This is a genomic window from Flavobacterium sp., from assembly GCF_027533505.1.
Classification (GTDB): Bacteria; Bacteroidota; Bacteroidia; order Flavobacteriales; family Flavobacteriaceae; genus Flavobacterium.
In genome coordinates, this window is the sequence record NZ_JAPZUB010000009.1 from 1 (window position 1) to 46,208 (window position 46,208).

Below are 46,208 nucleotides of genomic sequence, written 5' to 3' on the forward strand. Positions count from 1 at the left end.
GGATACAATCTAAAGCTCCGATTTAACCAAATTAAAGAACTAATTATTTTTTGGTTACAATTATTGTTCAACTTTTTCACTAAAAATAAAACCACTATTTTAATCGAAATTTAAAATAGTGGCTTTTTAAGGAATGACTAAATACCGTCGATGGCCAATCCTTCTTCTTTAAAATTCTAAAAAAATAATCCAGGGATTTCCTTTGTTAACCGTTTTTCTGTTTACATTTTCACAACATTCAGCGCCTTCGAAAACCCAACGAAAATAATTTACTCCTTTTCCGAAAACCCTTGATTTTTCTGCCTTTTATCAAAATTTGCACTTCTATCTACCTGTTTTTCAATACGTTATAAAATAGTTAAAAAGAAGAATTTTCTTACGCGTTGTTAAAAACTAAAGCCGATTGTGGATAAGTTTGACTTTCTTTTTTACGGGTATTTGACCAAATTTGTAACAGTCAGAATAACGTTAATAAAATCCTAAAAAAAGAACAACACTATGGCAATTGCGGAACCCATTCTACAGGACAACAAAGACCGATTTGTAATTTTCCCCATCAAACACCATGATATTTGGGAATGGTATAAAAAACAAGAAGCCTGTATTTGGACGGCGGAAGAAATCGATTTGCACCAAGACTTAAACGATTGGAACAACAAATTGAACGATGACGAACGCTATTTTATCAAACATATATTGGCTTTTTTCGCGGCTTCCGACGGGATTGTCAATGAAAACTTAGCCGAAAACTTCGTGAGTGAAGTACAATACCCCGAGGCTAAATTCTTCTACGGGTTTCAATTGATGATGGAAAACATTCACAGTGAAACCTATTCGCTTTTGATTGATACCTATGTAAAAGATGAGGCTGAGAAAAATCAATTGTTTCATGCTATTGAAGTCTTCCCAGCCATCAAACAAAAAGCAGAATGGGCGTTGAAATGGGTACAATCACCCAATTTTAATGAACGCCTCATTGCATTTGCGGCGGTGGAAGGTATTTTCTTTTCGGGATCGTTTTGCTCGATTTATTGGTTGAAAAAACGTGGGTTAATGCCCGGACTCACCTTCTCCAACGAATTAATTTCGCGTGATGAAGGAATGCACTGTGACTTTGCCGTTCACTTGCACAACCACCATTTGGTGAATAAAGTTTCGAAAGAGCGCATTACCGAAATTTTAACCGATGCTTTAGACATTGAGCGTAAATTCATCACCGAGTCTTTACCGGTGAGTTTGATTGGTATGAATTCCAAATTAATGACCCAATACCTCGAATTCGTGACCGACCGTTTGTTGGTCGAATTGGGCTGTAATAAAGTATTCAACGTGACCAATCCGTTCGACTTTATGGATATGATTTCATTGCAAGGAAAAACCAATTTCTTTGAAAAACGCGTTTCTGAATACCAAAAAGCAGGCGTTATGAACAATGACTCCAGCACGCAGAAAATTAGCTTCGACGCTGATTTTTAATTCGATCAAAATCATTCAAAATAAAGCTCCGGGAGGAGTTCCAACCGATTCGAGCTAGCCTATCGTGGCCTCGCATCAAAAATCAATTCGAGTTAGAGAAGGGATTGTCTAACTCATAACCTAAAACCAAACGAATATGTACGTAGTAAAAAGAGACGGCCACAGAGAGCCCGTTATGTTTGACAAAATTACCGACCGTATCAAAAAATTATGTTACGGCCTAAACGAAATGGTCGATGCTGTAAAAGTAGCCATGCGTGTAATTGAGGGCTTATATGACGGTGTGACCACTTCTGAATTGGACAACCTTGCCGCCGAAACCGCTGCTGCCATGACGGTAACCCACCCGGATTATGCGTTGTTGGCCGCCCGAATTGCGATTTCCAACTTACACAAAAACACAAAAAAATCGTTCTCCGAAACCATGAACGATATGTTTCATTATGTAAACCCGAGAACCAATCAAGAAGCGCCTTTACTCTCTGAAGAAGTACATCAAGTAATTATGGAAAACGCCGAGTTTTTGGATTCTCATGTAATCTATAACCGCGATTTCAATTACGATTATTTTGGTTTTAAAACCTTAGAGCGTTCTTACCTTCTCAAAATAAATGGCAAAATCGTAGAACGTCCGCAACACATGTTGATGCGTGTGGCGGTGGGCATTCACTTAAACGACCTTCAGTCGGTGATTGAAACTTACGATTTAATGTCCAAAAAATTCTTTACCCACGCAACACCTACGCTTTTCAACGCCGGTACGCCCAAACCGCAAATGTCGTCTTGCTTTTTGTTGACCATGAAAGACGATAGTATCGATGGCATTTATGATACGTTGAAACAAACGGCCAAAATCTCGCAATCGGCTGGAGGTATCGGGTTGTCGATTCATAATGTGCGCGCTACAGGTTCGTACATTCGAGGCACCAACGGAACGTCCAACGGAATTGTACCGATGTTACGGGTCTTCAATGATACGGCCCGTTATGTAGACCAAGGCGGTGGAAAACGCAAAGGAAGTTTCGCCATTTACATCGAACCTTGGCATGCCGACATTTTCGAATTCTTGGATTTGAAAAAGAATACCGGTAAAGAAGAGATGCGTGCCCGCGATTTGTTCTTTGCGATGTGGATTTCTGACTTGTTCATGCAACGGGTAGAAAATGACGCAGAATGGACCTTAATGTGTCCCAACGAATGTCCTGGACTATACGATACGTATGGGGAGAAGTTTGAAGCATTATACACCTCCTACGAATTGGCTGGCAAAGGCCGTAAAACCATTCGTGCCCGTGAATTGTGGGAGAAAATCTTAGAATCACAAATCGAAACGGGAACTCCCTACATGTTGTACAAAGATGCGGCCAACCGTAAATCGAACCAGAAAAACTTGGGTACGATTCGCTCCTCCAACTTATGTACCGAAATCTTGGAGTATACTTCTGAGGATGAAATCGCGGTCTGTAATTTGGCCTCCATTTCGTTACCAATGTTTGTGGAAGACGGTAAATTCAACCACGAATTATTATACAACGTGACCAAACGCGTAACGCGCAACTTAAATAAAGTTATCGACCGCAACTATTACCCGGTTCCCGAAGCCGAGAACTCCAACATGCGCCACCGTCCTGTTGGATTGGGCGTACAAGGTTTGGCCGATGCGTTCATCATGATGCGTTTGCCGTTTACCAGCGATGAAGCCAAACAATTGAACCAAGACATCTTTGAAACGATTTACTTCGCTGCCGTTACCGCTTCGATGGAATTGGCCAAAGAAGAAGGACCGTATTCTACCTTCCAAGGGTCACCCATTTCGCAAGGGGAATTCCAGTACAACCTTTGGGGATTGAAAGACAGCGACTTATCAGGTCGTTGGGACTGGGCCTCGCTGCGTAAAGAAGTGATGGAACACGGGGTGCGCAACTCCCTATTGTTGGCACCGATGCCGACCGCTTCTACCTCGCAAATTCTTGGAAACAATGAAGCCTTTGAACCGTATACGTCCAATATCTACACCCGCCGTGTATTGTCGGGCGAGTTTATTGTAGTCAACAAACACTTGTTGGAAGACTTGGTTAAACACGGGTTGTGGAATGAAAACTTGAAACAAGAAATCATGCGCCACAACGGTTCGATACAAAACATTGACATCATTCCGCAAGAGTTGAAAGAATTGTATAAAACCGTTTGGGAAATGTCTATGAAAGATATTATTGACATGTCCCGTCAACGCGGATATTTCATTGACCAGTCGCAATCGTTGAACTTGTTTATGCAGGATGCTACCTTTGCCAAACTGACCTCAATGCACTTCTATGCGTGGAAAAGCGGCTTGAAAACGGGCATGTACTACTTAAGAACAAAATCAGCTGTAGATGCCATCAAGTTCACCTTGAGTAACGAGAAAAAAGAAGAACCTACGGTTACCTTACAACAACCCGAACCCCAAGCGGTGGAAGTAATCGCCCCTGAATCGGGAGAAATGAGCGCCGAAGAATTCCGATTGATGGTGGAACGCGCCCGCAATGCCGGTCCTGAGGACTGTGAAATGTGTGGATCGTAGTTTTATTATAAATGAGAAATTTTAAATTATAAATTAGGATAACAGCTGTCAGCAATGGCGGCTGTTTTTTTATAGTACAGCTCTGTAATTAGCCATGATGAATTTATTTACATTTGTGGTTACCGAAAAATAAAATCACATGATGACTTGGGAACAACTTTTATCCTTGAAACGTCAAGGCGACACGGGCAAACGCTTACGCATCGAGCAAGACGATACCCGTTTGGGATTTGAAGTCGATTACGATCGTATTATTTTCTCGGCGCCGTTTCGCAGTTTGCAAGATAAAACCCAAGTAATTCCGTTATCCAAAACCGATTTCGTACATACGCGCCTCACCCACAGTTTGGAGGTTTCGGTAGTAGGACGTTCGTTAGGCCGTTTGGTCGGTAAAAAAATCATCGAAAAATATCCGTACCTCGCCACCATACATGGCTATCAAGCCAATGATTTTGGAGCTATTGTCGCCGCCGCTGCTTTGGCCCATGACATTGGTAATCCACCGTTTGGTCATTCGGGTGAAAAAGCGATTGGCGAATATTTTTCCCGAGGCAACGGACAAAAATTCAAAGAGCAACTGAGTCCGAAAGAATGGCAAGATTTGGTCGATTTTGAAGGCAACGCCAATGGATTTACAGTACTTACGGGGACGCGTCCGGGCATTGAAGGGGGATTGCGCTTGTCGTATGCCACTTTAGGCGCTTTTATGAAGTATCCGAAAGAAAGTTTACCCAAAAAACCCACAGCAAATATCTCCGATAAAAAATTCGGCTTTTTCCAAACCGACAAAGCTTTTTTTCAAGAAGTGGCCGAAGAATTGGGATTGCTAAAAATAACCTCAGGCGAAGATCTACGCTATTTGCGCCATCCGCTCGCTTTTTTGGTCGAAGCTGCCGACGATATTTGCTACACCATTATAGACTTTGAAGACGGCATTAATTTAGGCTTGGTGGCCGAAGATTTCGCCTTGGAATACCTCATTAATTTGGTCAAAGACACCATTGACCGCAACAAATACAATGCTTTAACCACCAAAGAGGATCGCATTAGTTACCTGCGTGCCTTGGCTATTGGTAACCTCATCAATGATGCGGTAAAAGTATTTTTGGAAAATGAAGAAGCTATTTTAAAAGGCGAATTTCATCATGCCTTAACCGACAAAAGCAAATACAAAGCCCAAATGGATGACATTATCAAATTGAGTGTCAAAAACATTTACCAAAGTCGAGAGGTCATTGAAAAAGAGCTGAAAGGTTACCAAATTATCAATAGTTTGTTGGACAAATTTATTACAGCTTACAACCATCAATATGAGGGAAAAACCTCTAACTACGATGCCCTTTTGTTAAAAGTACTCCCCGAAAAACACCGCTTAGAAAAGAGCAGTTTGTATGAACGATTGATGCACATATGCCATTTTATCTCGCTTTTAACAGATGGAAATGCCGTGTTGTACCATGACATGCTGGGTTAACATTTCTTAATTTTCTGACTCTCAAAGGGCTGTGGTTGTTTTTTTGAAAAGATTACGCTAATTTTGAAAAGGTTAACCAACAGCTATGAAAAAATTCTACCTAGGATTACTGGGCCTTTGCAGCAGTATTTGGGCGCAAGAGATTCCGAAACAAGCTATACAAGCAGCATTGCAACAGCAACAAATCACCCAAAAATGGGCTGTAAGTGACATTGCCGAATGGGAAGTAGTGAGTCAAACCACTTCTGAATCAACAGGAATTACCAATTATTTTATCCGACAAACCCTTGATGGTCTTCCTATTTTTGAATCCGTAACTACCGTATGGGTTAAAAAAGGCGCTGTGATTCAAGTTGGCGATCGTTTCATCACAGGAATTTTACAAAAAGCCGATCGAAATACAAAGGCACAACCTGCAGCAGCAATTTTTCAGAAAGCAACGCAAGAGTTAGGATATGTTCTTTCCCCTTCTGTGCTGAAACAAGAGAATACAGCGAAGGTAACGCTTGTAAACGACAACGCTATCGATGACCCTATTCAAGCTACCTTAGGCTATCTTACCATTAACGGCCGTTTGCAAAAAGTTTGGCATTTCGAATTTTACAGTCCCAACCAAGAACATCTATGGAGCCTTTACGCCGATGCAGCTACAGGTTCGATAGTCCAAAAAAACGATTTAACGGTACGTTGCCAATTTGACCATCCGCACGACAATTCTCCATCAGCTTCCTCTATCTTTTCCTTTGAAAAATCAGTACAAAAAGCGGTAAGTCCTTTACAAGTTCAAAGCGGAAACTATCGCGTCATCCCGTTTGAATTTGAAAGTCCTAACCACAGTCCCTTTCAACTTATCAGCAGTCCCGCCAATGCATTGGCTTCTCCCAAAGGCTGGCATGATACCAACAACCTTTCGGACAACATTCCTACCTTAAAATACACCTACACTCGCGGCAACAATGTTTGGGCGCGCGCCGACTATACCAACACGAATCCCACAGTCCATTCGACCAATCCTACGGCCAATGGTTATGCCCCCGATGGCGGAAGTAGTCTCACCTTTGACTTCCCCTACGGCGGGGTAAGTGTACAACCCAATACCTATATTAATGCAGCCGTGACCAATTTGTTTTACATGAACAATTGTTTACACGATGTGTGGTATCAATATGGCTTTAATGAGCAGAATGGCAATTTTCAACAAAATAATTTCGGACGGGGCGGTTCGGGATCCGACTTTGTCTGGGCCGATGCACAAGACGGTTCTCGTTCGACTACGCCTTCGTTTAACAATGCTAACTTTTCCACTCCCTCTGATGGAGTGCGTCCGCGTATGCAAATGTATGTTTGGAATGTGGCACCCCCTATTTTTCCAATAACTGTAAATAACCCGGCCTCTGTAGCTGGAAATTATCGTGCAGTTCAGAATGTTTTCAACCCCGGCTTTGTGAGCGTCCCCCAAGCACCCAACTTTATTCAATCCGATTTGGTGTTGTATCAAGACGGGACAGGTGGTTTAAATGAAGCCTGTGTGCCCCCTTCAAATGGTCCCGCAATGAACGGAAAAATCGTCATTATTCGACGTGGGAATTGCAACTTTACTGTTAAAGTCAAAAATGCACAAAACAGAGGCGCGGTGGCTGTAATTATGGTTAACAATGTTGCAGAACCCGAATATTTAAGTATGAGTGGCGCTGACAATACAGTAAGTATTCCAGCAATTTTAGTAAGTACGTTAGATGGCGAGACATTAATCAATGCTACATTTTCAAATCCTGTTAATGTTCGTTTACAACTCAACGGAGCACCATTCGTAAGTACCGATGGCGATTTTGACAACGGCATTATTGCCCATGAATACGGTCATGGAATCTCCAACCGTTTAACCGGAGGGCCCAGTTTAAGCAATTGTTTGACCAATGAAGAACAAATGGGCGAAGGTTGGTCGGATTGGTTTGCCTTGATGTTGCAAATGAAGCCTGGAGATGTTGGAACAACACCCAAAGGGATTGGCACTTTTGCTGTAAGTCAGCCTACTACAGGAGGCGGAATTCGCCGTTTCCCCTATTCCACCGACATGGATATCAACCCGAGTACATTTGCCACAGTAAACGATAACTTTATCACCGATGCCGACGGGAATACTACCGTTTCACAACATAATATCGGTGAAGTTTGGTGTGCGATGCTTTGGGATTTAACCTGGGCGTATGTCGCAAAATATGGTTACGACCATAACAAATACACGGGAACCGGTGGAAACAACAAGGTAATGCGTTTGGTACTAGACGGCTTAAAATTACAACCTTGTAACCCTTCTTTTACCGAAGCGCGCGATGCTTTAATCGCTGCCGATCAAGCTACCACGGGAGGTGCCGATTATTGTATGATATGGGAAGTTTTTGCCCGCAGAGGTTTGGGAATTAATGCAAGTTCGGGCAACCGTAACGACTCCGCCGATCAGGTAGAAGATTTTACGCAGCCAGCGCCAGGACCCAATTGTACGGCCTTGGGTACAGCAATTTTTGAAAATAACCTTACCTACCGCGTTTATCCCAATCCAGCGACTAACGAAGTATTTGTGGAGCTGCCCAATTATAACCGTGCGTTGGACGTTCGTTTAATCGATATCCACGGTCGCCTCGTGTACCAAGACCACTGGAGCAACGGAACCTTGAACCGAATTCCATTAGGAAATATACAATCGGGAATATACATTCTACAAGCAACTGGAGAAAGCCTACAAATCACCGAAAAAATTATCAAAAATTAAATCAAAACGGACCTCAAAAGGGTTCGTTTTTTTTGGAGCAACACGTTTAGTACATCAATCACGACTGTCCGGCTTTCCGCTGTAGTCCCTCTTGCATCGGGAGCTGCCGCTTCAATCCGGGCTAGAATTCACGCTTATTTTTCTAAAAGCATCTTTAAAAACTGCTGAATGGCTTGTGGTGATATCCTACATAATTCCTGCAATTGAGTAACGGCTCCATGTTCAATAAATTGATCCGGAATTCCCAATCGGTGGACAGGAAGTTGATAATCGTGCGTCGTGACAAATTCGGCAACAGCACTACCCAATCCGCCTTCAATCGTTGCATCTTCTAAAGTGATTACAACCCGATGCTGCTTACAAATGGTATGCAAAAGCGCTTCGTCTAGCGGTTTTATACATCCGAAATGATACAGACTCACCTTTTCTTTTGAGTCAAAATCGGCAAGAGCGGCAAGCGCATTATTTCCAATAAATCCTGTTGAAATCAGCGCAATATCCGAACCTTGTTGCAGTACTTTTCCTTTTTTATAGTCTATTTTTTGAAAGGGTATTTCACAATCCAATCCTACGCCACGACCCCGCGGGTAGCGAATAGCAATGGGATTTTCCAATCCTAAAGAAGCGGTATACAAGAGTTGGCGCAACTCCACTTCATCCAAAGGAGCGACAATTTCCATATTCGGTACACAGCGCAAATAGGCCAAATCAAAAACACCATGATGCGTAGCACCGTCTTCGCCTACCAAACCGGCACGATCCAAACAGAAAATCACCGGTAGCTTTTGTAAGGCCACATCGTGAATCACTTGGTCGTACGCCCGTTGTAAAAACGTGGAATAAATATTGCAAAACACCACCATTCCTTGGGTAGCCATTCCTGCAGCCAAGGTCACGGCGTGTTGCTCGGCTATCCCCACATCAAAAGCGCGTTCAGGAAAAGCTTCCATCATATATTTCATCGAACTCCCCGACGGCATGGCTGGGGTAATTCCGATTATTTTGGGATTATCTTTTGCTAAGCTTACCAAAGTATGTCCAAAAACATCTTGGAATTTAGGGGGCAAATGGGATTCTTCTTTGGTAATGAGTTCGCCAGTTGCCGCATCAAATTTTCCAGGTGCGTGGTATTTGACTTGATCTTGTTCGGCTTGCAATAAGCCTTTTCCTTTGGTGGTGATGACGTGCAAAAACTTGGGCCCTTTCACCTTTTGCAAACGTTTCAATTCTTTAATTAAAGCCGGTAAATCATGACCGTCTATCGGACCCGAATACGCAAAGTTCAGGGATTTGATCATGTTGTTTTGCTTCGGGTTTTTTCCTTCTTTTACAGCCGTCAAATACGTTTTCAGTGCGCCCACACTCGGGTCAATTCCGATGGCATTATCATTTAAAACAACTAATAAATCTGCATCGGTTACTCCGGCATGGTTCAACCCTTCAAACGCCATTCCACTCGCAATCGAGGCATCGCCAATTACAGCAATGTGTGAGCGTTTTTCACCTTTTAACTGAGAAGCAAGCGCCATTCCTAAAGCAGCTGAGATAGAGGTAGAGGAATGCCCTACGCCAAACGTATCATAGACACTTTCAGCACGTTTGGGAAACCCCGAAATGCCCCCTTTCTGGCGATTGGTTTCAAACTGATCGCGGCGTCCGGTTAAAATTTTATGCCCATAAGCTTGGTGTCCCACATCCCACACCAATAAATCGTCGGGGGTATTGAACACATAATGCAGCGCTATGGTCAATTCGACCACACCCAAACTGGCTCCCAAATGCCCTTCTTTTACGGCCACAACCCCAATGATTTTTTCGCGCAATTCCTGAGCGAGTTGCTCCAATTGCGCAATATCGAGTTGCCGTAAATCGGACGGAGATTGAATTTGTGCGAGTAAATGTTCCCCCATGAGTCAAAGGTACAAATTGAATTCCTATTTTTGTTTTATGGAACCTATTTTCACCGACGAATACTTCATGAAAAAAGCCTTGGTAGAGGCTGAAAATGCTTTTGAGAAAGGTGAAATTCCGGTTGGCGCGATTATTGTAGTAGAGAATCGGGTCATTGCCCGAAGTCATAATCTAACCGAAATGCTCAACGATGTTACCGCACATGCAGAAATGCAAGCCATTACAGCAGCAGCCCATTTTTTTGGAGGCAAATACCTAAAAGGCTGTACGTTGTATGTAACGTTAGAACCTTGTCAAATGTGTGCTGGCGCGCTGTATTGGAGTCAGATCTCCAAAATTGTGTTTGGCGCCCGTGATGAACAACGGGGATTTATGACTCTAGGTACGCAGTTACATCCTAAAACCGAAGTGGTTGCAGGAGTGATGGCCGAACAATGTGCCCAATTAATGAAAGATTTTTTTAAAAAACGACGCTAACCTATTTGCTCAACCCGTATCCTTCTTCGCCATTCCGCAACCCACCAACAAATACATAAACGTATCTTCATCCACCCTTTTTATGAAAACTTTTAAGTTTCTGTCTGTGCTCATGGTCCTTGTGACCTTAGCTGCTTGTTCGAAAAAATCGGCTGCCTATTTTGATTCCGACCCTATGCTTTTCAAAGCGTACATTTCTGGTTTTACCTCTGGTTTTATTCCTGCGAAATCCGACATTCGGGTGCAACTGGCCTTCCAAAAAAAGGACTGGAATCCCGAACAAGAATTGGATGATGCCATTTTCTCCATTTCACCCAGTGTGGATGGAAAAGTGAAAATGCTTTCTTCCAACACTATTGCTTTTATTCCAGACGAACCCTTGGAACAAAACACTTTGTATCAAGTGACCTTGAATTTAGAGAAATTGACGACTGTCTCCGATGAAAAATTACAGGCTTTTAATTTTTCATTCAAAACCATCAAGCAAGACTTTATCGTTCAAACCCAAGATTTACAATCGTACAATAAAGATTATTATTATCAATATGGCACGATTCGCACTGCGGATGCAATGGATTTTACGTTGGCGCAAAAAATCCTAACGGCCACCCAAAACGGTAATGATCTAAAAGTAAAACTCGACAAGGAGATGAGTTCACCCACCGAATTCAAATTCCTTATTGACAGCATTCAACGCTTTTATGATGAAAGCACCATCACTTTGAAATGGGATGGTGATGAAGCCGATGTTGAAGACCAAGAAGGTTTTGTGGAAATAAAAATCCCAGGTAAAAACCAGTTCAAAGTGGTTCAAATTACTTCGGGAGATGAAAACAACCAATCGATACTGATCAATTTCTCAGACCCGTTGAAAAAAGACCAAAACTTTGCGGGATTGGTCAATATTCAAAATACGGATAATTTGAAATTTAGTACGATGGGCAATGTACTCAAAGTCTATTTTGACAATGTCGGATCCACAACCAATACGCACAAAACCGTACAAAACGAAGTCGTGGCCACAGAAGAAGTGGCCGTAGATACAGTCGCGGTGGCAGCAGACACAACCGTTACTGTTGTCGATACTTCAGACGATGTCTCGGATTATGAAGAAGAGGAAGAACCCAAAATGATTTCTTCCAATAAGCTTGTCGAAGTATTCGCTGGAATTGAAAGTAGTGACGGGTATAAACTCAAAGAAAATTATACAGAAACACTCATTTTTGACCCAATCAAGCCCGGAGTGAAGTTGGTGAAAAGCGGAAGCATATTACCCAGTTCGAATAATTTAAAAGTGAATTTTGAAGCCGCTAGTTTGAATGCAGTCGATGTCAAAATTTATAAAATTTACAAGAACAATATCCTTCAGTTTTTACAAGATAACGAACTCAACGGCACGCAAAACCTACGTCGTGTAAGTCAGCCCATCGCCAAAACTACCTTGCAGCTTAAGCAAAACAATCTTTATAATTATAACAAATGGAATACCTACGCCCTGGACATTTCCAAAATCATTGAACCTGAACCCGGAGCCATTTACCGGGTAGAATTTTCCTTCCGTAAAAAATATGCCTTGTACAAATGTGAAGGTAGTTCAGAAAATTCGTCTAATGAAGAAGCGGAAGAAGAAAATGAAGATGATGTGAATTATAGCGGTGGCGGCGGTTATTACTATTATTATGAAGAGGATTACAACTGGATGGAAAGTCAAGATCCGTGTTCCGATTACTATTATTACAACACCAAACGCGGCACCAATATTTTAGCAACAGATTTAGGGGTTATCGTGAAACGCGGTAATAACAAGTCGGTGACGGTTGCGGTGAGTAATATTGTGACAACCGACCCAGAATCGGGTGCAAAAGTAGAATTATTCAATTTCCAACAGCAAAAATTAGCAGAAGCCAACACGGATGGAGACGGTATGGCAACTTTCGAATTGACGAAAATGGCTTATTTTGCTGTAGTTTCCAAAGGCGATCAAAGTACATATATCAAACTAGATGACGAACTTTCGCTTTCGGTTAGTAATTTCGATGTTTCGGGAGAAAGTTTGCAAAAAGGCTTGAAAGGCTATATTTATGGAGAACGCGGTGTGTGGCGCCCGGGAGATATGGTGTATTTGTCGTTTATATTGAATGACAACAACAATAAACTTCCTGAAAACCATCCGATCAAATTACGCTTTAATGATCCCAAAGGCAAAACGGTATATCAAACGGTACAAACCAAAAACGAGTTGAACCATTATGCCTTTACAATTCCCACGGAAGCCGATGCGCCTACGGGTAATTGGGAAGCCCGCATTAGTGTGGGAGGCGCGCATTTTTATAAAAGCATTAAAATAGAAACCATCAAACCCAATCGTTTAAAAATCAAAAATAGTTTTAATGGTAAAATGCTTTCGGCGGGTGAAAAAAATATAAATAACGTACAAGTGACATGGCTTCATGGTGCGGTAGCTAAAAACTTAAAAACGGAAGTTCAAGCAAAATTTTCACAACAAGTCACCACTTTCAAAGGCTATTCCAACTATGTATTTGATGATCCTTCCCGAAAATTTTCAACAGAAGAAGTCAATATTTTCTCAGGAAAAGTCAATGAAAATGGGCAAGTATCGATTCCGATTAACCCAATAATTCAAGGGCAAGCTCCAGGAATGTTGCGTGCGGCATTCATCACTAAAGTGTATGAACAAGGCGGTGATGTGAGCACCGATGTAGCAGCGGTGAATTATTCACCCTACAAAACTTATGTGGGTATAAAAGCACCCGACCCCAATAAATATGGATTGATTGAGACGGATAAAAACAACCGTTATGAAATTATTTCTGTGAATGAAAATGGAAATCCAGTTCCGGTGAAAAACTTGGAAGTTCGCGTGTATCGCTTGGAATCGCGCTGGTGGTGGGATGCTTCCAATGAAGATTTATCCAATTACAACACAGCCAATGTGACGACTTCGTATAAGTTGTTCCGAATCAACACCGATGCATCGGGTCGTGGTCAAGTGGTCTTTTCAGTTCCCGGTGACGATTGGGGCCGCTATTTGGTTCGAGTGGTAGACCCTAATGGTGGACATGCTTCGGGAACTACTGTGTTTTTGGATTATCCGTATTGGTCCTCGCGTTCTCGTAATGTCGATGGTGATGGCGCCACTGTTTTACGTTTTAATACCGATAAAAAAGAATATGCAGTAGGCGAAACCGCCAAAGTCTTTTTACCTTCCAGTGACGGTGGACGGGCTTTAATTTCGATAGAAAATGGCTCTAAAGTTCTAAAAACCCTTTGGACCAAAACAAAATCAGGTGAAACCACAGTGGATATACCCATTACTGCGGATATGGCGCCCAATGTGTATATCAATGTAACCTTATTACAACCCCATGCTTCTACCAAAAACGATGCACCAATTCGTATGTATGGTGTGGTTCCTATTGGCGTAACGGATAAGTCAACGGTTTTACAGCCGAAAATCACCATGCCCGAAGTATTAAAACCCGAGCAAAACGTAACTATTAAAGTAAGTGAGCAACAAGGCAAAGCCATGACCTATACCATTGCCATTGTCGATGAAGGGTTATTGGATCTTACCCGTTTCCAAACCCCAAATGCTTGGGATGATTTTTACAAAAGAGAAGCCTTAGGGGTACGTACTTGGGATGTTTATAATGATGTGATTGGTGCTTATGGTGGGCGCGTGAATCAAGTTTTTAGTATTGGTGGAGATGCTGATGCGGGCGGTGGCAAATCGAAAAAAGCCAACCGATTCAAACCTGTGGTGGTATTCTTGGGCCCATTCAAATTAGAAAAAGGAGCTGAAAAAACACACCAAATTAAATTACCCAAATATATTGGATCCGTGCGCACTATGGTAGTTGCGGCTAATGCAGAAAGCAATGCCTATGGTAGTGTGGAGAAAACGACACCCGTTCGCAGTCCGTTGATGGTCTTGGCTTCATTCCCAAGAAAAGTGACACCTTCAGAACAAGTGACCTTACCCGTTACCCTTTTCGCCATGGAAAATCAGGTAAAAAATGTAACGGTTCAAGTAAAAACGAGTGGCGGCATTGTTTTAGCCAGTAAAGCCACGCAATCGGTAACTTTTGCACGTCCCGATGAAAAAATGGCGTATTTCAATTTGAAAATTGCGAATGTTACCGGCATTGGTAAAGTTCAAGTGATTGCAACTTCGGGGAAAGAGCGCTCCGTTTATGAAATTGAAGTCGATATTTTTAATCCGAATCCAGTAACGACTGCTTATACCGATGTGGTTTTGAGTCCGAATTCAAGTAAAACGGTGAATTGGAAATCCTTCGGAATTGCAGGTAGTAATAAAGCGGTAGTCGAAGTTTCGTCCATGCCTACGGTTGATTTTGGTCGACGTCTCGATTATTTGATTCAATATCCTCATGGATGTGTGGAGCAAACAACTTCCTCGGTATTTCCTCAGTTGTATTTGAATGATATTATGGATTTGGATACGAATCGAAAAACGCGTATTCAACGTAATGTTGCTGCGGGAATTCAACGTTTATCCAAATTCCAAACCGCTAGTGGCGGAATGAGTTATTGGCCTGGCAGTAATTATGCTGATGACTGGGGTAGCAGCTATGCCGGACATTTTATGATTGAAGCTGAGAAAAAAGGGTATGCACTTCCGCCAACGTTTAAAACGAAATGGATTGCTTACCAACAACGGGCGGCCAAACAATGGCGTTTCGAAAGTCATAACGATATCGCACAAGCGTACCGATTGTATACTTTAGCTTTAGCGGGAAGTCCCGATTTGGCATCGATGAACCGTTTGCGAGAAACCCGCGACATTTCGAATGAAGCCAAGTTACGTTTAGCGGCTACTTTTGCCTTATTAAAACAAAATAATGCGGGTATGGCGTTGCTTTCTCGAGCTAAAATTGATGAAGAATATTCTGACGAAAATTACTACGACTATTATTACGGTTCACGGGAACGCAATCGTGCCATGGCGTTGGAAACGTTACTTCTTTTAGGTCAAAAAACACAAGCCTTCCAATTGGCGTCAAAACTGGCTAAAAACATGGCTTCTGACGAATGGATGAGTACACAAACTTCGGCCTATTGTTTGTATGCCATGTCAAAATTTGCACAATATAATGGCGGGAAAGGTATGAATGTGACTGTGGTTCAAAAGGGCAAATCGGAGACGATTTCTACGGCAAAATCGCTTTCGCAACGAACGTTAATGGTTCAAAATGGTTCGAATAAGGTGACCTTGAAAAACAATTTGAAAAATACCTTATTTGTTCGCGTTTACAATAGTGGTATTCTACCGGTTGGAAAAGAAAAGCCAATGGAAAATAATGTAAAAGCTTCCTTGGTATTTAAAGACCGTAAAGGCAATAAAATAGATATTACTAAAATTGCGCAGGGCACTGAATGTATTGCAGTTGTTACGTTAACAAATTTAAAGAATGATTATGTGGAAAATATTGCATTAACCCAAATCATCCCATCCGGATTTGAAATTGTGAATACTCGTTTTACAGACTACGGCAATGCAACAGAAAACACCGTGGATTATATGGATATTCGCGATGATCGTGCCAACTATTATTTTGGATTAAAAGGCGGTGAAACCCGAACGTTCAAGTTATTGTTGAATGCCTCCTATCTCGGTAAATATTATTTACCCGGATTGCAATGTGAAGCGATGTATGACCATGAATTTATTGCCCGAACCAAAGGGCAATGGGTTGAAGTGGTGAATGAGTAGCCTATCGTGATAGGTTGAAAAAAATTATAAGCCAAGAGTAACCAGACCTAACAGGTTTTAAAACCTGTTAGGTCTATAATATAAGCCAATATGAAACGAGAACTATTTGAATATGGTGGATATTACCATGTGTACAACCGAGGGAATAATGGAGAAAATTTATTCCTGGAAGAACGAAACTATCTTTATTTTTTGAATCTTATGAAGAAGTACCTTCATCCAATTGCTGAAATTTATGCCTATTGTTTGATGAACAATCATTTTCATATCATTTTAAAAATTAAAGAACGGGACGAATTAAGAAATATGGCGGAAGACAAATTGCACTTGCCCTTTTCCAACTTTTTTAACAGCTATGCAAAGGCAATAAATAAAGCCTATGGAAGAACAGGCAGTTTATTTCAAGAGCATCTGAAAAGGAATCGAATCAGTACCAATGAAACCCTAATTCAGGCTGTTGCTTTTGTACATTTAAATCCTGAATACCACAAGGTTTGTACGGATTTTGGGTCTTACAAACATACCTCCTATAAAGCCTATCTTTGTGTTCAGCCCAGCTTATTAACTCGACAATATATCTTCACATTGTTTGGAGGTATTGATAATTTTAAAAATAGTCATGATTTAAAAAAAATAGATTTTGAGCTTTTAAAGGACATTCTTTTTCTTGAACAATAATAAACCTAACAGGTTTTAAAAACCTGTTAGGTCTAAATTACCAAATCATTGCAAAGACTAGTACACATATTTATTCACTACTTGAAGTCTACCTTTTCACCGTTCTTCCAAGCGGCGAAAATGCGTATACGTAAGCACCCTAAAAAATCAGCAGTGCTTTTTATAGTGCTTGTCGTGTATTATTTTTCATTACCAAGCACACTGTTTCAAGTCCCTTACTCAACCGTTATTGAGAGTAATGACGGACAATTGCTAGCGGCTAAAATAGCAACTGATGGACAATGGCGTTTTCCGGCGAAGGATAGTGTTCCTGAAAAATTTAAAAAATGTATTGTCTATTATGAAGACGAACATTTTTATCAGCATTGGGGATTCAGTCCTGTAGCCATGTACAAAGCGGTGCAACAAAACCGTGCTGCTGGAAAAGTAGTGCGCGGTGGCAGTACGTTGACCCAACAAGTTATACGTTTATCAAGAAATAATCAAGACCGAACCTATTGGGAAAAAGTTAAAGAAATCGTCTTAGCGACACGATTAGAATTTCGCCATTCCAAAGATACGATACTCGAACTCTATGCAGCGCATGCCCCTTTTGGGGGTAATGTGGTGGGTTTGGAAATGGCCTCATGGCGGTATTTTGGGGTTCAGGCGCATCAATTATCTTGGGCTGAAAGTGCAACATTAGCCGTTTTACCGAATGCCCCACGGTTGATTTATCCTGGGAAAAATCAGGAGAAATTATTAAGAAAACGCAATGCTTTGCTGTTTAAATTATACCAGAATAATGAAATTGATCAATTGACCTATGATTTAGCTATCAAAGAACCCTTACCTCAAAAGCCCTATGATTTACCGCAGTTGGCGCCGCATTTGTTGGAACGCGTTTATAAAAAAAATCCTGGTGAACGCATCACCACTACCCTTGAATTGCCCTTGCAAAATCGGGTAAATCAAATAGCAAGTTTTTATTATAATCAATACAAACAAAACGAAGTCCACAATTTAGCAGTCATTGTGATTGATGTCCAAAATCGGAATATTGTGAGTTATGTCGGCAATGCGCCTACCGACCCGCAACATGGAAAAGATGTGGATATCATTGGAGCGCCACGAAGCACAGGAAGTATTTTAAAACCCTTATTATTTACTTCGATGTTGGATGAAGGCGAACTTTTACCCAATACTTTAGTAGCTGATATTCCGACACAAATTTCGGGTTATGCCCCACAAAACTTCAATCAAACCTTTGATGGCGCTGTTCCCGCGCAGCGTGCTTTATCGCGATCGTTGAATATTCCGGCCGTATTGATGTTGCAAGAACACGGTATTCCGAAATTTTATGAAACCTTACAGCAATTAGGGCAAAAGAATATCAACAAACACCCCGATCATTACGGTTTATCCTTGATTTTGGGAGGAGCCGAAAGTAATTTATGGGATTTAACGAAGACGTATGCCAATATGACGTCGACCTTAAATTATTACAATCAAACCAAAAAATACCGCAGTCAAGAGTTTGCCGATTTGAACTTCATCCAAGGATTTGAACACGATTTTGGATCGGATTCCTATGATAAAACGATTTTTGGTGCAGGTTCTATTTATTTGACCTACAATGCGATGAAGGAGGTTAACCGTCCGGAAGGCGATGAAGCTTGGAAGTTTTATGACTCCGCTTTACCCATTGCATGGAAAACGGGGACCAGTTTTGGAAATCGTGATGCTTGGGCAATTGGAACCAATTCACGATATGTGGTGGGCGTTTGGGTGGGTAATGCTTCAGGAGAGGGCCGACCCGAGTTAACCGGTGTAGATAGTGCAGCTCCCCTATTATTTGATGTGTTTAATACGCTGCCCAAATCGGGTTGGTTTATAGCCCCTTTGAATGATTTAGAACAAGCGGACATCTGTGTGCAAAGCGGACATATTGCGCAAGATGATTGTCCCAAATCTAAACAATGGACCCCAATAAAAGGATTGAAAACCAAAGTTTGTCCGTATCATAAATTGGTGCATTTGGACCCAACCGAACAGTTTCGTGTGAACAGCAATTGTGAATCGGTAGATCGAATGATCAATAAAAAATGGTTTGTGTTGCCACCTGTTTGGGAATGGTATTACAAAAGTTTGCATATTGATTACCAACCTTTACCGCCCTTTCGACCGGATTGTATAGGGGAAGCGCAGGTGCAAATGGACTTTATTTATCCGCGGGCGACGAGTAAAATTTACTTGACGAAGAACTTCAATGGAGTGATTCAGCCGGTAGTTTTTAAAGTGGCGCATTCCAACCGTGAAGCTAAATTGTATTGGTATGTAGACAACCGTTATTTGGGAACGACCCAAACCTTTCATGAAATGCAGATAACGGCCCAAACGGGAGTCCATCGGGTGACCGTAGTAGATGAAAAAGGGAATGAAATCAAGCGTAAAGTTGAGTTGATACGCGATTGATAGCAGCTTGCAGCCCGGACTTGCCTTCCGGCAGCAGGTTGAAGCGGCATCCTCCCGACGTAGGAGGGAGACCTACCTTAGTCGGCAGGCAAGTTCAGCGGAAAGCCGGAATAGCTGCCCTAAAAACAAAAAAACCGCCAATCAAATCGAGAGGCGGTTTTTTATTTATTCTTTAATCTCGCTTCCTTCTTCGTTAAAGAAACGGTATTCGAGGTACGTGTAAGCATCACGAGGTATGATTTTCACCCATTTTTTATGTTCGAAGAACCACTTCAAACGTAAAGATGGAAAACCTTTGGTAAGGTAGGCAGCCACAAAGGGATGGGCATTAAGCACCAACTTTTTTTGACTGTCTTTTAATCGTTCAATATCGGAAGCAATGCGGTCGATTAACAAAATGGGCGCATCGACTTCGCCTTGTGACCCCTGGCTAGGATCTTCTTCCTGTGTTTTAATGTTGACTTCAGGTCGCACCCGTTGTCGTGTAATTTGGACCAATCCGAATTTACTCGGTGGCAAAATTTTGTGTTTCGCTTTGTCGTCGCTCATTTCGGCTTTGAGATGATCATAGAGCACCTTGCGATTTTCAGGATTTTGCATGTCAATAAAATCAATCACAATAATCCCACCCATATCGCGCAGTCGCAACTGCCTCGCAATTTCTGTAGCAGCAATCAAATTGACTTCCATAGCGGTGCCTTCTTGACTGGTTGCTTTATTGGAGCGGTTGCCACTATTCACATCGATGACATGGAGCGCTTCCGTATGTTCGATAATCAAATAGGCCCCTTTACTCATGGAAACTGTTTTCCCGAAGGAAGTTTTGATTTGTCGTTCAATATGAAAACGTTCAAAAATCGGATGATCGACGGCTTGATAAAGCTTCACAATTTTTTGTTTCTCTGGCGCTATTTCGGCTAAATAGTCCTTGGTTTGTTGGTACAACACTTCATCATCAACGGTGATTCCCGTGAAGGTATCGTTGAAAATGTCTCTAAGCATCGAAGAAACTTTGGTAAGTTCACTCAACACTTTCGACGGATGATGTGCCGTAGGTAATCGTTTACACATTGCAATCCATCTGTTCATCAGATTTTGCAAGTCTTTTTCGAGTTCGGCTGTTGATTTGCCTTCGGCTACTGTTCTCACAATAACACCAAATCCTTTCGGTTTGACGGCGGTAACTAATTTTTTAAGTCGGTCTTTTTCTTCTCGTGAATTGATTTTTTGTGAAACCGAAACCCGATCGGAGAACGGCACTAACACCAAATAACGTCCCGCAAACGACAGCTCAGAGCTGATCCGCGGTCCTTTGGTGGAAATGGGTTCTTTGACCACTTGAACTAGTACCGATTGATTGGCGCTCAACACATCGGCGATGGCACCATTTTTATCAATCTCTTTTTCAAACGGAAAGTTTTTTAGGGAGAAATCTTTTAATTTACCTGTGCTTACAAGTTTAATGAATTTCAAATAAGAAGTGAGATTAGGTCCCAAATCGTGATAATGCAAAAAGGCATCTTTCTCGAATCCAACGTTAACGAAGGCTGCGTTGAGTCCTGGGACTGGTTTTCGAATCTTGGCAATAAAAATATCGCCTACCAAAAACTGGCTTCGATCTTCTTCTTCTTTGTGTAATTCAATGAGTTTTCCATCTTTTAATAAGGCAAAATCTACAGCATCGTCACCCTTTCGGATGATAAGTTCTTTATTCATGATGTAAATTTTTATCCCGGAACAGGTCGAAAAGACCAATTTTAGGATGGATTAAACATTTATACAGGTTGTTTACCCGTTGGGAAAAATGAAAAAAAATTAACGATTGTTTAGGTTTGCAACGTAAAACAACCTAAAAAACAGTATTTTATTCGGATTTTTTTAAGTTTTTCCCGTAATTTCAAGGAACGTGTAAAAAGAAAAAAGTAGTTAAAAACTACTTTTTCTTTTTATGACGGTTTGCTCTCGCTCTTTTCTTACGTTTATGCGTCGCAACCTTATGTCTTTTTCTTTTTTTACCGCTTGGCATAGGTTAATTTGTTAGTGATTAATAAATATTTTTAGACTGTAACTTCAGTTTTAGCTTTTACACCTTCAACAAATACTTTAGCTGGCTTAAAGGCAGGAATGTTATGGGCTGGAATTTTGATGGTAGTATTTTTGGAAATATTTCTACCTGTTTTCTCTGCTCTTGTTTTGATGATGAAGCTACCGAATCCTCTTAGGTATACATTGTCTCCGTTCTCTAATGAAGCCTTTACTTCTTCCATCAATGCTTCTACAGTAGATTGAACATCTCCTTTTTCAAGACCTAATTTCTCTGAAATCTTCGCTACGATATCTGCTTTCGTCATTTTCTTTCGTATTTAATAATTATGTGTAAATTTTTGAGAGTGCAAATATAGGAATTAAAAAAACAAATTTTCAAGTATAATCTATTAAAATTTAAATACATAAAGTTATACTTTTGTTAAACTCAAATTATTCATGGAATTTACTAACTCACTATTACTTTGGTATTTAGAAAACCAACGCGATCTCCCTTGGCGTCAAACACGCGACCCTTATTGTATTTGGCTCTCAGAAATCATGTTGCAACAAACCCGTGTCGCGCAAGCCACCCCTTATTATTTACGCTTTCTTGAAGCCTTCCCCTCGGTAGTCGATTTGGCCGAAGCCTCGGAAGAACAAGTTCTTAAATTATGGCAAGGACTTGGTTATTACTCTCGAGCCAGGAACCTTCATTATACCGCCAAACAAGTTGCCAATGATTACCAAGGCCAATTTCCTAAAAGCTATCACGAACTCCTAAAACTCAAAGGCATCGGAGCCTATACCGCTGCTGCTATTGCATCTATTGCGTTTGACGAACCCGTAGCCGTCGTCGATGGAAATGTTTATCGGGTATTGGCACGCTTTTTTGGGATTGAAACCGATATCGCCGCTACTGCCGCTCAAAAAGAATTTTCGGCCTTAGCCAATACACTTTTGGACCCCAAGCGCCCCGCTCAATTCAATCAAGCGCTTATGGAATTTGGCGCCATGCAATGTACACCCAAAAATCCGTATTGCCACCAATGTCCCCTTCAGTGGAGCTGTGTGGCTTATCGTGATCAAAAAGTAAATGAATTGCCCGTAAAAACAAAAAAAACAAAAATAACCAACCGCTATTTCCATTACCTTGTTTTTGAAGACCCTCAACGTAAGATTTTGCTTGAAAAAAGAACCGAAAAAGGAATATGGCACAACCTCTACCAATTTCCTTTAATTGAAACCCCGTCCCCCATCTCTTGGGAGGATTTACAACAAAAAATTACATCCATTTGGCCCAGTGAAACGATAAATTCTATAGTTGAAATAAATAAAACAACTATTTTACACAAACTTTCTCATCAAAATTTGTACATTCGTTTTTACAAGATTAGTATTAATAAAGAATTGGTGGAAGGTGTTTCCAGAGAATCACTCGAAGATTACCCGTTTCCAATTGTAATTTATAATTTTATTAAGACGTATTAGGTATTAATTCGTATTTTTGCGTGATATAAACACGCCAATTTAATTATGAACGGGACACTTAACAAAGTTATGCTGATTGGTCATCTGGGGGATGATGTTAAAATGCACTATTTCGAAGGCGGTAATTGCATTGGACGCTTTCCATTAGCTACAAATGAGATTTATATCAATAAATCCACTAACGAAAAAATTACATCAACCGAATGGCACAATTTGGTTGTACGTAACAAAGCAGCGGAAATCTGCGAACGCTTTTTATCCAAAGGCGATAAAATTTATGTCGAAGGGCGTATCAAATCGCGTCAATGGACAACCGAGGAGGGTATTACTAAATACACTACTGAAATTCAGGTGACTGAGTTTACATTTCTAAATGTGAAAAAAGATTTAGAAAGTCGTGCGGTACCCAACCACGAACCTAGAAATGCTAGCTATGAAACGCCAAGCTCGCATGTTGAAAACGACATGCCTTTCTAAACCACTCCTTTTTAATGTTTTGCATTAAAAGGTATAAAAATCAAACTGCAATTGCTTCTTGGATTATGTTCTGCCTAGCGAGAATATAATTTTGTTTCTACAAAACAAACCAAAAAGCAATTGCAGTTCTTTTTTATTCACCCTAATCGGTTGATGTCGCTCTGTATTTTCAACGAACACTTTCTTTTACAAAATAATACAATTAGCCTTGCGTTAACCCCTTTGATAAAAAGAACAAATTGTCACAGCGAAATGATACCTTTGTACACCTTTTAATTTTAATCATCGAATGAAACACCATAACTTCATTTTCTCTGCGCAATATCGCTCGTATCGCTTCGGCTTTTTAATGGTATTCCTTTTATTTTGTGCTGCGAGTTGCAAAGAAGAAATCATTCCAAAACCCCCCGGACATTTGCGTTTAGAATATCCAATGGCGGCGTATACTCCCTATAATGGCCCATGTCCTTTTTCATTTGCTCGAAACAAAGAAGCGCAAATCAAAGAAAAAGGCGACTGCACGTTTACGATTACGTATCCCAAAATGAAGGCAACGCTATTTCTTACGTATAAACCGATTCAAGGGAATTTAGAACAATTATTACGCGATACTCAGAAACTAACCTACAAACATGTCATCAAAGCCGACAATATACTGGAACAACCTTTTATGAACGCCAAAGACAAAGTGTATGGCATGTTTTACCGCGTGGGAGGGAATGCTGCTACCAATGCACAATTCTATGTAACCGACAGTACCCGCCATTTTTTAAGTGGCTCTATGTATTTTTATGCGCGCCCTAATTTTGACTCCATTATGCCTGCGGCCGATTACATTAAAAATGATATGCAATCTTTGATGGAGTCGTTGAAATGGAAATAAAAAAAAGGATTCCAGTAGAAATGGAATCCTTGAGTTGAATATAATTAAGTAAGTTGTTAACTTTTTTTAGCCACTTTCATATCGGTGACTTTGTAGGTTTTGCCATCAGCGCAGGATTCGATTGCCGATTTTAATTCGGAACCCGAAAGTTGGTCCGCATCAAAATTCACGACCGCTTTTTTGGTTTCAAAATCAACTTTTGCCTCTTGAACCCCGGGCATCTCTACGAGCTTTTCTTCAATCGTTTTGGCACACCCAATGGCACAAGTCATTCCATCAATTTGCAAAGAAGCGGTCTCTGGTTTAACAGCAGGCGCTTTGGTGGCGCTGGCAACTTCTTTTCCATTTGGAGCCGCAGCGGTCTCTTGTTTGCAAGCGGTTAATGTCAAAACCATAGCCGCTAGAATACTAAATGCAGATGTTATTTTCATGGTTATTCCTTTGAATTGCAAACAAAAATAAATTTTTTTTTATACGAGCATTCATAAAATAATCCCAATTTTGCAAACCTTAACATCTTTGCTATGACCCAACAACAAGTAAAATGGTTATTCCTCATTATCCTAGCGCTCACATGGGGAAGTTCCTTTATTTTGATAAAAAGAGGATTGTTGGGCTTGTCGCCTCTCCAATTGGGGGCGGCTCGAATCGTGTTTTCTGCCCTTTTTTTACTCTTAATCGGATTCCAAAGTTTGAAAGATATTCGCCACTATCAATGGAAGTATATTGCACTCACTTCGTTATTTGGAACCTTTATACCCGCTTTCCTTTTTGCCATTGCACAAACACAAATCAGCAGTGCAGTAAGTTCCATACTAAATTCATTAACTCCTCTAAACACGCTTATTTTAGGAGCGCTAGCCTTTGGTCTTACGTTCAAACGTAGTCAAATTTTTGGTGTTGTCATCGGATTTTCAGGAACGCTACTACTCATTATTGATGGAGCGCTTTCACACCCCAATCAAAATTATATGTACACCGTATTGGTGCTTATTGCCTCGCTTTGTTACGCGACCAATGTGAATTTAATCAAAAAACACCTTTCCGATGTGAAACCGTTAAGCATAACAACCGGTAACTTTTTGGTCATGCTATTCCCCGCATTTGCGATACTTTGGAGTACTAATATTCAGGAAATTATTACGTCGCCTGCCACCCAAGAAGCGTTGCTTTATATCATGATTTTGGGCGTGATTGGAACAGGAATAGCCAACATTCTTTTTTACAAATTAATTCAAATCTCCTCACCTGTTTTTGCCACTTCGGTAACCTATTTAATTCCTGTGGTTGCTGTGTGTTGGGGTATGGTTGATGGCGAAAAATTAACCGCAGTTCAGGGCATTGGGGCACTGATCATATTGATTGGTGTTTACCTTTCGAGTAAAAAATAAAAAGGCTGCTCCTAAGAACAGCCTTCTTTATATACAAGCCTTTAGCTTATTGAAAATCAGCGTCAGAAACTCCTTCGTTGATTTTTACATCTGAAACTTTAATTTCTAAATCACGTCCTCCTTGAGAAAGCACAATGATGTAAGGCACTTTAACTCCTTTTACATCTTTGTAATCCGATAATAAAATGGAAGAGGTCATTTGCTGGCCATTGCGCTCTTGTGTTGTGGTTGAACCCACACGCAATCCCGTTTTCACATCGTAGTAATAAATTGTTTTACCACTTTTCAATGCATAGGCATCCACGCCATTAAACGGTTCGATTCCGTCTAAAACTACATCGGTTTTCTTAGCCAAGCCCAACTCTTCAAAGGTACCCGCCAATGCTTTTTTCTCAGCAAATTCTTCAGCGGTCATCTCTTTTTTCTGCCCTTGACCTGCAGAATACCCTGACTTATCGCCAATGACTTGTTTAGACAACTCCATCATTCCTGTAAGTTCTAATTTCATTAACGTACGTCCTTTGCTGTCTTTTTTAGAAATATATGCCAACGGAGCGGGAGCACCTTCAATCTCTGAAGTCCCATTTACGGCGATCGATTTTACCCCCATAACTGCTTTTTCACCTCCAATGGCGGCCATGTATTTATCCAAAACCGTTTTTACCGTTACCCCAGCAGGCACTGGCATTTTCATTTTTGGCTTCTCCGTTGGGTTACCAAACTTATCAAAGAAGAACATTGGAATTTTCAACTTTTCTAAAGCTGGTACAACTTCTGCGGCTTTCCCTGTAATAATAATACGTAAGTTATCGGCCAATACATATTTATTCATAACACGCATCACATCTTCTGCAGTTACGGCCTCAATATTTTTGATGTAATTTTCATAAAAATCGGCAGGTAAACTCTCCGTTTCAATATTTAAGGCATAACGTGCAACCGTTTGCGGCTTTTCAACTTGCATAACGAAACGACCAATATAACCGGCTTTTACATTGCGAAGTGCCTCATCGGTTACTTTCTCGGTGCGAATACGTTTGATTTCTTTCATGATTTCAACCACAGCACTATCGGTAACCGAATTACGTACTTGGGTATTTGCTTTGAATTTGCTCATCATGTACTTATTAGAGCCTACATTGGAGCGGGCGCCATACGTCCAACCATGGGCTTCACGCAAATTCATGTTTAAATAACTATTAAAATCACCTCCCAACACTTGATTCGCTACGATAACAGGGAAAAAGTCAGGATCAGACAATTTTAAATTTACGGTATTTACTACTGAAATCTCTGATTGCACTGCGTTGGGCATATCGACAAAATTGATTTGCGTATACTGAACATTGCTAGGCTGCGTATACGAAACCGCAGGTGCTGTAGCTTTAGTCCATGAGCCAAACAACTTTTCGACTAACTTTTTAGTTTCTTTAAATTTTACATCCCCAATAATAACCAAATACGCACGAGAAGGCACAAAATAGGTCACATAATTTTTCTTAATATCATCTAAGGTTACATTTTTAATTGTTTCCTCTGATAAATATTCTCCCGCGGGATGATTTTTGCTATACACCAATACATTTTCAACACGTCCAGCTACTGCGGGCACACTCTTCTCTTGTGTTTTTAATCCTTCGATTAATTTATCGCGTTCTTTTTCAAACTCTTCTTGCGTGAAATTGGGCATCAAAGATCCTTCGGCCATCAATTCTAAAATGCGCTTAGAATATTTGGATAAACCACTAGCATAAGCGCCACTAGAGCTGAAACTAATGTCGGCTCCCAAAAAGTCAACTTCTTCATTGAACGCATCTTTTGGCGTTTTGGTTGAACCCATTCCCATCAAACTGCTGGTCAAATCGTCAACGCCTTTTTTATCGCCTTCAGCGTAAGGAGCATTGTCTATAGTCAAACTAAAAGACACACGTGGTAATTTGTGGTCCTCTACTACCATGACCTTTAACCCGTTGGGAAGTGTGAACGTTTCTGGTTTTTTGATGCTAATTTTAGGTGCCGGTCCAGGCTGTGGTTGGGGTCTGTCTTGTGCTTGCATAATGAATGTCAGAAACAAGCCTGATAAAAGTATAATAGATTTTCTCATGATGATTCAATTATTTAGCGTCTGCTTTGTCTTTGGCTGGAACATAATCCAGAATTAAACGCTGGTTGGGATTCAAATACTTTTTGGCAATGTCACGAATTTCTTCTCGGGTAATAGAGCGATACATTTCGATTTCAGTATTGATTAAGTTAACATCGCCATACAACATATAGTAAGACGCTAAATTTTCAGCGACCCCTTCTACACTAGAATTGTTGTTTACGTAATTGTTTTCAATCTTGTTTTGCAACTTCTTGTAATCGTTCTCCGAAATGAGTTCGTTTTGCAACTTTACAATTTCCTCGTCCATCTCTTTTACCAGTTGCGCCAAAGTAGTTTCGCCTTGGGGCATTCCATACAGAATATACATCCCGTAATCTTCTTGAGAATAGTTGAACGCTCCAATTTGTAGCGCCATTTTTTTGTCATCGACAATTTTCTTATACAATTTGGAACTGTTTCCATCGCTTAAATATGTTGAAATCATATCCAATACACGAGCATCACGTGATTTCATAGAAGGGGTTCTGTATGAAGCCACTACCATAGGTTTCTGGATGTTAGGATCTTCATAGGTAGCGCGGATTTCTTGCGTAATCGGTGCTTCCTCAAACTTCTGGCGCTTCACCTCTTCCCCACGAGGAATGGGTCCAAAATACTTTTGAATCCAAGCTTTCGTTTGCGCAATGTCAATTTGCCCCGCCACTACCAAAACGGCATTGTTTGGGGTATAATACTTTTTGTTGAAGGCTTGAAACTCTTCCAAAGTAGCCGCATCCAAATGCTCCATAGAACCAATGGTAGCCCAACGATACGGGTGTTTTACAAACATATTTTTCTTTACCTCAGCAATCAATTGACCATAAGGTTGATTGTCTACACGTAAACGCTTTTCTTCTTTAACCACTTCATTTTGCGTGTCAACACCAATTTGGTTAATCACAGGGTGCATCAAGCGCTCGGACTCCATCCACAACCCCAACTCAAGGTTATTCGAAGGGAAAACTTCAAAATAATACGTACGGTCATCGGTCGTACTGGCGTTATTAGTCCCGCCATTACCCGTTACGATTTTGAACCATTCGCCTCGTTTAATGTTTTGAGTCCCTTCAAACAATAAGTGCTCAAAAAAGTGGGCAAAACCAGTACGATCTGGGTTTTCGTCTTTGGCTCCTACGTGATACATTACCGAAGTAATCACTACAGGCGCCGAAGGATCGTTGTGGAGAATGACATGCATTCCGTTGTCTAAGTCATACTCTTCAAAAGCAACTTTTTGAGCATGAGCTGTACCTCCAAGCATAAGCAATGAACTTAAAGCGATTAAAGATTTTTTCATAAGAATTCGTTGTTTGTTTTTTCGGGGTTAAACCCAGCGTTAAATCGAATGCCCATAGGTCACACAAATAGGCAAATTGTTACACAAAAATAGATTTTTTAATTGGGTTTCAGCATTATTTTTACTTCTCAACGAATACTTCAATCTAATCCTTTGATTATTAGGTCGAGTATTTTGAAAATTAGCTTGTTTGAATAAAATTAATTTGTATATTTGCAACCTTAAAATTTTTAACTAAACATTATTGTTATGTACGCAATCGTAGAGATAGCAGGGCAACAATTCAAAGTAAGCAAAGACCAGAAAGTTTTTGTTCACCGTTTAGCGAACGAAGAAGGTTCAAAAGTTTCTTTTGAAAAAGTTCTTTTATTAGACGACAACGGAACAATTACGATCGGCGCCCCAGCTATAGAAGGTGCTTCCGTAGAAGCCAAAGTTTTACAACACCTTAAAGGTGAAAAAGTAATCGTTTTCAAGAAAAAACGTAGAAAAGGGTACAAAAAGAAAAACGGTCACCGTCAAGCATTAACCCAAATCGTTATTGAAGGCATTGCTGCCACTGGTGCAAAAAAAGCGGTTAAAAAAGAAGCTGCTCCAGCTGTAGAAACTACAGAAGAAGCCCCTAAAAAAGCAAAAGCACCAAAAGCTGAAAAATCGGAGGATGCTGCACCAAAAGCACCGAAGAAAACCAAAAAAACTGAAGAATAATAACTTATAAAACCAAAACATCATGGCTCACAAGAAAGGTGTCGGTAGTTCCAAGAACGGTAGAGAATCAGAGTCGAAACGACTTGGTGTAAAAATCTATGGTGGCCAAGCGGCTATTGCAGGTAACATTATCGTTAGACAACGTGGTTCAAAACACAATCCAGGTGAAAACGTGTACATGGGGAAAGACCATACACTACACGCTAAGGTTGATGGAATTGTAAAATTCCAGAAAAAAGGGGATAATAAATCATTTGTATCTATTGAACCCTTCAAAGCATAATACTTCGTATTAGAACATAAATCAACCCGTTCCTAAGGAGCGGGTTTTTTTATTGTGTGCAATAATATTATTTCAAAAACAAGCTTGAATAGTTGCAGTAACGAGCAAAAAAAACCACCTCGAAAGGTGGCTTTATTTTAATTGGGATCTTTCATTTTAAAGGATTCCATGAATTTTGTGGTATAATTCCCTGCCACATAATCCGGCTCATCCATCAATTGGCGGTGGAACGGAATCGTAGTTTTGATTCCTTCAATGTAAAATTCATCCAAGGCGCGTTTCATTTTGTTGATAGCCTCTTCACGAGTTTGCGCAGTTGTAATCAACTTAGCAATCATTGAATCATAGTTCGGTGGAATGGTATAGCCAGCATAAACGTGAGTGTCTAAACGAACTCCGTGTCCTCCGGGCGCATGCAACACCGTGATTTTGCCTGGTGAAGGACGGAAATCATTGTACGGGTCTTCAGCATTGATGCGGCATTCAATGGAATGCAATTGCGGCAAGTAGTTTTTACCCGAAATGGGTACCCCTGCAGCAACTAATATTTGCTCCCGAATTAAATCGTAGTCAATTACTTGTTCTGTGATTGGATGTTCTACTTGGATACGCGTATTCATTTCCATAAAATAGAAATTACGGTGTTTGTCTACCAAGAATTCTACGGTTCCCGCTCCTTCGTATTGAATAAATTCTGCAGCTTTTACAGCTGCATCCCCCATACGTTGACGCAAATCATCGGTCATAAATGGCGAAGGCGTTTCTTCGGTTAACTTTTGGTGGCGACGTTGCACCGAACAGTCACGTTCAGACAAGTGACATGCTTTTCCATAGGAATCCCCTACCACTTGAATTTCAATATGACGGGGCTCTTCAATCAATTTTTCCATATACATCCCATCGTTTCCGAAGGCCGCTGCTGCTTCAAGTCGAGCACTTTCCCAAGCTTTATCGAGCTCTTCTTCTTTCCAAATGGCACGCATCCCTTTTCCTCCACCCCCTGCAGTAGCTTTCATCATCACAGGATACCCAATTTCTTTGGCTACTTTTTTAGCTTGTTCTAGAGACTCTAAAATCCCATCGGAACCAGGTACACAGGGAACTCCCGCCGCTTTCATAGTAGCTTTGGCGGTTGCTTTATCCCCCATTTTCTCGATCATTTCTGGTGAAGCACCAATAAATTTGATGCCGTGTTCTTGACAAATTTTAGAGAATTTGGCGTTTTCTGAAAGGAAACCATAGCCTGGGTGAATCGCGTCTGCATTGGTAATTTCTGCAGCTGCGATGATATTGGACATTTTCAAATACGATAAGTTACTCGGCGCAGGTCCGATACACACCGCTTCATCGGCAAATTTTACGTGTAAACTTTCGGCATCAGCAGTGGAATATACCGCTACGGTTTTTATCCCCATCTCACGACAGGTACGAATCACACGCAAAGCGATTTCGCCTCTATTGGCGATTAATATTTTCTTGAACATCCTGTTTCAATTTAAATTAAACCTAAATTTCAAACACGGCAAGGAATCCTCAGCCGTGAGGAAATCGCTACAAATTAAGACGGATCGACCAAGAAAAGCGGTTGATCAAACTCTACAGGTGACATATCGTCTACTAATATTTTGACGATTTTACCCGATACTTCCGATTCAATTTCATTGAACAATTTCATTGCTTCAACCACACATAACACATCCCCTTTACCGATGGTTGAACCCACTTCAACAAAAGGAGATTTATCGGGTGCGGGTTTGCGGTAAAAAGTACCGATCATAGGCGACTTGATGGTGATATATTTTGCATCATCAGCGGCAGGAGCGGCAGGAGCGGCAGGTGTTGCAGGAGCTGCTGCTGGAGCAGGAGCTGCCACTTGTGAAATCACAGGTGCCACGGGTGCGGGTTGTACATAGGTAATATCAGGAGTATTTCCTTCTAAAGTGGTGCGGATGGTAATTTTTACATCGCCAGTTTCCAATTTTACCTCAGCAACACCCGAGTTGGATACGAATTTGATCAGATTTTGAATCTCTTTTAAATCCATAGTTCTTTCGTTTTAGTTATCGTTTATTGTTTGTTATACGCCCATTTTAGGTAAATGGCTCCCCAAGTGAATCCACCTCCAAATGCAGCAAAAATTAAATTATCTCCTTTTTTTAATTGATGTTCAAAATCACTCAACAACAACGGTAAGGTAGCCGAAGTTGTATTCCCATAGCGTTGAATATTAATCAACACTTTGGACTCATCCAATCCCATGCGTTGTGCTGTTGCGTCAATAATACGGCGGTTGGCTTGATGCGCTACCAACCAATTAATGTCATCATGGGTTAAATTATTGCGTTGCATGATTTTTTCACTCACATCGGCCATACCAGAGACGGCGTATTTGAAAACTGTTTTTCCATCTTGAAAAACAAAATGCTGTCCGTTTTCGACCGTGTCTTTGGAGGCAGGTAAAATCGAACCGCCTGCATCGATCTTTAAATACTCTCGACCGATTCCATCCGAGCGCAAAAACTCATCTTGCAACCCCAAGCCTTCCGTGTTGGGTTCAAACAAAACCGCTCCCGCACCATCGCCAAAAATGATACAAGTAGCTCGATCGGTGTAGTCGATAATAGAGGACATTTTATCGGCTCCAATTAACAACACCTTTTTATAACGCCCCGATTGAATATAAGCCGCAGCCGTCGACATTCCATACAAAAAACTAGAACATGCGGCTGACAAATCAAAAGCAAAAGCATTAACCGCACCAATTTGAGAAGCTACATAGACTCCGGTAGAAGCAACTGGCATATCGGGTGTAGCGGTAGCCATGATGATTAAATCGATTTCTAGGGGGTCGATATTGTTCTTTTCGAGAAGATTTTGGGCCGCTTTAATGGCTAAAAAAGAAGTGCCTTTTCCCGATTCTTTTAGCAAACGGCGCTCTTTGATTCCGGTGCGGGTAGTAATCCATTCATCGTTGGTGTCTACCATTTGCTCCAGTACTTCATTGGATAAAACAAAATCAGGGACATAAGCGCCTACGGCTGTAATAGCGGCTGTAATTGTACTCATAGTTTGGTTTAATTGCGCTCTGAAAAGCGTATCGTTTCAGAGGGTGGAAATTACAAAAAATAATTGAGTTATACTTTTTATGGTGTAAAAAACAAAAAACTCCCACATAGTGAGAGTTTGAGGGATTTTTTACCGTATATATTAAGCCTCAGCTACTGATTTATCAATAACTACTTGACCTCTGTAATACATTTTACCTTCATGCCAGTACGCTCTGTGATACAAGTGAGCCTCACCAGTTACAGGGCAAGTAGCGATAGTCGCAGCAGTAGCCTTGTAGTGCGTTCTTCTTTTGTCTCTTCTTGACGCAGATTGTCTTCTCTTAGGATGTGCCATTTTTTATATTATTTATCCGTTAATAGTTGTTTTAATTTATCCCAACGGGGATCTATATTTTCTTCTTTTTGTGTTGTTTCTTTAGTTTTCACCGAAGTAACAGACAGTTTTTCTAGGGCTTCGTTTTTGAGTGATCCGTCTTTTACGCCGGGATGAACCCTTTTTTGGGGAACCGACAACACAATCAACTCATAGACATATTGCGTAATATCAATTTGGTGTTCTCCGTGGGGCAATATGAGAAGTTCCTCATTTTCATTGTTAAATTCGTCTCCAAATTTAACAACCACCTTAATAGCACCTTTGATTGGCAAATCGAATTGCTCACCGGTGACATCGCAAGGAACAAAAACAGTTCCTTTATGTTTGAGTGACAATTCCATAAACGTAGATTTTTTGTCTAAAACCACTTTTACGTCTACCGCACAATTTTCAAAATCGCAATATGCATACGATTCAAAGAACTTCTGGCTAATTTGATAGTCAAATTGGTGTTTTCCCAATTTTAATCCTGTAAAAGGAATTAAAAATTCATTTGTAACTTTCATCGTTTCACCAATTTGCCTAACTGCAAGCCTCAACTTTGGGAGTGCAAAGATATAAATTTATATCAAAATCAAAAGCCTTAATGCCCTTTTTTTGATTCCAACTGTTTTTCTTTAATTTTTAAGGGGTTTTTGGACCATTCCTTGTATTCATGACGGGCCTTGTAAATATCAAGTGCAAGGTATACTGCTTCTTTGAAAGAAGTCGCATCGGCTTGATTTTTTCCTGCAATTTCAAAGGCCGTTCCGTGGTCGGGTGAAGTGCGAATTTTATGCAAGCCCGCCGTGTAATTCACTCCCGAACCAAAAGAAAGCGTTTTAAACGGAATTAATCCTTGGTCGTGGTAGGAGGCGATGACGGCATCAAACTTTTCATGCTGTCCCGACCCAAAGAATCCGTCGGCAGAATAAGGCCCAAACACCAAAATACCTTGGTCAAACAATTTTTGTATTTCGGGTTTTAATATCTCTTGATCTTCTTTACCAATAACGCCATTATCACCGGCATGTGGATTCAATCCAAGAACCGCGATTTTAGGACGATTGATTCGAAAATCTTGTTTTAAAGTTTGATATACCGTTCGTATTTTTTGATGAACCCGTTCACGCGTTAAGTGTTGCGAAACCTCATTGACAGGAACATGATCGGTTAACAAACCTACTCGCAATCGGTCGTGAACCATCAACATCAAGGCATTGCCTTCTAATTGTTGGTCGAGATAGTCGGTATGCCCAGGAAATGAAAACTCTTCTGATTGTATCGAATACTTATTAATAGGTGCCGTCACCAACGCATCGATAGCATCATTTTTTAACGCTTCTGTAGCGGCAACAAACGATTTAATGGCATAACTTCCTACTTGATCATTCAATTGTCCAAACTGAATATCCACCGATTCCTTCCAGACGTTGAGCACATTCACTTTCCCAACAATCAATTGATCTAGACGGTCTATACCATGAAGCGGCAATTCCGACTGCATGCTTTTTTTGATAAAAGAAATCACTTTAACATTAGCAAACAAAACGGGCGTACACAACTCCAACATACGTGTGTCCTCAAAGGTTTTTAAAATCACTTCACAACCAATGCCGTTTAGATCTCCAACAGCAATTCCAAGTATTATATTCTCCGCTTTTTTCATGGGCAAATGAAGTCGATTTAAATGCGTACTTTTGAAGGGCAAATTTAGAAAATAAAAACGACAAATGTTTACAGGCATTATAGAAACCCTAGGAACCATAACTGCACTTGTAAAAGAGCAAGAAAACTTGCATATTACGGTGGCTTCCGAACTTACTTCCGAACTAAAAATTGACCAAAGTGTAGCCCACAACGGGGTATGTTTAACCGTCGTTGCCATCGAAGGCAATCAATACACGGTTACTGCCATTAAGGAAACCCTTTTGAAAACCAATGTAGGGCAATGGAACGTGGGTGATAAATTGAACTTAGAACGCGCCATGAAATTGGGCGATCGTTTGGACGGACATATTGTGCAAGGGCATGTGGATCAAATAGGCACTTGTGTGGCCATCCGCGAAGCCGAAGGAAGTTGGTATTTTACCTTTGAATATGACGCGCAAACCCACAACGTGACTATCGAAAAAGGATCGATTACCGTTAATGGCACCAGTTTGACCGTGGTTGATTCGCAAAAAAATGCTTTTAGTGTCGCCATTATCCCTTACACCTACGAACATACGAATTTTCATACCTTTACTATAGGTACCCCTGTCAATTTGGAGTTTGATGTGATCGGAAAATATGTGGCAAGACTCTACGAAATAGGAAAATAGGCCCAAAAAATCATTTCAATAAAAAAGAAAAGCTTCAAGTACTATCTTGAAGCTTTTTTATATCGGGTTAACTTGTATCCTACATATACCATAGACGAAAGTGCCAAAAAAACCAAACCTTCATCCACAGGAAGACCCGGTGGTGGCGGTGGAATTGGGGCCGGTGGACTCGGTGCTGCAAAGGTCATAGGACCGCACAAAATCGCTAGAGTGATTAAAATTACTTTCGTTGGGTCGATTTTCATAGGGCGTAAAAGTATAAAAAAAAACGCTTTGTCAAAATTTTTTACTTCATATTTTGAGTGAGTTGCAAAACATTTCACAATATCGTAACCTTTCTATCGCTTCATCGGTATTAACGAAAAAAAAAGTGTTTTGGTTTCTCTTCTGCAAAAAAAAATTAAATGATAGACTACCGCAAAAAATATCGACAACGAAAAGATAAAAGGGGTCAAGCGTCAAAAAAAAGCAAACAATCGCTCCATAATGATGAAAAGTAATCGTTAAATCGACGTTTCCATGGTGAAATACTACTTCATTGTTGCTCTTCATCTGCTGTAAGGAAAAATAAGGACCCGTACGTCAACTTTAAAGAATCAAGCAATTGGCAGAAATATCTAATCTACTTCCCCGAATCGTCCCTCTAGGGGTCATTCCGAGACTTCGGAACTCGCCCAAAACACTATAAAAAAAAGCCTTGCAGAAAAGGCAAGGCTTTGTTGTGGTCCCACTTGGGCTCGAACCAAGGACCACCTGATTATGAGGCATTGATTTATTATTTTAGATTGATGAAAAATGATTTTATCTGTTTGTTTGTCAAAATGTTACTATATCAAATTGAATTGTTTCTGATTAATTTGAACCAATAAATACTTGCAAATTATGTGCAAATTATACAAAATTAACCTTCTCTTTTAGTGGTTTTTTAGGCTAATTTTTCCTATCTTAGATTAAAAACAATTTCACTCATGAACACCTCATTAGTCCTTACTCTTGATATGAGAAGGGCAAAGAAAGACGGCACTTTTCCAGTTATTATTCGCATTAGTCACTTTAACCGTTCAACTTCTTATTCTACAGGGATTTCAGTTTTAGAGAAAGACTGGGACTTTGACAAGAAAATGATTCGTAAATCCTTCACGGGAACATCCTCTGTTACTCGCCTCAACAACTATTTAAATAAACAGAAAGTTAAAGCAATTGACATTATCAATCAACTCAAAGAGGAAGATAAACTCAAATTTATGAGTATAACACAAATAAAAAATATTCTTACAAAAGGAAATCTATCACATTCATTTTTTTCATTTACTGAGAAACTAATTCTAGAATTTGTAGAGACAGAGCGATTTGGTAATGAAAAAGCTTACAAAACTTTATTAGGTGTTCTCAAAGGTTTTCATTCAAGTAAAGATTTAACCTTCGAAGAAATCAACTTTGACTTCCTTTCTCGATTTGAAAATTATCATTTATCTAAAGGCAATACTTACAATGGACTTGCTGTTTACATGAGGACAATTCGGGCTATATTCAATAAGGCAATCAACTCTGAATTAATTGATAAAAAATATTACCCATTTGATAAATATAAAATCAAAACTACTCCTACTGAAAAAAGAGCATTAGATGGAAAAGATGTGAAAAAGATATTAAAACTAGAAGTGAAGAATGATGACAATTTGTTTAATACAAGAAACTACTTTCTAGCATCCTATCTTATGTGTGGCATGTCCTTTATTGATATGGCGTTTTTGAAATTATCCAATATTGAAAACGGAAGAGTGAGATACAGAAGGTTAAAAACTTCCAAAATATATGATTTTGCCATTTCAAATCAATTGATGCAAATCCTAGAACATTACATTAAAGACAAAAAAGAAAACGACTTTGTTTTCCCTATTATTAAAAGAAAAAAATTACAAGATCAATATAAAGATGTTGAATGGGCAAGAAAAACCTATAACTCTAATCTTGATAAAATTGCTGATAAATGCAAAATAAATTCCAAATTGACCTCCTATGTTTCACGTCACAGTTTTGCAACTGAAGCACTATTAAATAATATCCCCTTAAGTGCGATTTCTCAAATGCTTGGCCATAGTAGTTTGACCACAACTCAAATTTATCTTAAATCACTACCAAACAACATCATGGATATGTATGTAGATAAAATGCAAATAAAATAAACCCTACTGAATCAGTACTTTTTTAATAAGCAACTTACTTTAAATACAGTTGAAATAAACACATGTAGACAATTCTATCATTGCAAATAGTAATCGGCATTTATTTCTTTTTCTATTTAATTTTAGCCTTCAATCAATTGAATTAAATATCCCTATTTGTCAGTTGGTTTGGGAATATTGAGGGTTTAAAAATTACCCTGCCTTTACTTTAGAACTTTCCAGCAATTGTATTAAGCTTGTGTCTAGTAATTTAAAATATTAGTACCATGAGATTAAAAAACCTACTTCCATTTTTCCTGTTTTATTCTGCTTTAAGTTTTGGGCAGTATCAAAAAATAGAACCTCAAAACTGCAATGACCAAACTTGTAAATACATTGGGTTATTTGTAAAAAACTTTCTTGGAAAAACCGCCTTTGAAACCTATCAAAACGGTACTGGCTCCAATGCCGATCGATTCTTCTTGGCCCAACACGAATCCTATAAAATAATTATGGTGCCCGGATTTAAAGAAAACACCTTGAATGTTTACATTCGCTCAAATCAATTAGACGGGTTCTGGAAGGCAATACTCGGAGACAACATTTTTCCTAAAAAGGATATTGATCAAGTCTACAATTACTTTAATCTAGAAAAATCCAATCAAAATTTATTCGAATTCATTGTAGGATACAACCCAGAGGATAATAGCTTCTTTAAACCCGAATTCTCAAGAGGATGCTGCTATGATGTATATGTTTTAGACTTGAAGAATTCAAAGTCCTATGCGATGATGTATGATAACAAAAATGAACTCTACAAAAAATCAAATGAAATTCTTTGGACTGAAAAAGCAGCTTACAAAGCCTATCTCTCCGTTTTAAATCAATAAAGAAGAGCATGTTAGATTTTATAAAATCACCGTGGATTTATTTTTCGTTACTATTCTTTAACTATAACTCGGGACAATCTTTTTGCAAGATTAAAACCGTGAACCACAAAAATGCCTATTTCTATGATGTGGAATTAGACATGGCTGATTGTGAAGAGGACAAACAGGATTATTACTACTTATGGTTTGGAGGGGTCAAAGATAATCTACTTGATGGAAAAGGAATGCTTATGACCTATGATGCAAAAACCAAAAAAGACATCTTAAGTGAAGCCGTAACCTTCTCTAATGGCTATAGAATTGGGTGGAGCAAATCAGAAAAAAAACAACAGAATACCCATATTGTTCGATATGACCTTTTCTCAAAAGGAAATCTAATAAAATCCAATCGTATTTACTCCTGTGATTACTTCTGGGTAGAGGTAGATTTGAATTATCAAACTAAAGAATTCAGTTACTGCTTCACTAGTACCGATTCGCAAAATAAAACTAGCCTTATTTACAAAGGAATTTTAGCGGATAATTTTAAAACTTTTACCGGCACCTGCTTTATCAATTCCAAATTAAGTAGTAAAGGAACCTTCCGACCCGAGTTTGCAAGTGAGCTCGATACATCCTTCCCCCTTGATTATTACTCGTATTGCGGTTTAGTCTCAGGAGTAAAGTATCTTGAGAACGGCATACAAATATCAGGTAGCTTTCTAAATAATGAGCCTTTTGGCTGTGCAACGATCCATTACCCCAACGCAGATACGATTTATTCCTGCAATTTTAATGGCAGCATTTTCCTTAATGCTGAAGGAACCTATCAATGGAGTGATGGAAGAAAATTTGTAGGTAAAATCATCGATTCTAAAATAACCACACAAGGTTTTTTTTATGATCAAAAAGGACAAAAGGCTTATGGATCGTTTCCAAAAGTAAACACTTCGGAGAATTCATTATTAGGACTTGCAACTATAGGTCTAGTTGCCTATGGGATTTATAAGTTGGTTCACTCAGAATCAGCTCCCCCTGTCGATCAAAACAAATCAACCAATGCCTTACCCACACAGAACAACTACACGGCCTCATCTAATTATACAGGGTCTTATAGCGCCTACTCCAATACTACATCCCCACATAAAAAATGTTCCCAATGCAATGGTCGTGGAATTTGCAAGGACTGTAATGCAAGGGGAACAGCCATTTGTTGGAAGTGTGAAGGAAAAGGGGTCTTTGGACCCAGTACGAATATTATTGGTCAAGAACTCGATAATACCTGCACAAGCTGTGATGGTTTGGGATTTACAAAATGCTATACTTGTCATTCAGAGGGTAGTTGCAATGCTTGTAAAGGATCAGGAGAAGATTAAAACACTACAAAATGGTGTGTTAAAAATTTGTTTTCTAAACAAATAAGCAATAATTTTATAGATACAATTACAGTATTTAGTTTTCTTAAAATTGATTGTTCATGGATTATAACATAATCTATCTTCTTAAGATTAACATCGTCACGCGATGAACTTTAAAACTGCGCTACTAAACTAGCCATGAAACTCTTAGCATCGCTTATCGTTATTATTACTTGTGTATTTAAAAAATAAAATATACATTCGCGAGCACTCAATTTTATAGTATTTATACAATTTAAATTTGAACTTGAATTTTACAAAAATAAATGTAAAAAGAAACCCAACGAAGAATCTCCGTTGGGAATCTATTTACTGCTTTTTTCTTTGAGAACGATAATAAATCAATGGAGATATTACCCAAATGATTATGTCTCGAAGAAAATACAATAATTCAGTACGTTGTTTTTCGCTCGACAAAAAGAAAATAGCAACAGTAAGAATTATTGAGATCAAAATCAGCCCGTTTTTGGACTGTAAAAAACTCCAAAGGTTCCTATTATAGGAACCTTTTCTTTTCCTAAAATTAGGTTTTTTAGCCATAGTATTTTATCCATAATTTTTTTAATACTTGAACCCCTAATTGGATTCAAACCTTTCATTTGCCCAAAGGGCATTAATTTGAAAATTGTCATGTTTTGAAAATTTTTAATTAAAGAGTGTTTCACAGTAACTCTTCTTAACTGTTTTTTTAATACACACTTATTTAACTCCTGCGTCTGGATTCTCTCCTACTATTATTCAAAGAAAATGAAGTTACTAGATACAATTATCCTAGGTGATTTTTAATGTTTTAAAATTAAACTTGATTTTAAACCTTAAATCCAAACGGACTTAAAATGGACACTCAATTGCGCGTGAATACCCCACCCTATAAAGAGTGAAATAACTTAACGCTTAATGAAAACTTTTTAGATAAATCTTGTAGGCAATGAACGACAATAGCTTTTTTAATGATGAAGTACCATCAAAATTAGATAGAAAGCTATATGTAATACAAAGGTTCATTACAATGTAGTTTAGCGTAAATGTACGTATTTATTTGAGATTTTGAAAAAATATTTTTTGTAATCTACTAATTAAAAGAGAGTTACATTTAAAAAACACATACCTAGTCCTAATTCTTAATAAAAATCCATACCTGAATTTTCATATTTCGCAAAACAAGGTGAGTTCTTCAGTAAAAAATTACACGATTATCAAAATCACATTCACAATCAATTAATCCGTTACTTATCAAAAACAACCCATAACAGATTAAAAACTAAACCGTAATTGATTACATTTGAGTATTCGTTGTTCAACTTTATTTGTCAAGAATTAAAGTATACTTCGACCCAAAACAAACCAACTTTTTTTATTGGCCAAATATGAATTCTGCACCCCTATACAATGTTTTAGATCATTTTGATTTTGATTTATTAAATCACCCTGACTTTAAAGAAGATTCTGTTAGAGAAGAAATAATAGTCCCTATCATTAAAAACTTAGGGTATTCAGCCAGTAAACCCTTCCAAATTATTCGAAGCAGAAACCTCACTCACCCCTTTGTATCGATTGGTTCTCAACGCAAAAAAATATACATCACTCCCGATTATCTTTTCGAGGTAAATAGTAAACCTGCATGGATTCTAGATGCCAAATCCCCTTCAGAATCTACAATAAATTCTAAGGCCGTCGAACAAGGCTACTCCTACGCAATGCATAGTGAGGTTCGGGTGAACTATTTCGCTCTATGCAATGGCGTGTATTTTACACTTTACAATGTAAGCAAACCCGAGCCTGTTCTGCATTTTCCAACTCGGGCAATACCAGGATATTGGTCACAACTTAAAGAATTTCTAAGCCCTGAAAAGATTTTTAATAATACAGAAGTTGTACTGAAAAAAGATTTTGGTCTACATTTAAAACGATTAGGCTTTGACCAGTTCAAAAGCTTATTATTTCATAAAGTGCCCATATTTCATTTGGGTCAACTCGACCCTAATATGTTTTCTATGTCAGCAGGAATAGAAATTGAAAGCCAAATCTACATTGCTACCTTTGACTTTGGCCAAAAACAGTTCGAACAATTAAAAAGTAAACTCCCACTAGAGGCAATAGAAAAACTTGCAATAAGAGACCCTAAGAGTAGGCAATTAATACAATTTGCAGACAGGGTATATCTTGTAAATGTGAATGCCAAAGTATCGAATCAGTTACAAGAAACTGATCAAGAATTATTTCTACCCTTACAGGTTAATGAATTTAGTTGATTTTTTAATGACCCCTGATTAAAGAAAAAGAACACAATAACTTTTAAGATAAAAACTATGAAATCATTTTTTCAAACCTTAGATTATAAAACACTATTTTTTACTCCTTTCCTAGCACTCGCTTTTCTTATTTCATGTTCCTTTATAACAGCAAACAACAAATTAAATCACTCCATAAAATCCCAAGACAAAGCAAAAAATTCAAGTCATAATATCCCTTTTAGCATTGCCAAAAACTACTTTGTTAAAAATACTGCTCCAAAACTATTTAACCCAAAAATAGAGTCTCAAACGACTTTCGATACTTATTTCGCAATGGCCGCAGTAATGGGAGAAGATGGGCTTCCTACCAAAATTGATTTCAACTCTGAGAATGTAATTGCAATTATTCTTTCCCCAACAAATCAAGCAACAACCCTATCAGTGGTTGGATTACAAAAAAACAAATCAGGCAATATTATACTCACCTATAAAGTCACCAAAGGTGAGAAACAATCCTATACCATTACCCCTTTTTTAGCGCTAATCATTAAAAAAAGGGAAAAAGGGAAAGTAATTTTAAGAGCGATTTAAACCATTAACTTCTCTATAAATTTTGAAATTTAAATAATTAAACCATGTATGTTTTAGGAGTTCGAGCTGACAAATTAACTGATAATGATATTCAAAGGCTAATCGAGAATCAAGTGCCAGAACAAAAAACTTTAGAGTACAAAAAGGAACTTCATTTTGCCAAAGATGCTGATAAAAAAGAATTCCTTTTTGATATTTCTGCCATGTACAATACCGATGGAGGCTGTATTATTTATGGAATCGAAGAAGAAAAAGATTCTAATTCTCAAAACACTGGAAAACCGCAAAAAATATCAGGAATTCAAATCGAAAACACCGATAAGCTAATACAACAAATTGAAGATATTGTCAAAAACAACACCGAACCAAGCATAAATCATTTAGTCATTCAAATTATCTCAATAGAAGAAAAAATGATTCTTGTGCTTGGCATTCCTAAATGCATTGGATTGCCAACAATGGTCACCTTTAATCAAAGTAATAAATTTTTTAAAAGACGCAATAGTGGAAAATATGCCGTAGATGTTTATGAATTAAATGCCATGTTTATGCAAAATCAGATGCTAATCCAAAAAGCAGAGAAATTCAGAATGGAGCGAATCCAAAATGTACTCTCACAGAATTGTATCCCAAATCTTCATGTTCAACATGCTATACTTATCCACATTATTCCCATAAATTTTTTAGAAAATCAACTGGTTGATTTCTCAATACTTGCCGAGAGATTTACCACTAAAATGCGTCCAATTCATGCAAGAGGTTGGAACTACATGTACAACCTTGATGGATTTGCCGTTTACAGTTCCGAGGATTTTAACCGAAGTATCGTTTCCTATAATCAATTACTAAGAAATGGATCGTATGAGATTTTCTCTTCCGAACTTTTTTATCCAACCAGACACAACGATCAAGTTGGTTTTAATGGATTTGATTTAATTCAAGAAGTCATTCGTTGCATAAGTGAAGGAATTGAAATATTAAATCAGGTTAAAATCGAAGCTCCTTTTTTTGTTTCTTTTAGTCTTCATAATGTAAAAGACACCATTATGGATAATGATAGACGCATAATGGGTAGATTCAGTAAAAATGAAATTATCTTCCCTTTTATTTTGTTTCCAAACTATGAATCAAATCCTAAAACATTATTAAAACCAATCTTTGATATACTTTGGCAATCTTTCGGGCAATCAAAATGTCCTGATATCCCTTAAATCGAATACAAAGTACCAATTACAGCATCTTATCCTTGCATTTTGCATCTTGAAAATGCATTATACTAATGCATTTTTAAATAAGACTACAAAACAAACTGGCATAGATATTGCACCTAAAACAAGACAAGAATTGTTAATAAATGCAAATAATGTTGATAAACATGAACAAATGTTTGCATGTAAATTTGAAACATTCTATATTTGCTGCACTCAACTTTCCAATATAGGAAGACCTTATTATAAAAGGAAGAGTTTCGAAGCTCGATATGCCAAGATGTATATCGAGTTTTGCGTTTTAATACAAATGCTCTAATTTTCTTTTAAACTTATCGCGCATCTGTTTCTTTCCTGCTTTTGTATTTAGATAATAAGCTGTAATTAAATAATAGTCCTTCCCTTTTCTAAAAGGATCTAAAATAACTACATACTGTTTCTCTAAATTTAATAAGTAGGTACGAATAGTTTTCCTGCCATTGATTTTATCCTCATAGCTAAAAACTCGCAACCCTAAAGTTTGTGCATGAATAAAATGATACTTTATCCAGTGTAATCGTCTTGCTCTTTCATAATCGAAAGATCTACTTCCTATCTTTTTACCCTTTTCATCATAATCATCTTGGGTAATGCAATGAGAAAATGTAGCCTCAACATCATACTCTCCATCAATACCTTTAACGGGGCGAACCAATTTCCCGAGGAATTGAAAATTAGCATTCTCACTTATATCTCTTGTGAAAATTTGACGCAAAGATTCCATCCGCTGCCCCTGATTTAAATGGAGTAACTCTAGAAATGAATCATAAACTTTTATCGCATTAATAGGCATAAAAATTACTTTAAATCAATAAAAAATAAATTAAACTTCTCTTGATACAAGGGACTAGTTGTATTCAATGGCACATTACTATGTCTTTGAATCTTCTCTATTAATTTATTCTTGGCAATAACCCTATTCATTCCTCTTAAATGATAGGACAATGCTCCCATTAATACATCGGCAATTTGCATCAATTCACTCTCATAAGACTGAATAGGTTGCAAGTTGTTTACATTGAGATATTGTCTATTTAAATAGGACTTGAGCTTTTTGGCGGTTTCTCCACTATGGGTATCTTTAACATCGATGTAAATGTTGTATTTGTTTTCTTGCTGTATCTTTTTATTTAAAAGCTGATAATACATCTTATAATAAAAATCTTCATGATTTTGTTCAAAGATGTGGTTTTTGATGGTAGATTTATCAATAATAATAGCCCTAAATTGCAAATCTGTAGCAAAAAAATAGTCCACGATCTCTGAATACAAAGGATACTGACTCTTGGATAAAGAGGTCCACTTCAACTCCCCTTTTAGGAAATGTTTTCGCTTAATTTGGCGAATAAAATCATTATGAATTTTCACCTGATTATAAGCACAACTTATGTACGAAATTAACATGAATCGCTCATCCCCTCGCTCTAGATGACAACTCTCGTCACAATAAAAATTAAATGTTTTACTCATACTGCATCAATAAGGCCTCAAAACTATGAAACTAAACCAAAACTTCCCCGATAAAAAAAATCTAGTTATAACCCGTTGGGTGAAATTAAATTAATTGATTTTTGATTTTATTTATTGGTCTATTAAAGATAAATTTATTGATATACTGAACCAAAGTTAATGCTGTTATTTTTGCTAAAATTCTTGTTTTAAAACCTTCAAAAGATTT

General features: G+C 38.9%; 37 protein-coding genes and 1 pseudogene. 21 read left to right on the top strand and 17 right to left on the bottom strand.

Features of this window, described 5'->3' with window-relative positions:
- Positions 1-498: 498 nt before the first annotated feature.
- The 4 genes from O9316_RS02775 (at position 499) to O9316_RS02790 (ending at position 8,283) form a co-directional block, all read left to right on the top strand.
- Positions 499-1,476, top strand: a complete 978-nt coding sequence (locus tag O9316_RS02775; RefSeq protein ID WP_298205053.1) for a ribonucleotide-diphosphate reductase subunit beta — start codon at positions 499-501, stop codon at positions 1,474-1,476.
- A 136-nt stretch (positions 1,477-1,612) separates the two neighbouring features.
- Positions 1,613-4,039 carry a ribonucleoside-diphosphate reductase subunit alpha gene (locus tag O9316_RS02780; RefSeq protein WP_298205054.1) on the top strand — a complete coding sequence of 809 codons (2,427 nt, stop codon included), beginning with the start codon at positions 1,613-1,615 and terminating at the stop codon, positions 4,037-4,039.
- Positions 4,040-4,181: 142 nt separating this feature from the next.
- Complete coding sequence (locus O9316_RS02785) at positions 4,182-5,513, top strand: deoxyguanosinetriphosphate triphosphohydrolase (protein WP_298205077.1); 1,332 nt, start codon at positions 4,182-4,184, stop codon at positions 5,511-5,513.
- A gap of 85 nt (positions 5,514-5,598) precedes the next feature.
- On the top strand, positions 5,599-8,283 hold the full coding sequence (locus tag O9316_RS02790) for a T9SS-dependent M36 family metallopeptidase (protein WP_298205055.1): 2,685 nt from the start codon (positions 5,599-5,601) through the stop codon (positions 8,281-8,283).
- A 134-nt stretch (positions 8,284-8,417) separates the two neighbouring features.
- Here O9316_RS02790 and O9316_RS02795 read toward each other — a convergent pair whose 3' ends face one another.
- Positions 8,418-10,193, bottom strand: coding sequence for a 1-deoxy-D-xylulose-5-phosphate synthase (locus O9316_RS02795; RefSeq protein WP_298346944.1), 1,776 nt, complete (start codon positions 10,191-10,193; stop codon positions 8,418-8,420).
- A gap of 37 nt (positions 10,194-10,230) precedes the next feature.
- Here O9316_RS02795 and O9316_RS02800 point away from each other — a divergent pair, with 37 nt between their 5' ends.
- The 4 genes from O9316_RS02800 (at position 10,231) to pbpC (ending at position 19,558) form a co-directional block, all read left to right on the top strand.
- A complete protein-coding gene (locus O9316_RS02800) occupies positions 10,231-10,671 on the top strand; it encodes a nucleoside deaminase (protein ID WP_298205057.1) in 441 nt (146 codons plus the stop codon).
- A gap of 82 nt (positions 10,672-10,753) precedes the next feature.
- Positions 10,754-16,426 (top strand): MG2 domain-containing protein, encoded by a 5,673-nt coding sequence (locus O9316_RS02805; RefSeq protein WP_298205058.1) that lies wholly within the window; start codon positions 10,754-10,756, stop codon positions 16,424-16,426.
- A 90-nt stretch (positions 16,427-16,516) separates the two neighbouring features.
- Complete coding sequence (locus O9316_RS02810) at positions 16,517-17,104, top strand: transposase (protein WP_298205059.1); 588 nt, start codon at positions 16,517-16,519, stop codon at positions 17,102-17,104.
- Between the two features lie 120 nt (positions 17,105-17,224).
- The gene (gene pbpC, locus O9316_RS02815; protein WP_298205060.1) at positions 17,225-19,558 is read left to right on the top strand and encodes a penicillin-binding protein 1C; all 2,334 of its coding nucleotides are present in this window, start codon (positions 17,225-17,227) and stop codon (positions 19,556-19,558) included.
- A 165-nt stretch (positions 19,559-19,723) separates the two neighbouring features.
- Here the strand turns inward: pbpC and O9316_RS02820 are convergent, their stop codons facing one another.
- Positions 19,724-21,274 carry an Rne/Rng family ribonuclease gene (locus tag O9316_RS02820; RefSeq protein WP_298205061.1) on the bottom strand — a complete coding sequence of 517 codons (1,551 nt, stop codon included), beginning with the start codon at positions 21,272-21,274 and terminating at the stop codon, positions 19,724-19,726.
- Between the two features lie 341 nt (positions 21,275-21,615).
- Positions 21,616-21,909 (bottom strand): HU family DNA-binding protein, encoded by a 294-nt coding sequence (locus O9316_RS02825; protein ID WP_073361914.1) that lies wholly within the window; start codon positions 21,907-21,909, stop codon positions 21,616-21,618.
- 133 nt (positions 21,910-22,042) lie between these two features.
- Between O9316_RS02825 and mutY the strand changes: the two genes are divergently transcribed.
- The 3 genes from mutY to gldD all read left to right on the top strand — a co-directional run bounded on the left by mutY (position 22,043) and on the right by gldD (position 24,434).
- Positions 22,043-23,074 carry an A/G-specific adenine glycosylase gene (mutY, locus tag O9316_RS02830; protein ID WP_298205062.1) on the top strand — a complete coding sequence of 344 codons (1,032 nt, stop codon included), beginning with the start codon at positions 22,043-22,045 and terminating at the stop codon, positions 23,072-23,074.
- Between the two features lie 45 nt (positions 23,075-23,119).
- Positions 23,120-23,551, top strand: a complete 432-nt coding sequence (gene ssb, locus O9316_RS02835) for a single-stranded DNA-binding protein (protein WP_297517044.1) — start codon at positions 23,120-23,122, stop codon at positions 23,549-23,551.
- 349 nt (positions 23,552-23,900) lie between these two features.
- A complete protein-coding gene (gldD, locus tag O9316_RS02840) occupies positions 23,901-24,434 on the top strand; it encodes a gliding motility lipoprotein GldD (protein WP_298205078.1) in 534 nt (177 codons plus the stop codon).
- Between the two features lie 56 nt (positions 24,435-24,490).
- Here gldD and O9316_RS02845 read toward each other — a convergent pair whose 3' ends face one another.
- Positions 24,491-24,865 carry a heavy-metal-associated domain-containing protein gene (locus O9316_RS02845; RefSeq protein WP_298205063.1) on the bottom strand — a complete coding sequence of 125 codons (375 nt, stop codon included), beginning with the start codon at positions 24,863-24,865 and terminating at the stop codon, positions 24,491-24,493.
- A 93-nt stretch (positions 24,866-24,958) separates the two neighbouring features.
- On the opposite strand from O9316_RS02845, the gene O9316_RS02850 reads away from it, so the two are divergent.
- Positions 24,959-25,825 (top strand): DMT family transporter, encoded by an 867-nt coding sequence (locus O9316_RS02850; protein ID WP_298205064.1) that lies wholly within the window; start codon positions 24,959-24,961, stop codon positions 25,823-25,825.
- Between the two features lie 46 nt (positions 25,826-25,871).
- Here O9316_RS02850 and O9316_RS02855 read toward each other — a convergent pair whose 3' ends face one another.
- Together O9316_RS02855 and O9316_RS02860 are read right to left on the bottom strand one after the other, a co-directional pair.
- Positions 25,872-27,929 (bottom strand): pitrilysin family protein, encoded by a 2,058-nt coding sequence (locus tag O9316_RS02855; RefSeq protein WP_298205065.1) that lies wholly within the window; start codon positions 27,927-27,929, stop codon positions 25,872-25,874.
- Positions 27,930-27,939: 10 nt separating this feature from the next.
- Positions 27,940-29,268 carry a pitrilysin family protein gene (locus O9316_RS02860; protein ID WP_298205066.1) on the bottom strand — a complete coding sequence of 443 codons (1,329 nt, stop codon included), beginning with the start codon at positions 29,266-29,268 and terminating at the stop codon, positions 27,940-27,942.
- A 249-nt stretch (positions 29,269-29,517) separates the two neighbouring features.
- Between O9316_RS02860 and rplU the strand changes: the two genes are divergently transcribed.
- Both rplU and rpmA read left to right on the top strand, forming a co-directional pair.
- The gene (rplU, locus tag O9316_RS02865) at positions 29,518-29,976 is read left to right on the top strand and encodes a 50S ribosomal protein L21 (RefSeq protein ID WP_298205067.1); all 459 of its coding nucleotides are present in this window, start codon (positions 29,518-29,520) and stop codon (positions 29,974-29,976) included.
- A gap of 22 nt (positions 29,977-29,998) precedes the next feature.
- Entirely contained in the window at positions 29,999-30,259 is a 261-nt protein-coding gene (gene rpmA / locus O9316_RS02870; RefSeq protein ID WP_297517037.1) for a 50S ribosomal protein L27, read from the top strand.
- A gap of 137 nt (positions 30,260-30,396) precedes the next feature.
- Here rpmA and accC read toward each other — a convergent pair whose 3' ends face one another.
- The 6 genes from accC to pdxA all read right to left on the bottom strand — a co-directional run bounded on the left by accC (position 30,397) and on the right by pdxA (position 35,351).
- Complete coding sequence (gene accC, locus O9316_RS02875; protein ID WP_073361897.1) at positions 30,397-31,743, bottom strand: acetyl-CoA carboxylase biotin carboxylase subunit; 1,347 nt, start codon at positions 31,741-31,743, stop codon at positions 30,397-30,399.
- Positions 31,744-31,817: 74 nt separating this feature from the next.
- The gene (accB, locus tag O9316_RS02880; RefSeq protein ID WP_298205068.1) at positions 31,818-32,303 is read right to left on the bottom strand and encodes an acetyl-CoA carboxylase biotin carboxyl carrier protein; all 486 of its coding nucleotides are present in this window, start codon (positions 32,301-32,303) and stop codon (positions 31,818-31,820) included.
- 23 nt (positions 32,304-32,326) lie between these two features.
- Positions 32,327-33,325 (bottom strand): beta-ketoacyl-ACP synthase III, encoded by a 999-nt coding sequence (locus O9316_RS02885; protein WP_298205069.1) that lies wholly within the window; start codon positions 33,323-33,325, stop codon positions 32,327-32,329.
- 141 nt (positions 33,326-33,466) lie between these two features.
- On the bottom strand, positions 33,467-33,661 hold the full coding sequence (gene rpmF / locus O9316_RS02890; RefSeq protein ID WP_073361890.1) for a 50S ribosomal protein L32: 195 nt from the start codon (positions 33,659-33,661) through the stop codon (positions 33,467-33,469).
- 8 nt (positions 33,662-33,669) lie between these two features.
- A complete protein-coding gene (locus O9316_RS02895; RefSeq protein ID WP_298205070.1) occupies positions 33,670-34,209 on the bottom strand; it encodes a DUF177 domain-containing protein in 540 nt (179 codons plus the stop codon).
- Positions 34,210-34,286: 77 nt separating this feature from the next.
- A complete protein-coding gene (gene pdxA / locus O9316_RS02900; RefSeq protein WP_298205071.1) occupies positions 34,287-35,351 on the bottom strand; it encodes a 4-hydroxythreonine-4-phosphate dehydrogenase PdxA in 1,065 nt (354 codons plus the stop codon).
- Between the two features lie 64 nt (positions 35,352-35,415).
- On the opposite strand from pdxA, the gene O9316_RS02905 reads away from it, so the two are divergent.
- Positions 35,416-36,006, top strand: a complete 591-nt coding sequence (locus O9316_RS02905) for a riboflavin synthase (RefSeq protein ID WP_298205072.1) — start codon at positions 35,416-35,418, stop codon at positions 36,004-36,006.
- A 41-nt stretch (positions 36,007-36,047) separates the two neighbouring features.
- Here the strand turns inward: O9316_RS02905 and O9316_RS02910 are convergent, their stop codons facing one another.
- Positions 36,048-36,251, bottom strand: coding sequence for a hypothetical protein (locus tag O9316_RS02910; RefSeq protein ID WP_298205073.1), 204 nt, complete (start codon positions 36,249-36,251; stop codon positions 36,048-36,050).
- A 723-nt stretch (positions 36,252-36,974) separates the two neighbouring features.
- On the opposite strand from O9316_RS02910, the gene O9316_RS02915 reads away from it, so the two are divergent.
- The 3 genes from O9316_RS02915 (at position 36,975) to O9316_RS02925 (ending at position 40,416) form a co-directional block, all read left to right on the top strand.
- Positions 36,975-38,192: a site-specific integrase gene (locus tag O9316_RS02915; RefSeq protein ID WP_298205074.1), complete on the top strand. Its 1,218-nt coding sequence runs from the start codon at positions 36,975-36,977 to the stop codon at positions 38,190-38,192.
- A gap of 266 nt (positions 38,193-38,458) precedes the next feature.
- On the top strand, positions 38,459-39,061 hold the full coding sequence (locus O9316_RS02920) for a hypothetical protein (protein WP_298205075.1): 603 nt from the start codon (positions 38,459-38,461) through the stop codon (positions 39,059-39,061).
- Positions 39,062-39,159: 98 nt separating this feature from the next.
- Positions 39,160-40,416, top strand: coding sequence for a hypothetical protein (locus O9316_RS02925; protein WP_298205076.1), 1,257 nt, complete (start codon positions 39,160-39,162; stop codon positions 40,414-40,416).
- Positions 40,417-40,913: 497 nt separating this feature from the next.
- Here the strand turns inward: O9316_RS02925 and O9316_RS02930 are convergent, their stop codons facing one another.
- Complete coding sequence (locus O9316_RS02930) at positions 40,914-41,090, bottom strand: hypothetical protein (protein ID WP_298346947.1); 177 nt, start codon at positions 41,088-41,090, stop codon at positions 40,914-40,916.
- A gap of 735 nt (positions 41,091-41,825) precedes the next feature.
- Between O9316_RS02930 and O9316_RS02935 the strand changes: the two genes are divergently transcribed.
- From O9316_RS02935 to O9316_RS02945, 3 genes are read left to right on the top strand one after another with little or no spacing between them, the layout of a single operon-like run.
- Positions 41,826-42,710 carry a type I restriction enzyme HsdR N-terminal domain-containing protein gene (locus O9316_RS02935; RefSeq protein ID WP_298346950.1) on the top strand — a complete coding sequence of 295 codons (885 nt, stop codon included), beginning with the start codon at positions 41,826-41,828 and terminating at the stop codon, positions 42,708-42,710.
- Between the two features lie 57 nt (positions 42,711-42,767).
- On the top strand, positions 42,768-43,283 hold the full coding sequence (locus O9316_RS02940; RefSeq protein ID WP_298346953.1) for a hypothetical protein: 516 nt from the start codon (positions 42,768-42,770) through the stop codon (positions 43,281-43,283).
- Between the two features lie 44 nt (positions 43,284-43,327).
- Entirely contained in the window at positions 43,328-44,494 is a 1,167-nt protein-coding gene (locus O9316_RS02945) for a helix-turn-helix domain-containing protein (protein WP_298346956.1), read from the top strand.
- Positions 44,495-44,792: 298 nt separating this feature from the next.
- Here O9316_RS02945 and O9316_RS02950 read toward each other — a convergent pair whose 3' ends face one another.
- The 3 genes and pseudogenes from O9316_RS02950 to O9316_RS02960 form a co-directional block, all read right to left on the bottom strand.
- Positions 44,793-45,323, bottom strand: coding sequence for a hypothetical protein (locus O9316_RS02950; protein ID WP_298346960.1), 531 nt, complete (start codon positions 45,321-45,323; stop codon positions 44,793-44,795).
- A 5-nt stretch (positions 45,324-45,328) separates the two neighbouring features.
- A complete protein-coding gene (locus O9316_RS02955; protein WP_298346963.1) occupies positions 45,329-46,000 on the bottom strand; it encodes a DUF3800 domain-containing protein in 672 nt (223 codons plus the stop codon).
- Between the two features lie 85 nt (positions 46,001-46,085).
- Positions 46,086-46,208 (bottom strand): annotated as a pseudogene (locus tag O9316_RS02960) (IS982 family transposase); the annotation flags it as partial.

Bases quoted from the DNA above. Each gene is read 5' to 3' on its own strand.
- O9316_RS02905 (WP_298205072.1), top strand. From the start codon at position 35,416: ATGTTTACAGGCATTATAGAAACCCTAGGAACCATAACTGCACTTGTA.
- O9316_RS02860 (WP_298205066.1), bottom strand. From the start codon at position 29,268: ATGAAAAAATCTTTAATCGCTTTAAGTTCATTGCTTATGCTTGGAGGT.
- O9316_RS02895 (WP_298205070.1), bottom strand. From the start codon at position 34,209: ATGAAAGTTACAAATGAATTTTTAATTCCTTTTACAGGATTAAAATTG.
- O9316_RS02930 (WP_298346947.1), bottom strand. From the start codon at position 41,090: ATGACAATTTTCAAATTAATGCCCTTTGGGCAAATGAAAGGTTTGAAT.
- ssb (WP_297517044.1), top strand. From the start codon at position 23,120: ATGAACGGGACACTTAACAAAGTTATGCTGATTGGTCATCTGGGGGAT.
- O9316_RS02935 (WP_298346950.1), top strand. From the start codon at position 41,826: ATGAATTCTGCACCCCTATACAATGTTTTAGATCATTTTGATTTTGAT.
- pdxA (WP_298205071.1), bottom strand. From the start codon at position 35,351: ATGAAAAAAGCGGAGAATATAATACTTGGAATTGCTGTTGGAGATCTA.
- O9316_RS02810 (WP_298205059.1), top strand. From the start codon at position 16,517: ATGAAACGAGAACTATTTGAATATGGTGGATATTACCATGTGTACAAC.
- O9316_RS02805 (WP_298205058.1), top strand. From the start codon at position 10,754: ATGAAAACTTTTAAGTTTCTGTCTGTGCTCATGGTCCTTGTGACCTTA.
- accB (WP_298205068.1), bottom strand. From the start codon at position 32,303: ATGGATTTAAAAGAGATTCAAAATCTGATCAAATTCGTATCCAACTCG.
- O9316_RS02945 (WP_298346956.1), top strand. From the start codon at position 43,328: ATGTATGTTTTAGGAGTTCGAGCTGACAAATTAACTGATAATGATATT.
- O9316_RS02785 (WP_298205077.1), top strand. From the start codon at position 4,182: ATGACTTGGGAACAACTTTTATCCTTGAAACGTCAAGGCGACACGGGC.
- O9316_RS02885 (WP_298205069.1), bottom strand. From the start codon at position 33,325: ATGAGTACAATTACAGCCGCTATTACAGCCGTAGGCGCTTATGTCCCT.
- O9316_RS02795 (WP_298346944.1), bottom strand. From the start codon at position 10,193: ATGGGGGAACATTTACTCGCACAAATTCAATCTCCGTCCGATTTACGG.
- mutY (WP_298205062.1), top strand. From the start codon at position 22,043: ATGGAATTTACTAACTCACTATTACTTTGGTATTTAGAAAACCAACGC.
- O9316_RS02855 (WP_298205065.1), bottom strand. From the start codon at position 27,929: ATGAGAAAATCTATTATACTTTTATCAGGCTTGTTTCTGACATTCATT.
- O9316_RS02775 (WP_298205053.1), top strand. From the start codon at position 499: ATGGCAATTGCGGAACCCATTCTACAGGACAACAAAGACCGATTTGTA.
- rpmA (WP_297517037.1), top strand. From the start codon at position 29,999: ATGGCTCACAAGAAAGGTGTCGGTAGTTCCAAGAACGGTAGAGAATCA.
- O9316_RS02910 (WP_298205073.1), bottom strand. From the start codon at position 36,251: ATGAAAATCGACCCAACGAAAGTAATTTTAATCACTCTAGCGATTTTG.
- rpmF (WP_073361890.1), bottom strand. From the start codon at position 33,661: ATGGCACATCCTAAGAGAAGACAATCTGCGTCAAGAAGAGACAAAAGA.
- rplU (WP_298205067.1), top strand. From the start codon at position 29,518: ATGTACGCAATCGTAGAGATAGCAGGGCAACAATTCAAAGTAAGCAAA.
- O9316_RS02955 (WP_298346963.1), bottom strand. From the start codon at position 46,000: ATGAGTAAAACATTTAATTTTTATTGTGACGAGAGTTGTCATCTAGAG.
- pbpC (WP_298205060.1), top strand. From the start codon at position 17,225: ATGCGTATACGTAAGCACCCTAAAAAATCAGCAGTGCTTTTTATAGTG.
- O9316_RS02845 (WP_298205063.1), bottom strand. From the start codon at position 24,865: ATGAAAATAACATCTGCATTTAGTATTCTAGCGGCTATGGTTTTGACA.
- O9316_RS02850 (WP_298205064.1), top strand. From the start codon at position 24,959: ATGACCCAACAACAAGTAAAATGGTTATTCCTCATTATCCTAGCGCTC.
- O9316_RS02790 (WP_298205055.1), top strand. From the start codon at position 5,599: ATGAAAAAATTCTACCTAGGATTACTGGGCCTTTGCAGCAGTATTTGG.
- O9316_RS02920 (WP_298205075.1), top strand. From the start codon at position 38,459: ATGAGATTAAAAAACCTACTTCCATTTTTCCTGTTTTATTCTGCTTTA.
- O9316_RS02780 (WP_298205054.1), top strand. From the start codon at position 1,613: ATGTACGTAGTAAAAAGAGACGGCCACAGAGAGCCCGTTATGTTTGAC.
- O9316_RS02940 (WP_298346953.1), top strand. From the start codon at position 42,768: ATGAAATCATTTTTTCAAACCTTAGATTATAAAACACTATTTTTTACT.
- O9316_RS02950 (WP_298346960.1), bottom strand. From the start codon at position 45,323: ATGCCTATTAATGCGATAAAAGTTTATGATTCATTTCTAGAGTTACTC.
- gldD (WP_298205078.1), top strand. From the start codon at position 23,901: ATGGTATTCCTTTTATTTTGTGCTGCGAGTTGCAAAGAAGAAATCATT.
- O9316_RS02800 (WP_298205057.1), top strand. From the start codon at position 10,231: ATGGAACCTATTTTCACCGACGAATACTTCATGAAAAAAGCCTTGGTA.
- O9316_RS02825 (WP_073361914.1), bottom strand. From the start codon at position 21,909: ATGACGAAAGCAGATATCGTAGCGAAGATTTCAGAGAAATTAGGTCTT.
- O9316_RS02820 (WP_298205061.1), bottom strand. From the start codon at position 21,274: ATGAATAAAGAACTTATCATCCGAAAGGGTGACGATGCTGTAGATTTT.
- accC (WP_073361897.1), bottom strand. From the start codon at position 31,743: ATGTTCAAGAAAATATTAATCGCCAATAGAGGCGAAATCGCTTTGCGT.
- O9316_RS02915 (WP_298205074.1), top strand. From the start codon at position 36,975: ATGAACACCTCATTAGTCCTTACTCTTGATATGAGAAGGGCAAAGAAA.